Annotated in this window: 51 protein-coding genes and 7 tRNA genes (2 of these 58 only partly in view); 38 read left to right on the forward strand and 20 right to left on the reverse strand. The window is 51.1% G+C overall.

Translation table 11 applies throughout. The features are described from left to right. Positions 1–345 carry the 3' portion of an acid-activated periplasmic chaperone HdeA gene (hdeA, locus tag ACJJJA_RS08975; protein ID WP_444885469.1) on the forward strand. 138 nt of this gene lie to the left of the window's left edge, so the window shows 345 of its 483 coding nt (coding positions 139–483); its start codon lies beyond the left edge, outside the window; the stop codon is at positions 343–345. Positions 346–681: 336 nt separating this feature from the next. On the opposite strand, the gene ACJJJA_RS08980 is transcribed toward hdeA, so the two are convergent. Next, positions 682–757 (reverse strand) — tRNA-Arg (locus ACJJJA_RS08980). Positions 758–1,189: 432 nt separating this feature from the next. Here ACJJJA_RS08980 and ACJJJA_RS08985 point away from each other — a divergent pair. Continuing rightward, positions 1,190–1,372 carry a PA3496 family putative envelope integrity protein gene (locus ACJJJA_RS08985; protein WP_252085312.1) on the forward strand — a complete coding sequence of 61 codons (183 nt, stop codon included), beginning with the start codon at positions 1,190–1,192 and terminating at the stop codon, positions 1,370–1,372. Positions 1,373–1,762: 390 nt separating this feature from the next. On the opposite strand, the gene ACJJJA_RS08990 is transcribed toward ACJJJA_RS08985, so the two are convergent. Then, a complete protein-coding gene (locus tag ACJJJA_RS08990; protein WP_444885468.1) occupies positions 1,763–2,470 on the reverse strand; it encodes a 2OG-Fe(II) oxygenase in 708 nt (235 codons plus the stop codon). Positions 2,471–2,783: 313 nt separating this feature from the next. Between ACJJJA_RS08990 and ccmA the strand changes: the two genes are divergently transcribed. The 8 genes from ccmA (at position 2,784) to ACJJJA_RS09030 (ending at position 8,813) form a co-directional block, all read left to right on the forward strand. Next, entirely contained in the window at positions 2,784–3,458 is a 675-nt protein-coding gene (gene ccmA / locus ACJJJA_RS08995) for a cytochrome c biogenesis heme-transporting ATPase CcmA (RefSeq protein WP_444904360.1), read from the forward strand. Next, the gene (gene ccmB, locus ACJJJA_RS09000) at positions 3,445–4,158 is read left to right on the forward strand and encodes a heme exporter protein CcmB (RefSeq protein ID WP_444885466.1); all 714 of its coding nucleotides are present in this window, start codon (positions 3,445–3,447) and stop codon (positions 4,156–4,158) included. Before ccmA ends, ccmB begins: the two co-directional genes overlap by 14 nt. A 13-nt stretch (positions 4,159–4,171) precedes the next feature. Then, positions 4,172–4,915, forward strand: a complete 744-nt coding sequence (locus ACJJJA_RS09005; protein ID WP_252085316.1) for a heme ABC transporter permease — start codon at positions 4,172–4,174, stop codon at positions 4,913–4,915. A 1-nt stretch (position 4,916) separates the two neighbouring features. Continuing rightward, on the forward strand, positions 4,917–5,141 hold the full coding sequence (ccmD, locus tag ACJJJA_RS09010; RefSeq protein WP_252085317.1) for a heme exporter protein CcmD: 225 nt from the start codon (positions 4,917–4,919) through the stop codon (positions 5,139–5,141). A gap of 82 nt (positions 5,142–5,223) precedes the next feature. Beyond that, a complete protein-coding gene (gene ccmE / locus ACJJJA_RS09015) occupies positions 5,224–5,673 on the forward strand; it encodes a cytochrome c maturation protein CcmE (protein WP_252085318.1) in 450 nt (149 codons plus the stop codon). Next, positions 5,670–7,655 (forward strand): heme lyase CcmF/NrfE family subunit, encoded by a 1,986-nt coding sequence (locus tag ACJJJA_RS09020; protein WP_444904361.1) that lies wholly within the window; start codon positions 5,670–5,672, stop codon positions 7,653–7,655. The genes ccmE and ACJJJA_RS09020 overlap by 4 nt, the downstream gene beginning before the upstream one ends. A 17-nt stretch (positions 7,656–7,672) precedes the next feature. After that, the gene (locus tag ACJJJA_RS09025; RefSeq protein WP_444885463.1) at positions 7,673–8,257 is read left to right on the forward strand and encodes a DsbE family thiol:disulfide interchange protein; all 585 of its coding nucleotides are present in this window, start codon (positions 7,673–7,675) and stop codon (positions 8,255–8,257) included. Next, positions 8,220–8,813 (forward strand): IMPACT family protein, encoded by a 594-nt coding sequence (locus ACJJJA_RS09030; protein ID WP_444904362.1) that lies wholly within the window; start codon positions 8,220–8,222, stop codon positions 8,811–8,813. The genes ACJJJA_RS09025 and ACJJJA_RS09030 overlap by 38 nt, the downstream gene beginning before the upstream one ends. Before the next feature lie 56 nt (positions 8,814–8,869). Here ACJJJA_RS09030 and ACJJJA_RS09035 read toward each other — a convergent pair whose 3' ends face one another. Further along, the gene (locus ACJJJA_RS09035) at positions 8,870–10,078 is read right to left on the reverse strand and encodes a CaiB/BaiF CoA transferase family protein (RefSeq protein ID WP_444904363.1); all 1,209 of its coding nucleotides are present in this window, start codon (positions 10,076–10,078) and stop codon (positions 8,870–8,872) included. A gap of 185 nt (positions 10,079–10,263) precedes the next feature. Between ACJJJA_RS09035 and ACJJJA_RS09040 the strand changes: the two genes are divergently transcribed. From ACJJJA_RS09040 to ACJJJA_RS09050, 3 genes are read left to right on the forward strand one after another with little or no spacing between them, the layout of a single operon-like run. After that, positions 10,264–11,124 (forward strand): HpcH/HpaI aldolase/citrate lyase family protein, encoded by an 861-nt coding sequence (locus tag ACJJJA_RS09040; protein ID WP_444904364.1) that lies wholly within the window; start codon positions 10,264–10,266, stop codon positions 11,122–11,124. 45 nt (positions 11,125–11,169) lie between these two features. Continuing rightward, positions 11,170–11,697 (forward strand): MaoC family dehydratase, encoded by a 528-nt coding sequence (locus ACJJJA_RS09045; protein ID WP_444904365.1) that lies wholly within the window; start codon positions 11,170–11,172, stop codon positions 11,695–11,697. A 25-nt stretch (positions 11,698–11,722) separates the two neighbouring features. Then, positions 11,723–12,241, forward strand: coding sequence for a MaoC family dehydratase (locus ACJJJA_RS09050; protein WP_444885459.1), 519 nt, complete (start codon positions 11,723–11,725; stop codon positions 12,239–12,241). A 43-nt stretch (positions 12,242–12,284) separates the two neighbouring features. Here ACJJJA_RS09050 and ACJJJA_RS09055 read toward each other — a convergent pair whose 3' ends face one another. After that, positions 12,285–13,019, reverse strand: a complete 735-nt coding sequence (locus tag ACJJJA_RS09055) for a 4'-phosphopantetheinyl transferase family protein (protein WP_444904366.1) — start codon at positions 13,017–13,019, stop codon at positions 12,285–12,287. A gap of 214 nt (positions 13,020–13,233) precedes the next feature. After that, positions 13,234–13,917 (reverse strand): glutathione S-transferase family protein, encoded by a 684-nt coding sequence (locus tag ACJJJA_RS09060; protein ID WP_444904367.1) that lies wholly within the window; start codon positions 13,915–13,917, stop codon positions 13,234–13,236. Positions 13,918–14,530: 613 nt separating this feature from the next. Between ACJJJA_RS09060 and ACJJJA_RS09065 the strand changes: the two genes are divergently transcribed. The 5 genes from ACJJJA_RS09065 to ACJJJA_RS09085 all read left to right on the forward strand — a co-directional run bounded on the left by ACJJJA_RS09065 (position 14,531) and on the right by ACJJJA_RS09085 (position 22,079). Further along, positions 14,531–15,541, forward strand: a complete 1,011-nt coding sequence (locus ACJJJA_RS09065; protein WP_252085328.1) for a tryptophan--tRNA ligase — start codon at positions 14,531–14,533, stop codon at positions 15,539–15,541. A gap of 89 nt (positions 15,542–15,630) precedes the next feature. Next, a complete protein-coding gene (locus ACJJJA_RS09070; RefSeq protein WP_252085329.1) occupies positions 15,631–17,205 on the forward strand; it encodes an AbgT family transporter in 1,575 nt (524 codons plus the stop codon). Between the two features lie 437 nt (positions 17,206–17,642). Beyond that, positions 17,643–19,847, forward strand: coding sequence for a TonB-dependent siderophore receptor (locus tag ACJJJA_RS09075; protein ID WP_444904368.1), 2,205 nt, complete (start codon positions 17,643–17,645; stop codon positions 19,845–19,847). A 38-nt stretch (positions 19,848–19,885) separates the two neighbouring features. Next, positions 19,886–20,524: a hypothetical protein gene (locus tag ACJJJA_RS09080; protein ID WP_444904369.1), complete on the forward strand. Its 639-nt coding sequence runs from the start codon at positions 19,886–19,888 to the stop codon at positions 20,522–20,524. A 46-nt stretch (positions 20,525–20,570) separates the two neighbouring features. Further along, complete coding sequence (locus tag ACJJJA_RS09085) at positions 20,571–22,079, forward strand: PepSY-associated TM helix domain-containing protein (protein ID WP_444904370.1); 1,509 nt, start codon at positions 20,571–20,573, stop codon at positions 22,077–22,079. Positions 22,080–22,097: 18 nt separating this feature from the next. On the opposite strand, the gene ACJJJA_RS09090 is transcribed toward ACJJJA_RS09085, so the two are convergent. The 3 genes from ACJJJA_RS09090 to ACJJJA_RS09100 form a co-directional block, all read right to left on the reverse strand. Continuing rightward, entirely contained in the window at positions 22,098–22,559 is a 462-nt protein-coding gene (locus ACJJJA_RS09090) for a GNAT family N-acetyltransferase (protein WP_444904371.1), read from the reverse strand. Positions 22,560–22,698: 139 nt separating this feature from the next. Then, positions 22,699–23,433 carry an esterase/lipase family protein gene (locus ACJJJA_RS09095; protein ID WP_444890755.1) on the reverse strand — a complete coding sequence of 245 codons (735 nt, stop codon included), beginning with the start codon at positions 23,431–23,433 and terminating at the stop codon, positions 22,699–22,701. Positions 23,434–23,544: 111 nt separating this feature from the next. Continuing rightward, the gene (locus tag ACJJJA_RS09100) at positions 23,545–24,042 is read right to left on the reverse strand and encodes a PH domain-containing protein (protein WP_444888583.1); all 498 of its coding nucleotides are present in this window, start codon (positions 24,040–24,042) and stop codon (positions 23,545–23,547) included. A 182-nt stretch (positions 24,043–24,224) separates the two neighbouring features. Between ACJJJA_RS09100 and ACJJJA_RS09105 the strand changes: the two genes are divergently transcribed. Together ACJJJA_RS09105 and ACJJJA_RS09110 are read left to right on the forward strand one after the other, a co-directional pair. Next, positions 24,225–25,115: a patatin-like phospholipase family protein gene (locus ACJJJA_RS09105; RefSeq protein WP_444904372.1), complete on the forward strand. Its 891-nt coding sequence runs from the start codon at positions 24,225–24,227 to the stop codon at positions 25,113–25,115. Positions 25,116–25,460: 345 nt separating this feature from the next. Then, complete coding sequence (locus ACJJJA_RS09110) at positions 25,461–25,919, forward strand: GFA family protein (protein ID WP_252085337.1); 459 nt, start codon at positions 25,461–25,463, stop codon at positions 25,917–25,919. A 110-nt stretch (positions 25,920–26,029) separates the two neighbouring features. Here the strand turns inward: ACJJJA_RS09110 and ACJJJA_RS09115 are convergent. The 6 genes from ACJJJA_RS09115 to ACJJJA_RS09140 form a co-directional block, all read right to left on the reverse strand. Next, positions 26,030–26,106, reverse strand: a tRNA-Asp gene (locus tag ACJJJA_RS09115). A 48-nt stretch (positions 26,107–26,154) separates the two neighbouring features. Continuing rightward, a tRNA-Val gene (locus tag ACJJJA_RS09120) sits at positions 26,155–26,230 on the reverse strand. 471 nt (positions 26,231–26,701) lie between these two features. Next, positions 26,702–26,778 (reverse strand) — tRNA-Asp (locus ACJJJA_RS09125). Positions 26,779–26,826: 48 nt separating this feature from the next. Beyond that, a tRNA-Val gene (locus ACJJJA_RS09130) sits at positions 26,827–26,902 on the reverse strand. A 442-nt stretch (positions 26,903–27,344) separates the two neighbouring features. Continuing rightward, positions 27,345–27,421 (reverse strand) — tRNA-Asp (locus ACJJJA_RS09135). Positions 27,422–27,469: 48 nt separating this feature from the next. Further along, positions 27,470–27,545, reverse strand: a tRNA-Val gene (locus ACJJJA_RS09140). Positions 27,546–27,729: 184 nt separating this feature from the next. On the opposite strand from ACJJJA_RS09140, the gene ACJJJA_RS09145 reads away from it, so the two are divergent. The 13 genes from ACJJJA_RS09145 (at position 27,730) to ACJJJA_RS09205 (ending at position 45,221) form a co-directional block, all read left to right on the forward strand. Next, a complete protein-coding gene (locus ACJJJA_RS09145; RefSeq protein WP_444905235.1) occupies positions 27,730–28,248 on the forward strand; it encodes a cytochrome c-type biogenesis protein in 519 nt (172 codons plus the stop codon). Then, on the forward strand, positions 28,245–29,498 hold the full coding sequence (ccmI, locus tag ACJJJA_RS09150) for a c-type cytochrome biogenesis protein CcmI (protein ID WP_444904373.1): 1,254 nt from the start codon (positions 28,245–28,247) through the stop codon (positions 29,496–29,498). The genes ACJJJA_RS09145 and ccmI overlap by 4 nt, the downstream gene beginning before the upstream one ends. 329 nt (positions 29,499–29,827) lie before the next feature. Then, positions 29,828–33,331: a chromosome segregation protein SMC gene (gene smc, locus ACJJJA_RS09155; protein ID WP_444904374.1), complete on the forward strand. Its 3,504-nt coding sequence runs from the start codon at positions 29,828–29,830 to the stop codon at positions 33,329–33,331. A gap of 23 nt (positions 33,332–33,354) precedes the next feature. Beyond that, positions 33,355–34,389 carry a cell division protein ZipA gene (gene zipA, locus ACJJJA_RS09160; RefSeq protein ID WP_444904375.1) on the forward strand — a complete coding sequence of 345 codons (1,035 nt, stop codon included), beginning with the start codon at positions 33,355–33,357 and terminating at the stop codon, positions 34,387–34,389. Between the two features lie 155 nt (positions 34,390–34,544). Further along, positions 34,545–36,596, forward strand: a complete 2,052-nt coding sequence (gene ligA, locus ACJJJA_RS09165; protein ID WP_444885445.1) for an NAD-dependent DNA ligase LigA — start codon at positions 34,545–34,547, stop codon at positions 36,594–36,596. 211 nt (positions 36,597–36,807) lie between these two features. Then, complete coding sequence (locus ACJJJA_RS09170; protein ID WP_152456343.1) at positions 36,808–37,242, forward strand: hypothetical protein; 435 nt, start codon at positions 36,808–36,810, stop codon at positions 37,240–37,242. Positions 37,243–37,536: 294 nt separating this feature from the next. After that, positions 37,537–37,983, forward strand: coding sequence for a DUF4399 domain-containing protein (locus tag ACJJJA_RS09175; protein ID WP_444885444.1), 447 nt, complete (start codon positions 37,537–37,539; stop codon positions 37,981–37,983). Between the two features lie 58 nt (positions 37,984–38,041). Beyond that, positions 38,042–39,430, forward strand: a complete 1,389-nt coding sequence (locus ACJJJA_RS09180) for a class II fumarate hydratase (protein ID WP_252085343.1) — start codon at positions 38,042–38,044, stop codon at positions 39,428–39,430. A 216-nt stretch (positions 39,431–39,646) separates the two neighbouring features. Then, on the forward strand, positions 39,647–39,970 hold the full coding sequence (locus ACJJJA_RS09185; protein WP_444904376.1) for a hypothetical protein: 324 nt from the start codon (positions 39,647–39,649) through the stop codon (positions 39,968–39,970). A 4-nt stretch (positions 39,971–39,974) separates the two neighbouring features. Then, a complete protein-coding gene (locus ACJJJA_RS09190; RefSeq protein WP_252085345.1) occupies positions 39,975–41,045 on the forward strand; it encodes an AraC family transcriptional regulator in 1,071 nt (356 codons plus the stop codon). 176 nt (positions 41,046–41,221) lie between these two features. Further along, a complete protein-coding gene (locus ACJJJA_RS09195) occupies positions 41,222–43,015 on the forward strand; it encodes an acyl-CoA dehydrogenase C-terminal domain-containing protein (protein ID WP_252085346.1) in 1,794 nt (597 codons plus the stop codon). 83 nt (positions 43,016–43,098) lie between these two features. Further along, positions 43,099–43,446, forward strand: coding sequence for an SCP2 sterol-binding domain-containing protein (locus tag ACJJJA_RS09200; protein WP_252085347.1), 348 nt, complete (start codon positions 43,099–43,101; stop codon positions 43,444–43,446). 140 nt (positions 43,447–43,586) lie between these two features. Beyond that, positions 43,587–45,221 carry an AMP-binding protein gene (locus ACJJJA_RS09205; RefSeq protein ID WP_444898585.1) on the forward strand — a complete coding sequence of 545 codons (1,635 nt, stop codon included), beginning with the start codon at positions 43,587–43,589 and terminating at the stop codon, positions 45,219–45,221. 583 nt (positions 45,222–45,804) lie between these two features. Here the strand turns inward: ACJJJA_RS09205 and ACJJJA_RS09210 are convergent. The 3 genes from ACJJJA_RS09210 to ACJJJA_RS09220 all read right to left on the reverse strand — a co-directional run bounded on the left by ACJJJA_RS09210 (position 45,805) and on the right by ACJJJA_RS09220 (position 49,287). Beyond that, positions 45,805–47,568 carry a M28 family metallopeptidase gene (locus ACJJJA_RS09210; protein WP_444904377.1) on the reverse strand — a complete coding sequence of 588 codons (1,764 nt, stop codon included), beginning with the start codon at positions 47,566–47,568 and terminating at the stop codon, positions 45,805–45,807. A 179-nt stretch (positions 47,569–47,747) separates the two neighbouring features. Next, the gene (locus ACJJJA_RS09215) at positions 47,748–48,827 is read right to left on the reverse strand and encodes a phosphatidylinositol-specific phospholipase C domain-containing protein (RefSeq protein ID WP_444904378.1); all 1,080 of its coding nucleotides are present in this window, start codon (positions 48,825–48,827) and stop codon (positions 47,748–47,750) included. 22 nt (positions 48,828–48,849) lie between these two features. Continuing rightward, on the reverse strand, positions 48,850–49,287 hold the full coding sequence (locus ACJJJA_RS09220; RefSeq protein ID WP_444904379.1) for a hypothetical protein: 438 nt from the start codon (positions 49,285–49,287) through the stop codon (positions 48,850–48,852). Positions 49,288–49,771: 484 nt separating this feature from the next. Between ACJJJA_RS09220 and ACJJJA_RS09225 the strand changes: the two genes are divergently transcribed. Continuing rightward, a complete protein-coding gene (locus ACJJJA_RS09225) occupies positions 49,772–50,653 on the forward strand; it encodes a hypothetical protein (RefSeq protein ID WP_444904380.1) in 882 nt (293 codons plus the stop codon). A 72-nt stretch (positions 50,654–50,725) separates the two neighbouring features. On the opposite strand, the gene ACJJJA_RS09230 is transcribed toward ACJJJA_RS09225, so the two are convergent. Next, a complete protein-coding gene (locus ACJJJA_RS09230; RefSeq protein WP_444888593.1) occupies positions 50,726–51,850 on the reverse strand; it encodes a M14 family metallopeptidase in 1,125 nt (374 codons plus the stop codon). A gap of 499 nt (positions 51,851–52,349) precedes the next feature. Here ACJJJA_RS09230 and ACJJJA_RS09235 point away from each other — a divergent pair, with 499 nt between their 5' ends. Further along, positions 52,350–52,832, forward strand: a complete 483-nt coding sequence (locus ACJJJA_RS09235; protein WP_444888594.1) for a hypothetical protein — start codon at positions 52,350–52,352, stop codon at positions 52,830–52,832. Positions 52,833–52,916: 84 nt separating this feature from the next. Here the strand turns inward: ACJJJA_RS09235 and ACJJJA_RS09240 are convergent, their stop codons facing one another. Next, entirely contained in the window at positions 52,917–53,549 is a 633-nt protein-coding gene (locus tag ACJJJA_RS09240) for a LysE family translocator (RefSeq protein WP_444904381.1), read from the reverse strand. Between the two features lie 32 nt (positions 53,550–53,581). On the opposite strand from ACJJJA_RS09240, the gene ACJJJA_RS09245 reads away from it, so the two are divergent. Both ACJJJA_RS09245 and ACJJJA_RS09250 read left to right on the forward strand, forming a co-directional pair. Next, complete coding sequence (locus ACJJJA_RS09245; protein WP_444904382.1) at positions 53,582–54,370, forward strand: TatD family hydrolase; 789 nt, start codon at positions 53,582–53,584, stop codon at positions 54,368–54,370. Then, entirely contained in the window at positions 54,367–56,031 is a 1,665-nt protein-coding gene (locus ACJJJA_RS09250; protein ID WP_444904383.1) for an aminotransferase class V-fold PLP-dependent enzyme, read from the forward strand. The genes ACJJJA_RS09245 and ACJJJA_RS09250 overlap by 4 nt, the downstream gene beginning before the upstream one ends. 3 nt (positions 56,032–56,034) lie before the next feature. Here ACJJJA_RS09250 and ACJJJA_RS09255 read toward each other — a convergent pair whose 3' ends face one another. After that, entirely contained in the window at positions 56,035–57,231 is a 1,197-nt protein-coding gene (locus ACJJJA_RS09255; protein WP_444904384.1) for an acyltransferase family protein, read from the reverse strand. Between the two features lie 162 nt (positions 57,232–57,393). Here ACJJJA_RS09255 and ACJJJA_RS09260 point away from each other — a divergent pair, with 162 nt between their 5' ends. Then, on the forward strand, positions 57,394–57,477 hold the start of the coding sequence (locus ACJJJA_RS09260; protein WP_444904385.1) for a LytR/AlgR family response regulator transcription factor. It continues 768 nt past the right edge of the window; 84 of the gene's 852 nt are visible here — the first part of the coding sequence; its start codon is at positions 57,394–57,396; the stop codon falls past the right edge of the window.

Genomic DNA, 57,477 nt, shown 5'->3' on the forward strand with positions numbered 1-57,477 from the left:
CCAAAGGCGGTGTACTGGGCTTCAGCTTACTCAAAGCGTGGTAAGGAAGAGGGTGATATGTTGGATATCGATGGCACTGAAAAGGTGACACCGATGATTATTACGGCTTGTACCAAGGCGCCGAAGGAGTCTTTTTGGGCCAAGTTTAAGGATGAATGGCATAAAATGGGGCGTCATCACGGCAAGGACAAGTCTGATAATAAGATGATGAATATGCAGGGTGGTAGCGGTACTAATAATACAGGTACCAGCCCGAATGGCACTACGAATCCAGGCACAACCCCCAATGGCACTAATGATGGCAGCGGTAACAATAATATGCAGAAGCAAAAGCAGAAACAGTAGCGCCTATCAGCTAACTAAGGTGATACAAGCCCGGCTCAGCCCGGGCTCTGCTTGTTTGGGAGAGGGGCTTGGGGAGGCCTCTAAGCGTGCTGTTTTAAGGAGGAGCTGCTATTGTTGCCCGATAGTGCGTAACAAAGGGAGTTGAGTTATGACGAAGACGGCGAGGGAAGAGGCGAAGCGAGGCAGGAATATAAACCGCTCTGCTAGGATGTTTTGGGGTGGCCTTCTTCTGGCGGGGCTTTTTCTGGCGCTTTTTATGCATTCAGCTAAAGCACTGGTTTCATAAGCTGACAGAAGTGCTGAAGTAAAGCTGATGCGTTGCGGGGGAGTGATTAATGGCGCCCCCGGGTGGACTCGAACCACCAGTCCGGACTTAGGAGGTCCGTGGTTTATCCTGTTAACCGACGGGGGCAGATCGCAGTTGGTTGCGAAGGGCGGCCATTCTATCTGCTACGAGGACAAATGTCATGTCGTGTTTATCTTCTCTGTCTATCTGAGAGTGTCCCCTTACTTTTCCAGAAACCGCTAAAAATTTGAACCTTGTCACTTGAAGTAACATGATGGCGACAGGGTTACTGCACTTCCCGCCGTATCTCTTCTCTTTCACTTTCGGCAATTCTTGGTAATTTTCTCAACTTATCTTGTTAGCTTTGTAACATTTAATGGGTTAATTCGCGGATGATTTTGCATGACGAAATTTTAAAATATTCTGCAGTAAACCTGTCATAGTTGTCTTGTAAATTTCTGCTTGACCAGGATTGTTTGGCATCGCTAATCTGCCAATGCACCGTAAAGTGCGATAAGGATGTTTCTGCTTTCACGGATCAAGATTATGGAGTTTCGTATGGGTGTTAACGTAAACGAAAAGCACATGGTTTTTGATGATGTGGATATTCCACAAATTGCAAATGAAGTACTAAGGCAAGCTACATCTCAGCCGCCACGGGATGCTCGTCGCATGGTTGAGGATAAACTGGAGGAAAGACGCTTAAGTCGAGAATTAATGGATTACGACTTTGATGCCTAGTTAAAAAACAATTAACCAATAGTCTTAGGATAGTGCGGTGCCTGCCGAGTTGATGTAGGTGATATAAGAGCGTTAACAGGGTTCACCGCACAATTAAATTTTTCGCCTTTGCACTCTTTCTTGTTAATGCTTGGTTTGCATTAGTACCAGCTAATCGAAGCCAGCTGGATCTACGTAATAAGTATCTCGCCTATCTTCTTTCGTCTATTTCAATTGATAAAAATCAAGCGGCCAACAACCTGTCATTGAGCCTTACGCTGAGGGTTTTTGGTATTTCTCAACCATCTCTGGTGTTGATTTTTAAAATGGGAATTAATTTTTGAGTTGGGTAGGGAGAGGGTGCCGGCCATAGGCCAGAACCCTCTGTGAAACATGAATGGCCAGAACAATTTACATTTGTGTAACCGTATCTTCCTTGTCTTCTTTTTTCTTGCCGCCAAACCAGCCCATCAACTGCTTGAGTTTGTAAGAAAACTTTCCTCGCTTGGCCTTGCGTTCTTTATCGGCAGCGCTTACCAGCCAGGCAACTTGAATAACCAGGCGCTGTCCCTCAAAGGGGAGGTGGCCATGGAAGGAATTCTCGGCGCGCTTAAAAGCAGCAAGTGTTCCGTAAGAAGGGGGAACTTCTGGGGCGACGGTATCTTCGAAGTCGTCAATGCGCTTTAGAAAGCGCAAGCAGCCGTTGCCATCCAGTGTCCACTCAGGATTGAGGTAGAGTAAGGCCGTGGCAATTTTCGATTTGCCATCGGTGTGAATTCTGCCGTGACGCTTTTTCAGGGTGCGGCTGATAGATACATAGGTTGGATACTGGGAGAGTTTTTCTATTCCTAGATTATTCCCGATCGTATCGGCGAATTCTGGATGGGTAAATTCCTCAATCAGGGTATTGATGGAATCTCCACATTCATGCTTCTCGTAGGGGAGGTAACCGGCCCCCTTTAGGTGTGGAAAGTCCTTCAGGAAGGAGGGCATCATCTCCTTGGTTAAAACATCACGGGCAACAAAAAATGGGAAGGGTTGGCGATTGAGAAGGATATCGTCACCGCTTATGGCGCTGGTATCGAGCCAGCGACGGGTATCCACAGCAAGGCTAGTCATTATTGTGCGTCCTTACAGGCTGGTCCGGTGCCTCTATTCAGCACCGGGTTACATCAAAAGTTTCTGTTGATGTTGACTGCTGAGTCTCCCTCGAATCCCTATGAGGGTGGTACTGGGTACCAACTCACAACCCTCAGGAAAATATCAGAGCTTGGGTGCGGGGCCAATACTGGCGTATAAAAACCCGCTGAATTCCTAAAGATTCTTGTTTGAGATCAAGTTAATGAGGTCAGGGGTGTTGAATATCATGCAATTAGCACAAGTGCCGGTATAATGCCGTTCAGATTTTCGTCAGAGCGGTTTTATCCAAGCAATGTCTGTGACTCCCAAGTCCCCAGCTGTATTGCAAGTGCGCGATCTCGCCTGTGAGCGAGATGGCCGGCGCTTGTTTGAGGGTCTTGATTTCTCGCTGGATGCCGGCGGGGCAATCCAGATCAAGGGAAGTAATGGTGCCGGTAAGACCACACTGTTACGTACCTTGATCGGCAGCACCAGTGATTTCAATGGGGAGATTCTCTGGCGCAATAGCCCCTTTCCCAAAGGACTGCGCGCTATGCGTGAGTCCCTTTTGTATATCGGCCACCGCGGTGGGGTTCGGGGAGGTCTTACTCCTCTGGAAAACCTTACTTGGTATGGGGCTACAGAGACTTCGGCGATGGAGGCTCTGGACAGGGTTGATCTATTCGGCTTTGAGGGTGCTCTTTGCAGCAGCTTATCGGCGGGCCAGAACCGCCGAGTGGCGCTGGCGCGACTCTTTCTTCCCCTGTCGCCCTGCCTGTGGATTCTCGATGAGCCTCTGACCGCTCTGGATGTCGCCGGTGTTGCGGCATTGGAAAAACAAATGGCTGACCATCTTGCATGTGGCGGCTCTCTCCTTCTGACCTCCCACCAGCCTCTCAACCTGCCTGGCTTGGACTTTGTCGATTTGTCTGACTATGCAGTTGAGGAATCTTTTAACGATATGGGGGGAGAGCATGTCTTTAACTGATGTCCAATTACAGTCCGTTGGAGTACGCGCTACCCCAGGTTTTGTGGCGCTCTTTAAAATTGAAATGCTCCTGGCATTGCGCAAGCGAGCAGATATTGCCAACCCACTATTATTTTTTGTAACGGTTCTCGCCCTCTTACCATTGGGAGTGGGACCAGAGCCTGAACTGTTGGCGAAAATGGCGCCGGGAATGATTTGGGTGATGGCGCTACTTGCCACCATGCTCTCTCAAGAGAGTTTGTTCCGTGGGGACTTTGAAGATGGCACTTTGGAGCAGTTAGCACTGTTGCCCCAGCCCCTGTATTTTGCCGTATTGGCTAAATCCCTGGTGCATTGGGTCGCAACGGGCCTGCCACTGGCACTTTTATCTCCGCTCCTGGCGTTGATGTTGAATTTGCCCTCTGAAGGGTATTTGTGTTTGTTCGTGTCGCTGTTTCTGGGGACCGCAAGCCTCAGCCTGATCGGCGCCATAGGTGCGGCGCTCACTGTGGCTCTGCGCCGCCCCGGGTTGTTGCTGGCGTTAATTGTTATGCCACTCTATGTGCCCGTGCTAATCTTCGGCACCGGCGCGGTGCAGGCGGCAATAGATGGCTATGCCTACAGCGCGCAGCTGGCGATTCTGGCCGCACTGTTGGCTGCTGCCGCAGCCCTGGCACCACTGGCGGCAGCGGGGGCAATACGTATCAGCCTGGATAATTGATTCGGAGGTCTTCTTGGCTTGGCAATGGTTTCACCGTTTGGGTTCACCGCGTTGGTTCTATCAAAAAACCAGTGGCTGGTTGCCCTGGCTGGCATTGGCCAGCGTTGTTTTGTTGGTGACGGGTTCGGTATGGGGTCTGGGGTTTGCCCCTGAGGATGCCAAGCAGGGCAATAGCTACCGTATTATCTTTATCCATGTGCCGGCGGCCTTCCTGGCCCTGGCGGGCTATTACATTATGGCGATCAGCGGCGCCATAGGCCTTATCTGGAAGATGAAACTCTCCTTTGCGGTGATGCGCGCAGCGGCCCCAATCGGCGCGGTACTCACCTTTATATCCCTTTTTACTGGCGCGGTCTGGGGAAAGCCCACCTGGGGCACCTACTGGGTTTGGGATGCCAGGATTACCTCGATGTTGATCCTGCTGTTTCTTTATATCGGTGTGATGGCGCTGTCCCAAGCGGTTAGTCGCGAGCAGGTGGCGGACAAGGCCAGTGCGCTATTAGCCCTGGTCGGGACGGTGAATATCCCAATTATTTACAAGTCGGTAGACTGGTGGTTCACCCTCCATCAGCCGGCAACTATCCGTTTGACAGAATCCAGCAGTATCGATCCCAGTATGTTTTACCCGCTGCTGGTAATGATTATCGGTTTCTATTGTACCTATGCCTGGACCCTGCTTATGCATACTCGCGCGTTGATACTACGCCGCGAGATGAAAACCCAATGGGTACAGCAGGAATTAGCTGGGGAGAAGTAAAGTGCAGTTTCAATTTGCCAATTTTGCAGACTTTCTGGCGATGGATGGCCACGGCATTTATGTGTGGATTTCCTTTGCTGTTACTTTTGCGGCCCTCGCAGCCTTAGTCCTCTACCCACAGTTGGCGCGGCGGCGTCTACAGCGGGAGTTGCTTAAGCAGCAGCGTATTGCACAGCGCCGGCGCAAGGCTAAGGCGCAGCAGGCAGATATGGAAGAGCCAGCCTAGCTGGTAATCGATAGGGTTTTTCGCCCGGTGGCTACTGCGGCCGGGCAGATAAGATCAAAAACTTATGGAGTTCACCTAAACAATGCATCCCGTACGCAAGCAACGTCTGATCCTGGTACTTGTTCTGGTCGCCCTTTCCAGTGCCGCCGTAGGTTTTGTCACCTATGCGATGCGAGAAAATATGGATTATTTCTATGCTCCCAGCGCATTTGCCGCAGGTGAGGTGCCTTTTGAGAAGCGCATCCGCGCCGGTGGTTGTGTCGTACCGGGCAGTGTTCAACGCGCGGAAGACAGCCTGGATGTTCAGTTTGTTATTACCGATGGTGAGGCGGAATTGGCGGTCGTGTTCGATAAGATTCTGCCGGACCTATTTGCAGAAGGTGAAGCTGCAGTGATTAGCGGGCAGCTGATGCCCAGTGGCGTCTTGCGTGCCGATCAGGTACTAGCCAAGCACGATGAAAACTACACGCCTCCTGAAGTTGCGGAAAGCATGGTTTCCCACGAAGGCTGCACCGATGGAGCGAAGATATGATCCCTGAACTGGGCCATTTTGCGCTGATAGTCGGCTTGCTACTGTCCCTTGCGCTTTCGATATTGCCAATAGCAGGCAGTTATAGTGCGCGTCCCCTGTGGATGGAGGCCGCCAGGCCACTGGCCTTGGGCGTCTTTGCGTTTGTTTTTATCGCTTATGTCTGCCTGACGGTCGCTTTTATCCAGAGCGACTTCACCGTTAACTATGTAGCGCAGAACTCCAACAGTATTCTCCCGATTTACTATAAGGTCACCGCGGTATGGGGTGGTCACGAGGGCTCTATTCTGCTGTGGCTGTTGATCCAGGCAGGCTGGGCTGCGGCTGTGGCGCTATTTGGCCGCCAGTTGCCGCCGGAGCTGTTAGCGCGAGTGCTCTCAGTGCTGGGTGTGGTACTGATCGGCTTTTTCCTCTTTATTATATTGACGTCTAATCCCTTCGATCGCACTTTGCCATTCCCGCCGATGGAGGGCTCCGACCTGAATCCGCTGCTGCAGGATCCAGGGATGATTTTCCATCCGCCTCTATTGTATATGGGCTACGTGGGATTCTCTGTCGCCTTCGCTTTCGCCATTGCTGCGCTCTTGGGCGGGCATTTGGATGCGGTTTGGGCTCGTTGGGCCAGACCCTGGACGGTAGTCGCTTGGGCTTTCCTCACTCTTGGAATCGCTCTGGGTAGCTGGTGGGCCTATTACGAATTGGGCTGGGGCGGTTGGTGGTTCTGGGACCCCGTGGAGAATGCCTCGCTGATGCCCTGGTTGGTGGGCACCGCACTAATGCACTCATTGGCAGTCACGGAAAAGCGCGGCTTGTTTAAAAGCTGGACTATTCTGCTGGCAATTTTTGCATTCAGTTTGAGCTTGTTGGGCACCTTCCTGGTGCGCTCCGGGGTGATTACTTCTGTGCATGCTTTCGCCACTGACCCGTTGCGCGGTAGTTTTATCCTCGGATTCCTGGCGGTGGTTGTGGGGATCTCACTGTTGTTGTTTGCGCTGCGCGCGCCAGCAGTGAGTGCTCGCAGTGTATTTTCCTTCCGCTCATTGGAGACCTTCCTGCTCGGTAACAATATCCTGCTGATCTTGATTATGGCGATGGTGCTGACTGGCACTTTATATCCGCTGGTGGCAGATGCCTTAAATCTGGGCAAAATCAGTGTTGGCCCTCCCTTCTTCAACCTGTTCTTTGTGCCCCTGATGGTGGTGCTTTGCTTGCTGCTGGGGATGGGGGTGCGTGCGAACTGGAAAGACAGCCGCTGGGACAAGCTTCTCAGCGCCTGGCGCCTGCCATTCCTAGCAGCCCTGGTGGTGGCTCTGGTTTGGCCTCTGGCCTTTGACCATTACCACTGGGGTGCGGTACTCGGCCTCTTTATTGGCGCCTGGGTATTTTGCGCGAGTCTTGCAGATATCGTTTCCAAAACCCGCAATGCCAAATCTTTTATCGCTGGCCTTAAGCGTCAGCGCGCCAGTTACTACGGGATGCATCTTGCCCATATAGGCTTGGCGGTGGCAGTGCTGGGGGTAGTGTTAACGACCGTATACAGCGTGGAAGAAGATTTGCGTATGGGTGCTGGCGACAGCCATCAGGTGGCTGGCTACAACTTTGATTTCGGTGGAGTACGCCTGGCACAAGGTCCAAATTACCGTGCTTTCGAGGGCGTGATCCACGTTAGTAAGAATGGTAAGCCTGTTGCAGAGTTGTATCCGCAGAAGCGCAATTATTTCTCTGGCGGCAACACGATGACCGAAGCGGCAATTGATACTGGCTTATTCCGTGATATTTACGTTGCCCTCGGCGAGCCATTGGACCGCAGTAATCCCAGTGGGGATTGGGCCGTGCGCCTGCAGTACAAGGCCTTTGTGGTGTGGATTTGGTTGGGTGCCCTGCTAATGGCTATTGGTGGTGGCATTGCTGTGGCGGATAAGCGTTACCGCAAAGCTAAGGCGGCGCGCGAGGCATCTCTCAGTGGTAATTTGGCGGCGGCCTAAGTTTCGGGAAGAATTAAATGTCGAGATTAAAACTCTTTTTACCCCTGATAATTTTTGTGGCCCTGGCGCTTTTGTTTTGGCGTGGTTTGTTTTTGAATCCCCAGGAAATGCCTTCGGCATTGCTGAATAAGCCAGTGCCAGAGTTTTCCCTGGAAAAGGTTGCTGATAACAAGCAAGTCATGCAAAAAGGCGACCTGCCCAAGGGGCCGCACCTTCTTAATGTTTGGGCCACCTGGTGTGTGGCCTGCCGTGTTGAGCACCCCTACCTCAACGCCCTTGCAGAGCAGGGCGTACCTATTATTGGTGTTAACCTCAAGGACGATGATTCAGCGGCCATAAAATGGCTGGATAAATTTCACAACCCCTATCTCTTTAGCGTTGCCGACAGGGACGGGCGACTGGCCCTGGACCTGGGCGTCTTTGGTGCTCCAGAAACCTTCCTGGTGGATGCCGAGGGCACTATCCGTTGTAAACACGTTGGCATCGTGGACGATAAGGTGTGGCAAACTAAACTACAGCCACTTTACGAAAAACTAAAAAGCCAGCACTGGGACGCATTTGCCGGTGACCTATCAGATTCCCTCATCTCCCGTTGTCAGTGAGACTGAAGAGAAGAAAAGCCGTTTTATCTGTTGGTTGGGACCAGTAACAGATAAAACGGCCTTTCAGCATCAACTCAAACAAATTCGCCAGAAGTACCCGGATGCCAGTCATCACTGCACGGCGTTGATTATCGGCAATCCCGCCAACCCCACTATGATGCAAGCCGATGATGATGGTGAGCCCGGCGGCAGTGCAGGGCGCCCAATGCTGGAGCTGCTCCTCAAGCAGGGTGTTGGCAATGTGGGCGCTATAGTGACCCGCTATTTTGGTGGAACCAAATTAGGGGTTGGCGGCCTGATGCGTGCCTATCGGGGATCGGTGGGTGCTGCTTTACAGGCTATGCCTTTGGAGAGCTTTGTGCCGTTACAGCAGGCTTCTGTATGCTGTGATTTTGCCCAGGAATCTCGCTTGCGTTTTCTGGTGGCCCGTCATCAAGGCAGTTGCGGCCAGGCGGATTATGCTAGCAAGGTAACAGTGTCTATTTCTTTACCGCAAGATCAATGGCAGTCCCTACGAGAGCTGCTGCTAGCGGAGGCATTTGAGTTTCAGGACTAATTTTTCCAGCTTGCTTGAGGTGTTTAAATAATCTCGTAGAAGCTGAGCTATTTGGGCTAGATGATACCTTGTTTAGCGAACTTTCCGATCTCTTCGGCTGAGTAACCCAATTCTTGTAAGATAGACTCGTTATCTTCCCCCATATGTGGAGCTCGCCGGAATTCTACCGTTTCATCTCCACAGTGTATTGATGGCGCCAGGATTTTGATCTCGTTGCCCGCATCGCTAGTCATGGAGCGAATTCTGCCGGTTTCCGTAACAAAAGGATTATTCAGGGCTTGCTCTACATCATAAATGGGAGCTGCAGGTACCCGGCCGGTTAGTATATTGAGCCACTCTTTTGTAGTTTTTTTTGAGAAAATTTCGTCCAGCTCTGTCGTTAGGCTGTCGCGGTGTTTTAAGCGCGCTTTAAAGTCAACAAATCTTGGGTCTTGGCACAGCCCTGAGTGCCCTACGGCATTGCATAGCTCAACCCAGAATTTTTCCTTATTGCACATCAAGTAAATCCAGTCATCTTTGGTGGTGTATAGCTGGCAGGGGGTTAGGGAAAAGTGTGCAGAGCGAGGCGGTCTCTGTTGATTGTGATCGGCATTTAATTGCCACATGGCGACGTAACAGAGGTTATACAGCGCGTTATCAAATAAACTGACATCTATATCGCGGCCGCGACCCGTTTCCCGGGCGCTGAGGATGCCGGATACCAAGGCTAGAGCCATAGCCACTCCCGTAGATAAGTCCACCAAAGAGAGCCCACAGCGTGTAGGGGGGCTGTCGGGTTCTCCTGTTAATTTGAAATATCCCGCCTCTGCTTGCATGGGGTAATCATAACCGGGCCAGGTTGCCCTGCTTCCACTCCTGCCATAGGCCGTAAGGTGGGCACACACAATTCGTGGATTAATTTTTCTTAAGGCTTTGTAGGTGATGCCTAGCTTTTCTGGGACATCGCCGCGAAGGTTAGAGCTAACTCCATCGGCAGTGGCAATAAGTTTTTGCAGTATCTGCTGTCCCTCCTCGGTTTTGAGGTTGAGTGACAGGCTTTTTTTATTGTGGTTAAACCCTTGGAAAAATAAGCTGGTGTTATCCTTGTTTTCCTCCTCTTCGCCTTTTACAAAGTAAGGGCCAACTGTTCGGCCTACATCACCACCCTGAGAGACATCTTCCACCTTGATGATTTCCGCACCTAAATTGGCCAAATAGAGTGTGCCAAAAGGACCGGCACCATATTGCTCTACAGCAACTACGCGTACGCCTTTCAGGGGGAGCATAGAGTGACATTCCCGGTAATTTCTATATTGGTGAGTGCAAGTTTAGGTTAGATAAAAAGTGTATAGCGGGAAGGTTCTTTGCATAGGCAAGGTTATTGCTAAATCTAATGTACCTTTTATTTTAAGGCGGAGGTCGGCTGCTACTATGCATGGGTACAAGAACGGTCGGGGAATGGGTCCAATAAGTGAATACTACTGCCATGCATTTAAAGAAGAGCTTTCTTTGTCGCAGCATTTTATTTGTGCCTGCCAGTCGACCGGATAGATATCAAAAAGCCTTCACGAGTGGCGCAGATATAGCTTGTGTAGATTTAGAGGACGCCGTCGCCCCAAAGTTTAAAAATGCGGCGCGACAGAATGTAGCAGAATTTTTTCCACCTCCAGACTCTCAATCGTCCTTGAGAGCGCTGCGTATCAATCAATTGTCATCAGAGGCGGGATTAAGAGATGTTTTGTTACTGTTGGGGATGGGGTCAAAACCAGATATTGTAATTCTCCCCAAAGTGGAATCTGCCGAAGAAATCAGTTGGTTTAATGACTTGTTGGCGCCAGTTGAGCAATCAATCGGGCTTTTGCCGCTGGTTGAATCGGCAAAAGGCCTGCAGAACAGTTTGGATATCGCCAGTTCTAATAATGTGCTGGCCATTGGTTTTGGTTTTGCAGACTTTTGTGCAGAAGTGGGGGCAGATATAAGCTGGGAATCTTTACGTTACGCTAGGGGGCGTATTCTACAGGCTGCGGCATACGCGAATATAGATGCTGTGGATGGCCCATATCTGGATCTAGAGGATCTTGAGGGTTTGTTACAGGAAACCCAAAATGTAGCCGCATTAGGTTTTCGTGGAAAAATAGTTTTGCATCCAAGGCAAATCGACCCTGTTCACCAAGGGCTTTCCCCCACAGAAGAAACTGTGCAAAGAGCGCGAAAAATCGTGCAGGCGTTTAAAGAGAACCCCGGTGGTGTAGTGGTGGTTGATGGGCGCATGGTGGATCTACCAGTGGTAGAACGGGCGAGAAAATTGGTTACCTTGGTAGATAGGCAGTAATTCAAGCAGGACTACCGGTATTAATGCCTAAAGCAGAGGGCTCTTATGGATCGATATCGTTTCCCCGCGTATATTTTTCTTGGCAATAATCGCTACCGGGAGCGTTATGGTTTGGATTTCGAGGATTTTAAGGTGGGGCAGGTTTTTCGTCACCGACCGGGGGTGACGATCAGTCAGCAAGATAATGTCGAAGAGTGTGTAAATACTTTTAACCAGGCGATGATTCATTTTGATGAGTACTATGCCGAACACACCGAATTTAAAAGACCTCTCATTAATACAACTCTGATCGTTCAGCGCTTAATGGGTATGATTTGGAAAACTTACTACCGCCGCAAGAAAATTGTTGAGTGGGGTAGTATTGATATGCTGGCTCCGGTATTTGGAGGTGATACTTTATATGCCGAGAGTGAAGTGCTGTTTGTCGGTGCCAATCTGAAAGATTCGGAGTCTGGCCTGATTGAGATTTTACTGAGCGGCTCCAATCAAAAACAACAAAAAACTTGTGAGATACGTTGTACCATGCTGCTTTACAAGCGAGAACATCTGCCATTTTCCGCAAAAAATTATTGATTACTATTTTGCTTGGGAGAAAGTTGTGAAGGATTCGTTGCATTTTCTCAGGGAGGTTGAGCCAAATACCTATATCGAAACCTGTGGCGTTGACTTTGAAGATTTCGAAGAAGGGCAGGTATTCGAGCATCGGCCAGGTCATACTTTCTCTGAGGCTAGCTGCTTACGCTATGCGCGCCACTCTTTTGATTTGAGCCCTGGATATTCTGACCAGCGCTACGCTCGTAGAGTTTATGGTGACAGAGTTAGAGTGCCTGAGACCTTTGTTTTGAGTGCAATGGCTTTGACAACCCGGACATTTGGTAAAGTGGTTGCCAACTTGAGCATGGTAAATTGCAAAGTGGATGCGGTTTACGCTGGAGATACCTTATATTTGGAGTCGGAAGTATTGGGTAAGCGAAAATCCAAATCACGCCCCGATCAAGGTTTACTGCATGTTAGTTCCCGTGCTCTCAACCAACATGGTGCCTGCGTATGTTCTTTTGAGCGTAAGCTATTGATCTATCGACGCAATCTTGGGCCCTATGAAAGGGCTGGATATTAACTTCGATACAATCGAGATGCTCCAGATTCTTGTTCAAGAGCGCCTACAAGAATTCCTGATGTTCAACCAGTGTAATAATGCCCTCCCTGTGGGACCTATAGGTTCCTGAAAACAGCTGCCCTTTACTGACAGCGGTACACAGATCGCGCTTGATAGTTAATACTAATTTGTGGTTTTTACAGTCAATATGCACTATTTCGGCATCGAGAAAATCGAAGTATTGCTTAACAGTAGGGTAGAGTGCCTTAAATAAGCTCTCTTTAGTAGAAAAGGCAATGGTCATCCACTGTCGGAAGGGTAACCCGCTTTTACTAAGGAGGACTTCCTCTGCTCGGTTGATTATATGGCTTTTTATTTCATTCGCAGTATTTATAGCGATTGTCGGCTCATAATCAATGCCTAGGGCCTGTGGCTTATTATTTACGGCACATATGGCAAGGTTATCCGCATGGGTGATAGAGCCTGAGATATCTGCTGGCCATAGAGGGCTTCGGTTGGGGCCAATGGGTATAGGTGTGTTAATAAGCCCAAAATAACTTAGTGCAAGGTGCGCACAATACCTGCCCGCAAGGAATTCGGCTTTGCGTTTTTTATAAGCGTGGGTGATTTCAGATGGGAATTGGATACCCAGCTTTGAAAACAAATCATCCTGATAATTGTCCTGATTGAATTGGCATTCCAGTACCAGGCCTGAAAAATTCAGAGGCTTAATAGGTGAAGCATCTGTAATAAATCCAAATTTATAGTTTAAAGGTGCTTCTTGCTTGGTGTGTAACATTACGGCTATTGGTACTTGTGGCTGCTGCCTCTATCTGCTAGTAGAGTGAGTTTTACAAAGCAAATTTTTGTAAGACATTCTGCCATAGAGCAGTTGCCGATGCAGCTGTACTTGGCTGCACCGGGGCATGTTGTATGAATGACTATGCTCCAGAACTAAAAATCAGTAATTTTTATGGGAGCCGGATGCATCTAATTAAAAAAGCGAGTAAGGACTATTTTTGGCGTAAATCCGCAATAATCGTTCCAAAACTCCGGGCTTCCTCCTCATGAGCGGTCTCCCTCCAGGGTTCTTGAATCGCATCCGCTATCCATTTTTGCATTGAGGGAAGACTGTGAATCAGATCAATATACTGCTTCGCGGTTTTGCTAACAGGTAAATGATAGTTTTTGGCCCTTATTGTTACTGGAGCAAAGAAGGCGTCGACAGCGGTAAATTCCTCGCCAGCCAAAAATGGTCCGCCGAATCTCTGGATACCTTCACTCCATAACTCATCAATCCGCTTGATATCTTTTTGCAGGGGCTCTGAAATTTCATGCAGCTCAACGCTCAGGCCGCAGTTCATTGGGCAGATATTTCTCAGCGCAGAAAAACCAGAATGCATTTCTGCGGAAGCGCTGCGTGACCAGGCACGAGTTACTCGCTCACTCGGCCAGACCTGCGGGAAGTCTTCGGCAATGTACTCAGTAATTGCTAGGGAATCCCAAACCGTCACGTCTTCTGTTTTCAGGCAGGGCACTTGTCCGGTTGGAGAGAAGCTGTGAAATTTTTCCCAACTGCCGCCTTCCTCAAAGGTAACCAGCTTTTCATTAAAAGGTATCTCCAAATGGTGCATCAACAACCAAGGTCTAAGAGACCAGGAGGAGTAGTTTTTATTTCCAATAAACAATTGATACATAAGCTTCCTCTATATGTACTTTTGGTGTTGGAGGCATGGTTGGACAGCGGTTTTTGGCTTCCATCATCGCCGGACGATATCTGATCAATATCACTGCCTGAGGAATAGTATCCTCATAATTTCTATCCGCTGCGACTGGCCTGAAGGCCAATTAGCGCTAACTTTGCGCCAATGACTTTTTCTTTGTGGTTTAGTCGGAACGTGCAAGGAATTTGGTTATAGGAGTGGAGACCAGCATGACAGGAAAGGGGGAGACTTTACACGTAGACATATTGGCACACAGTGAGGTTGCACAGGTTGAATTGGGGTGTCCTACATAGAAAGGCGCTGGAGTCGGTGAGTTATCAGCCCAGCTGGTCGGTTTTGAAAGTTGCACCACTCTTCGTCACCACTTTCGCAGAGCCTTCGGGGTTTCAGCCAGTCAGTACCGCGGGAAGTTTTCTGCTGAAGTCGGGTTCTCTGGTGTTTTGGCGTTAGGGACAGCGATATACGTACTCCGGTATGGCTGGAGCAAGGCCTGGAAGTGGATGCCTTCGGCTGATACAACCTCGGGCGCGAACAGGTTATGATTCCTCCTCTATTGCCTGAACTCAGTACGGAAAACGAAGGATTTATGAGCAAACAGCGCGTATTGACCGGTATCACGACCACCGGTACTCCCCATCTGGGTAACTATGTTGGTGCGATTCGCCCGGCCATCGCCGCAAGCCAGGACGAGAACAACCAGTCTTTTTATTTCCTGGCGGATTATCACGCGTTGATTAAGTGCCAGGACCCGGAACAGGTGCATCAGTCCACCTTGGAGATTGCGGCAACCTGGCTGGCGCTGGGGTTGAATACAGATAATGTGGTTTTCTATCGTCAGTCGGATATCCATGAAATCCCCGAGTTGACCTGGCTGCTTACCTGTATGACTGGTAAAGGCTTGATGAATCGCGCCCATGCCTATAAAGCCGCCGTGGATTCCAACCGTGCAGATGGCGAAGACTCCGATTTTGGCGTCACCATGGGGCTCTATAGCTACCCGATCCTAATGGCTGCAGACATATTGATGTTCAATGCCAACAAGGTGCCGGTGGGTAAAGACCAGGTGCAGCATATTGAGATGGCCCGCGATATCGCTCAGCGCTTCAATCATCACTATGGTGAGCATTTTGCCCTACCCGAGGCGGTAGTGGATGACCACGTGGCTGTTCTGCAGGGACTGGATGGCCGCAAGATGAGCAAGAGCTACGGCAATACCATCCCCTTATTCCTGCCTGAGAAAAAACTGAAAAAGCATATCAACAAGATCAAGACCAATCTCTTGGAACCGGGCGAGCCCAAAGACCCAGAGACTTCCACGGTTTTTCAAATTTGGCAGGCATTTGCTACTCAGGAGCAAACTGCTGAAATGCACAAGGCCTTTGCAGAGGGCATTGCCTGGGGTGAGGCCAAGAAGCAGCTATTCGAACTGGTCAATGGCCAGATTGGCGAGGCGCGTGAACGCTATAATGCTCTGCTTGAGAACCCTTCCCAAATTGAAGAGGAGCTGGAGAAAGGCGCAGCCAAGGCCCGTGCCTACTCGGCACCGTTTATCGAGAAGTTGCGTCACGCGGTGGGTATTCGCAAGATTGGCCAGTAGTCATTTTTACAACGTGGGAAGCTACGGTTAAGAAGTTCTTCCCACGCCTTTCACTCTAATAATAAATAACGAAAGTACAGGGTTTCGATATGGAAAACGTTCAGGCAAGCCCCACTGGGGGCGATGATGCCAATAACAAAAATGGTTGGATCAACCGGGCTCTAAATTTTATTGAGGTCGTGGGTAATAAACTGCCCGACCCCGCGGTGCTCTTCCTGGTATTGATGGTGGCCATTTGGGTGCTGTCCTGGCTGCTATCTGGTGTGAATTTTGATACTTTGCATCCAGCCACGGGAGAAGCGATTCAGGTAACCAATCTTCTCTCCAGTAGTGAGCTGGCCCGCTTTCTCTCTAGTATGGTGACAACCTTTACTGGCTTTGCGCCTCTCGGCGTCGTGTTGGTGGCTATGTTGGGTGTGGGTGTCGCGGAACAGAGTGGCTTTATCAATGCAGTGTTGAAAAAGCTGCTGGCGATAACGCCACAGATGCTGCTCACCCCCATGTTGATTCTGGTGGCGATTGTCAGTCACACCGCAGTGGATGCCGGCTATGTGCTGGTGATTCCCTTAGGTGGTGTGATTTTCTATGCGGCCGGTCGTCATCCTCTGGCGGGAATTGCCGCCGCTTTTGCCGGCGTGTCAGGTGGTTTCTCGGCGAACTTTGTGCCCTCGGCCATTGACCCCTTACTCCAGGGCTTTACTCAAACCGCGGCACAGATCGTTGATCCGGAGATGCAGGTCAACCCGCTTAACAACTGGTTCTTCACCTCTGCGTCCTGCCTAGTGGTCACCATGTTGGGCTGGTGGCTGACCGATAAGGTGATCGAACCCCGCCTGAAGAATGTTGCCATTGATGGCGATAAAGAAGATATGCCGGTAATGCAGGAGCTGGGCGCCCGCGAGAAGAAGGCGATGTACCTGGCAGTTACCGTAATGGTTGCCGGTATTGTTGGCCTTATCGCCTGGATGTTGCCGGAGACCTCTGCATTGCGCGATTCCCAGGGGCAGCTCGCCTCCTTTGCTGCGCCGGTGATGAAGTCTATTGTGCCGCTGATCTTCCTGTTGTTCATTATCCCGGGAGTCGTTTTTGGCTTTGCCGCTGGGACTTTCCACAAGAGTAAGGATGTAATCGATGCGATGTCCAAGACCATGGGTTCCATGGCCTATTACATCGTGATGGCCTTTTTCTGTGCGTTGTTTATTTCCGAATTTGCCCGCTCAGGCCTAGGTACTTTGTTGTCGATTGAGGGGGGTGGTCTACTGGCGGCTATGAACCTGCCGGGCCCGATCACCCTGATGGGGATTATTGTACTGGTGGCGTTCATCAATCTGTTTGTAGGGTCTGCCTCCGCCAAGTGGGCGTTGCTCTCCCCGATTTTTGTGCCCATGCTGATGCAGATTGGATTCTCTCCGGATCTGACTCAGGCGGCTTACCGGGTTGGTGACTCCTCCACTAACATCATTACGCCATTGATGCCTTACTTCCCGCTGGTAGTGGTTTATTGTCAGCGCTATGTGAAGAGTACAGGTATAGGTACTCTGGTATCTATTATGCTGCCTTACTCGGTGGTGTTCCTGATCTGCTGGACCCTGTTCCTCGTTCTTTACTGGAACCTGGGTTTGCCTTTGGGGCTGCAGGCGAGCTATACCTATCCGACACCTTAATGAGTGGTTGGCCCCAGAGTGTGTTTACCCGCTTTGGAGCCAAAACAATTCTCTATAAGAGGCACCCCAATTCTGGGTGCCTCTTATCCTTCTCTCCTGCGGTTGAAAATTAACTGAACACCTTCCAGCCCGCTCTGCACGCTACCGCCAAAATATAAAAATATTGGCTAATTTTTGCTCTTACAGATTGGCTGTATTAATCAGCTCCATCGTGCCTAAGGTTCTCAACTTATCATTTTTGGGGTGTCAGTTAAGTTTCTACCCCGGTTTAGTCCTGTCTGTATACGAGCCTTTGTCTACTTGGTGAGTTGCACTAGTAAAAAAATGTTCTAATAATGTTGTAAGTGATAACGATTCCTATTAAGATCCGCGTCATCAGATGTCGGCAGCAGTAGCTGTGGCAACAAAAATCTTCCAATGATTGTTGAGGGATCCCCATGGGCACCGCTCGTTTCCAAGGTTTACGCCAAAACTCCTCTCCTGTTATCTCCGGCCTTAGCCGTTCGCTGTTGGCGCTGGCTGTTGCTGCAGGCAGTTCAGCAGCTTTTGCTGCCGAAGATAAAAATGAAATTCTTGAAGAGGTTAACGTAACCGGCGAGCTCAACCTGTCCCGCCAGACTTCTATTGGTAAGCAAGATATTCCAGTTGATGAGACACCGTTCTCTATCTCTCTGCGTGATAAAGACTTCTTCGATATTACTGGCTCTAAAACTGTGCAGGATATCCTGCAGTACTCTGCTGGAGTGAATGGCGGCTTGTTTGGTGTTGATGCTCGCGGCGACTGGTCTACCGTGCGTGCTGTTGACCCAGTCATGTTTGTCGATGGACTAAAAACAACCTTCGGTAGCTATACCGGCTCACGTGCAAACCTCTACGCTTTTGAGCGCGTGGAAATTCTTAAAGGGCCGTCTTCAGTCCTTTATGGGCAGGGTTCTACTGGAGGTATCGTCAACTTGGTTTCCAAGCGCCCCAAAGAGGAGTTTGGTGGTGAACTGATGGTGCAGGGCGGAGACTATGATCGTAAGGTAATTGCTGGCGATGTTACTGGAGCCCTGGATAGCGATGGAGAGTGGCTCTACCGCGTAGTGGGTTATGCTCGTGATGCCGATGCTCAGGTTGATCATGTCGATGACGACAGCATTCTGTTTATGCCTTCCATTTCCTGGCGCCCCAGTGCGGATACCGAAATTACTTTCCTGGTGAACCATCAAGAAGAAAAGACAGGTACCACTGCGGCCTTCTTGCCTTGGGGCGGCACCATTGTTGATAACGTAAACGGTGAAATCCCGACCGATACCTTTATTAGTGAGCCAGGTTGGGATAAGTACAACACTGAACAAACCGCTTATAGCTTGTGGGTTGATCATCGTTTAAATGATAGCTGGGGCATCAATGCAGGCCTTCGTTATTCAAAAGGGGATGTCGACTACAACTCAATGTATGCTGACTACACTCCTGCACTGCGCTTACAAAAAGATCTTCGTGAAGTGTCGCGCACTGTCTATATGAAAGATGCGAAAAGCGATCTTTTGATTTTTGACCTGCGCTTATCAGGCGAGCTGACTACTGGTGCTTTTGAGCATCAGATTTCTGCAGGTATTGATAGCCAGAATGCAGAAATCGATAACAGCATTTTGAGAGTGCGTGGCCTCGGTGGCGACATTGATATTTTTGACCCGGTTTATGGTTCTGTACCAGAAGGACTGGAAGAGCGGGAGAGAGAAAATACCGATGTCAATGCTGAGCAGGTAGGTATTTATTTCCAAGACCAAGTTAGCCTTGGTAACTTTATTTTTAACTTGGGCTTGCGTGAAGATAGATTATCATCGAGAACACAAAGTAATGTTGCTAAAAATGTAAGTGGCAAACAGAGAGAGACGGAACTCACTAAAAGATTTGGCTTAATGTATGCCTTCGACAGTGGTGTATCGCCTTATGTTAGCTATTCAGAATCTTTTGAAGCTGTTTTAGCCGATCCGAATAGCCAGGGTGGTACCTACGAGCCTGTTAAAGGGGAGCAAGTTGAAGCCGGTATTAAATACCAGCCAGAAGGTACTAATATCCTGATGACTGCTTCTGCTTTTGAGATTAAGCAGAAAAATCGCTTAACTTACGGACTTGACGGATCTTTCCGACAAATCGGTGAGGCGCAGATTGATGGATTTGAGCTTGAGGCCAGTGGACAGTGGGGCAATCTGACACTGGTGGCTAATTACAGCCAGATGGATACTGAAGTACTAGAAAGCAGCAATCCATTTGAGGTTGGCACTGAGATCGAGACTGTACCTGAGGAGCAATTCTCTCTCTGGGGCAACTATGACTTTAGTGAGTGGGTTCCCGGTCTAAGCATTGGGGCAGGTGCTCGTCATGTTGGTGAGAGTTATACCGGTATTGATAAAGTGCTTCCACTTTATGCACTTTATTATGGTGGCCTTCCTGCTGGCTCAGCAGATTTTCCCACAGAAAATCCATCCTACACCTTATATGACGCAACCATCGGCTACACCCTGGAAAGCTGGAAATTCCAGCTCAATGTGAAAAACCTGACCGATGAAGTTCACACCACTTCTTGCTTGAGCCGTGGTGATTGCTTCTACGGCGAGCGTCGCTACGTGACTGCTGAGGCACGTTACACTTTTTAAGTTAGAGTAGACTGGGAGTTTGTCCGCAGGGGGAGTCTGTGGGCAAGCTCCCTTTTTTGCGTTTCACTATCGGGCGGGAGTCGAAATCTCCCAGTGTGATATTTATGCCGAGTTCCTTCTATTTTATTGCCGGACTGGCCACTATTTTTGCCATTGCCGGTATTTTTAGTCTCTATTCAGCCTGGCTGCGTAGCGGCTCCCAGCCGTTGCGCCGCTGGAGTGGCTGGGGCCTGCTGTTGTTATCGGCATTCGCTTGGAGTGCAGTGGTGGGGGTGGAATATGGTGTGAGTATTGCCACTCTCCTGACCATGCTGGCCGCCCTGACCTTGCTCGTATCAAAAGGTGATTGGCCGAGCGGCCCCCCGCGGAAGGAAAAACAGAGGTCGGGTGGGGCTGCATCTAATGAGGCCTTGCTGCAATTATGGCTGCGAGGTGTTTTACGTTTCCTGGCTATCGCATTGTTACCAACAGCCAGTGGCCTTTTGGCCGGCCTTCTTTATTTTGGCTTCACCGGGTTTGGTGAGAGTGCCCGTCTTGTAGGGGGCGCTTTTGTTGCCGTTATTGTTTGGACCCTGGCGATGGTTTGGTGTAGTGCGGATAAGAAACTGCTGCGCCCCAGTGCAGCGCTAGTAGTTTTTTCACTGGCGAGTGGCTTTGCCGTAATGCCAGCGGCGTAAGCTAATAACGATTTTGAGATCAAAGAGACCTCACTAGGAATTCAACGTGAAATTTTCCCTAAAGCCAACCCCTGCTTTTGTGCGTGATATGACTGACGGACATTCGGTTCTCGGTCTGGCCACCTCCACTTTGCTCTATATCGTTTGTGTCAGTGGAACACTTGCGGTTTTTTACAATGAATTTGAACGCTGGGAGCAGGCTTCAGAGCTGGAAAATCTCGATGTCAGTCCCTCTGTATATCAGCTTGCCACTGAACAGGCGGTTGCCCTGGCGAAAGAGCAAAACGAAGAATTTGAATCAGTAAAATTTACCATCCCCAACTCAGATATGCCCAGGTTGACTGTGGAAGTGGGTGATATTGAGCGTTATGTCGACGAGGATGGTTCTTTATTGGGTGAGGTTCAGCACGAGTGGACGCACTTCCTCGCCTATTTGCATTTTGCACTAAATCTGCCCTTGGGGTTGGGGGTTCCTCTTGTAGGCTTGATCGGTGTATTGATGACCGCACTGATTATCTCTGGATTATTGGCACACCCGAAAATCATTAAGGATGCCTTCTCTCTGCGCCTGGCGGGTTCAAAGCGTTTGCAGCAAGTGGACTTGCACAATCGACTGGGCGTCTGGGCTGCACCATTTCACTTGGCGATTGCTATTACCGGCGCTTTTATTGGACTTTCACAGGTTGCGGCTTTTGCAATTGCTGGTGTTTTCTTTGCTGGGGATACCGAGAAAGTTGAGCATATGTTGTATCGCGAGCACCCGGTGATGAAAGAGAATGCCGCACAGGTGCCTCTTCCAGATTTTGCTGCGATTCTTGCGCAAATGGAGCAGATCGCACCGGGTGAGGAGCGTACTAAGCTAGAGGTTGCCTTCCCTGGCCGCGAGGGGCAGGTAGTGGAGGTTTGGACGCGGGTTCCCGCAAAGCTGGTTTGGGGAGAGCGCTACCACTTTAATGGGGATGGCAGCCTGATAGAAAAAGAGGGATGGTCTGAAGGTGATGCGGCCAAGCAAGTATACCTCTCCACATTCCGTCTGCACTTCGGGCATTTCTCCGGTTTCCCAGTAAAAATTGCCTATTTCTTACTGGGCATTGGCATGTGTGTGCTGGTGGTTTCAGGTATTAATATCTGGTTGGTGCGCAAGCGCCAGCGGGGGCAGCCAGCGGTGCGCCTTGAGCGTATTTGGATGGCTCAGGTCTGGGGAATTCCTTTTGCTATTGCATTCAGTGCTGTGACTTACCTAGCCTTTGCTATTCCTGCCGCTCAGGTATTCTGGTTGACCACAATCGTTTTAAGTGGGATAGCTGCTTTTGTGGGGACTGTTGCCGGTTGGTCTATGTTGCTCCGCGGAGCTACCACCGCAGCCTGCATTCTGGCTGTGGTTGTTCACGCTTCCCTGTATGGGGCGGATTCCTTTGTGAGGGCCTCACTGGTTGCCAATGCTGTGTGGCTGCTGATTGCTGCAGGTATCGCGGCCTCCTGCCTCTATACCTGGGTGCGCCACCGGGATGGCGCCTTTGCTTCCACTGTTGGTGGGGCAGTTGGAAGTAACTAAGCTGGTATAGCCCGGTATCTACTCCGATGCCGGGCGCAACATTTCGATATGAGGTATACCGTCTTCCTCGTAAGGGGTGGAGACCTGCTCAAAGCCAAAATCTCCATAAAACTTACGTAGGTGCTCTTGGGCGGAAATACGAATCCCCAAACCTGGATATTCATTCAGGGTTTGTTCTACCGCGCGGCGGATCAGTTCTTTGCCCAGCCCTGTGCCACGGCTAGACTCTGCGGTAAGCACACGGCCTATTGAGGGCTCGGAATATTTTTTGCCCGGAAATACCACTCGTAGGTAAGCCATCAATCGTGGGGATTGGCTTTCCTTGTCCCAGCAGATTAGGTGCCAGGCTTCTTGATCTTTGCCATCTGCATCTTGATAAGGGCAATCTTGCTCTACCGTAAAAACTTCCTGGCGTGCCCGCAAGATTTCATAAAGCTGATCGATAGTGAGTTGTTGAAAGCTACACCATTGCCACTGCACTTGTATTGCCTCTTGGTTTACTAGGTTTGTATTTTTTATTAGGAGTAGATTGGATATTAAACCGGCAGGTAGGGTAAAAAAAGTCAGTATGTAGTGGGCCTCTGATTTTTTCACAAAGGCCCAGTGGCTGGTTGCTATTTTAATTGAGAGGGGCTTCCTGAGTACCCCTTGCAAAGGAGCCATGCTCGAGATAATGGAGTACCTGCGCAATAACCTTTTTGTCCTTCATCATGAAGACATGGGTGACTGGCATTTCCAAGTGATCGTTCATGCCTTCCAGCTTGGTACTGGCAACCGAGACTTTTCCGTCATCAGTCTCAGGGATTAGTCGTGACAGTATCAGGTTGATACTGCGAGTACCCGCAATAATACCCACATCAAAATTAGCGCTGCCTAGTTTATTGGGGATACTCAGCTCGCCTGTACCTAGTTGTAGGCCGGCATCTCCAAAGGCAAATTCAAACCCTGGGAAACTACCGAGCTTATCCACCACCTCACTGCCCTTATTGGGAGGGCCCAGCATAACCACTCGGTTGAGATTCTCAATCTTAACTTGGCTCAGATACTGGCGAACCAATATGCCCCCCATGGAGTGGGTAACAAAATTGATTTCGGTCTGTCCTGCGCAATGATCCAGTGCTGGGGCTATGGCCCTGCCGGCCAGTTCCTCAATGGGGAAGCGGGTAGAGGGGTAATCCACATTGACGGTCTTGTAGCCGGCGGCACTAATCGCTTGCTCCAGCTTTGTCATGGAACTATCCGATTTGGCCAGGCCGTGAAGCAATATTACACAGGCCGAGTGGGCGTTTACTGATGGTGCGCCCACGAATACAGACCCAAGGCATAGCGATAGGGTGAGAAAAAACTTCTTCATTGATTTTCTTTTAGCAGTGGCTCTCGTGGCTGCAGTATGCTGCGGGGCCTGTAAAAATCCAAGATGCTCGCTCAATGAGGAGGGGAGCATCATTGAATGAGTACCGCTTAGTCATCTAATACGTTGGCGCAGTAATTCGGCCATGCGTTCGGGTTTGTCCGGGGTGATGACCAGAGTTTTACCGGGGAAATATAAAACAACAGCTTTCTCTTGATCCGTGACGAAGGCCCGATAACGACCCAGTTGCTGGTTTTGGAAGAGCCCGATGTAGCCAAAGAGGCCGGAGTTGCCAAAGATGCGGACCGATCCTTGCATGGCTGTTGGGTCGACTTTGACCTCCTGCAAGCCTTCTAGGGAGATGGAGGTTCTCCAGCCTGGCCTTAGTATCTGCAGGCAGTCGTTGGCGAGGGTATAACCGCGGATGGCAAACACGGCACCTAGTAGCAAAATGACCGCTGGCAGGGCAATAGCAACGCTATAGAGGAGGGAAGGGCTTTGCTGGGATTTTGCTATCAGCACGAAGGGGATTGCCAAAAGTAGAAAAGCACTCAGTGCGCTGATTATTTTCAGTTGGCGGCTCCAGGGGGCTTGAAAAACAACAAGAGGCATAAATTACTCAATAAGTAATGGACAGTTTGAATGTCTCAATCATAGTGCTGATGGAATCGGCTTGGCAAAGTCGCAGTCTATGTAATTGGCCCTTTATAAAAGGAGAGGCTAAATAGATTTAGCGCGGCTTAGGTTTTCAAAAATAGATTTTGAGCAACATCGATTTTCACAATGGATTAACTATGGCGAATCGGATTGAAGAGCGAGATAGCACGTCAGCCCTTGTGGTAGAGGGTGGCGCTATGCGCGGAATTTTTGCAGCCGGAGTCTTGGATGCTTTTATCGAGGTGGATTTTTGCCCCTTTGACTTCGCCATTGGCGTTTCTGCGGGGTCAACCAACCTGATTGGTTACCTGGCGGGAGACCATGGCCGTAGCCGCCAGATTTTACTTGACCATGCCACACGCGCGGACTTTATTGACTGGCGGCGCTATTTGCGAGGGGGGCACTTTTGCGATATCAGTTGGTTATGGCATGCCTCTTACAATGATGTCCCTCTGAATATTGAGCGCTATACGGAAAATGGCGTGCCTCTCTATGCGGTGACAACTAGCATCAATAGCGGGCAGCCCCATTACGTATGCGTCACGCCCGAGAATATGCATGAAGTGTTTCCTGCATCCTGCGCTATCCCCATGGCTTACCGGGAGTTCCCTCCTGTTGCTGGGGAACCAATGACCGACGGTGGCCTGGCTGACTCAATCCCGGTTATTCGAGCATACGAGCAGGGGGCGCGGGATATTACTGTGATTCTGTCTCGCCCACTGGGTTATAGAAAACCAGTGGGTTCAGCCCCTAAGTTCATCAAGCAGTTTTTCCACGATCACGCCCGCTTGTTTGAAGCGGTCTTGGAGCGCGGAGAGCGCTACAACCGCGCTTTAGACTTTATCCAGGCGCCACCACCGGATTGCCGGGTGTCAGTGATAGCGCCTCCTGCGGACTTTCCCGTTAAGCGTTTTACTCAGGAGGTTGAGTTGCTGGAGAAGGGGTATCTGGTCGGCAGTGAGCTGGGTCGAAGCTTCCTGAGAAATTCAGGGGATAAGTTGCGGGCAATGGGACCTGACAGCCCGTAACGGGCTGCGGGTGCTCACCATTAGGGTGGCAGCTGCATGTATGCAAGTAAGGCTGGGGGGCGTGTTGGCTAGAGGCTTCACTGGAGTTTGCCCAGTATTGGCATTTACTTCTTCTTTGACCTGTAGGAGTCTTGTGTGAAGGGGGGAGAATGTTGCTAACCTAAGGAACCTTTGAATTTTCATAGTGTTTCTGCCGGCTTGAAGGGTTGCCTGGCTCGGGTTTATTAAGCTGCCCCCTTCTTGCTGTGATGGGATGAGTTATAGGGCTATAAGGAGAATGGTTCTGTGACTCGTGGGATTCCAAGCAAAATTTTGAATAACAAACTTAAGGTAAAGGAGTAGATAATGAACGGAAAGTGCCTCTGCGGCGCTGTTGAGTTTCAGCTGGAAGAGCCGCTGCCCGGTCTCTATCAATGCCACTGCTCACTCTGCCGCAAGTTAAGTGGTTCCGCATCAGATACCGCATTATTCATCAGTCGTGAACAGTTTCGCTGGGTGCGTGGATTGGACAAAATTTCCTCTTATCGAAAACCTACCGGTTTTCGTTCCGACTTCTGTAGTGAATGCGGTAGCTCTGTTCCTCACCTGATGAGTAATACTACGCACTTTTGGGTGCCGGCTGGACTACTAGACGGAGAGTTTCGCGGTAAGGTGATGGCCCACTTACACGTTGATTCTAAAGCGTACTGGGATGAGATTGGTGGTCAGGCCGAGCATTTTGCGGAGATGCCTGAAATGGATGAGCTGAGTAGACTGCTGCACGAAGTGATCGAAAGAGAAGAGGGTGAGTTACTGGAAAGTTGAGGCACAGCATACTCTAAAAAGCCATTAGGCAATTCAACTTTCCTCAATCTCTGTTGATTATTGGCGCATACAAAAAAGCCCCGCTCTTGCGAGCAGGGCTTTTTTGTATATGGCGGACCGGACGGGACTCGAACCCGCGACCTCCGGCGTGACAGGCCGGCATTCTAACCAACTGAACTACCGGTCCGCATTCCTGCTTCTCTTGATGGCTCTTGCCTGGCAAGAGTAAGAGAAGTGGTGGGTGGTACAGGGGTCGAACCTGTGACCTACGGCTTGTAAGGCCGTCGCTCTCCCAACTGAGCTAACCACCCCGTGTCAGGAGCTGCGTATCTTAATGATTTTTTATCTGTGGTAAATAGCTTTAACAAAAAAAATTAAATAAAAATTTATTTAGATCGAAAAATCATCAATTCTCAATTATTTTTTTTAATTTACCTTTTAGCTGAATGTTTTTCCCGCAGACAAAGAGCTGTTCTGTCTTTGCTGGTCGTCAGTAAAAAATAAATCTAAAGAATATTTCGGTGTGGACTGGCAGATTATTTTATCGGGTGAAGTGATTGTTTGGTGTGGTCCACAAAGGAAGCTTTTGGTAAGAATTTACTTCGATGAGGTTTTCTGTAGCAGGCTGGCGACCACTCAGACTTGCGCCGTCCCTTTAACGGGTTGCCGGGTATAGTTTCGAAATTTAATTAATTTTTTTTACAAAAATTTCTTTGAGCTGCTTTTGGGATCGGAGCATATACAAAAAAGCCCCGCTCTTGCGAGCAGGGCTTTTTTGTATATGGCGGACCGGACGGGACTCGAACCCGCGACCTCCGGCGTGACAGGCCGGCATTCTAACCAACTGAACTACCGGTCCGCATTCCTGCTTCTCTTGATGGCTCTTACCTGGCAAGAGTAAGAGAAGTGGTGGGTGGTACAGGGGTCGAACCTGTGACCTACGGCTTGTAAGGCCGTCGCTCTCCCAACTGAGCTAACCACCCCGTGTCAGGAGCTGCGTATCTTAATGATATTTTTTTAGCGGTCAACAACTATGGCAAAAAAATTCTAAAAACTTGATTTGGGATAAAAAAACATCAGTTAGGTGGTGGATTTTCTTTCAGAGTTTTATCCGCTGAATTTATTTTACTTAAAAATAACTTGCTGGTTTTTTATCCTGCGGACAATTAAATGGTAGTGAAAGAAACCCGTTTCGGGTTGGGAATTGCTGGTTGCCTTGTTGCTGGCGATTAAAATTGTGTGCACGTGAGGCTGGTAATAATGGTTGTGCGGGGAGGGGGATTTTTTACTGCCGTTTATTGTTGTTAATTGCTTGAGTTGCTGCAGGTGGGTGTGGCGCAGGAGCTTGGAGAGGGAGTTTTACAGGGTGTTAATGTCTGCACATACAAAAAAGCCCCGCTCTTGCGAGCAGGGCTTTTTTGTATGTGGCGGACCGGACGGGACTCGAACCCGCGACCTCCGGCGTGACAGGCCGGCATTCTAACCAACTGAACTACCGGTCCGCATTCCTGCTTCTCTTGGTGGCTCTTGCCTGGCAAGAGTAAGAGAAGTGGTGGGTGGTACAGGGGTCGAACCTGTGACCTACGGCTTGTAAGGCCGTCGCTCTCCCAACTGAGCTAACCACCCCGTGTCAGGAGCTGCGTATCTTAATGATATTCTTTGCGGCGTCAACGCCTTTTTTGAATTTTTTTTTGTCTTTCAATGAGTTAAGGCGTTTAAGAACGAGATGGTGGGCGTGTCCGGCAAGTGGCGACACTGTTATAATCGCGTAAATTTCCAGGGTGTGAGCGTGGAGTAAGCCGTGAAACAGATGAGCTGGTTGGGGCAATTTCTACTTGCGTTTGGCCTCTTGTGCCTATCCGTAGTGGCACAGGCGGTGGTGGAGACGGAGAAGTTGTCCTCTCCGGAACTGGAGGCGCGCTACCGGGTGCTGATCGAAGAAATGCGTTGTCCAAAATGCCAGAACCAAAACCTGGCCGACTCGGATGCGTCGATTTCCACCGATTTGCGGCGGGAAATTCGCCGGCTACTGGAAGAGGGTTTTACAGACCAAGAAATTATTGACTACATGGTGGCCCGCTATGGGGACTTTGTTCTCTATAGACCCCCGGTACAGCGCAATACTCTGGCGCTTTGGCTGGCTCCCGGCATCTTTGCCTTGGTGGGTCTACTGGCTTTGATTGTGATTGTGGTGCGTTCTCGCAGTGGCACTGGTGCCAGTCAGGACGATGACTCTGGAGAATTGACTACAGAAGAGAGGCGCCGTCTGAAAAAACTGCTAGGTGATGACCTGGACGATTTGACTGACCCTGGGAAGAAGAGCAAATGACTGATATTTGGTTTGGTTTAGCGATCCTGTTATTGCTGTTGGCATTTATCTTCCTTTTACCGGGATTGCGTGGAGCCGGTGCCCGGCGTTCCGGTGGAGATAAGCGTGAAGCCCTGGCGCAGCTGTATCGAGAGCGCACGCGGGAGCTTCGCGCAGCGGTGCAAAGTGGCGCTATGGATGAGCGGCAATTTGCCCAGCTGGAAGCAGAGATGGCACGCGAATTATTGAGCGCGAAAGAAGAAGCGAATGCTGTAACTCCCTCGCGTAAAGGCTCCGGGTTGCTGATTGGTCTGGCTGTTCTTGTGCCTGCGATTGCAGTGGGGGCCTATGTCCTTTCTGAGCGCCCCCAGGAAGTATCTCTGTATCGCGAAATGTTGGCCAGTCAGCAGGGGCAAACAGACCCTTCAACTGAAGAGCGCATCACCCAGCAGTTAAAGCAGCGGGCAGAAACTCATCCTGAGGATTTGAGTAGTCGCTTTGTTCTGGCTCAACGGCTTCTGGTCACTGGTGATATCGCCGGAGCGGTAGAGGCCTATCGCTATGTGCTGGCACGGGAACCCGAGGCAGTTATGGTCAAGGCCGAGCTGGCGCAAGCGTTGTTTTTTGCGGGCGGCTCTAAAATAACGGATGAAATTCGCACTCTGGTCGATCAGGTGCTAGAGGCCCAGCCCAGCAATGGGACAGCATTAGGCTTGGCGGGAATTGCAGCCTATGAGGACAAGGATTACCGCAAGGCGCGTGATCATTGGCAGGGTGCCCTTGCGCAGCTGGCTCCAGGGTCTGCGGCGGCAGAGGCATTGGCGGCGGGTGTTGCCCGCGCCGAAAAGGCCCTGGGCGAAGATGGTAATGATGGTGCGGTTGAGATAGTTCAAGCCGCTGTAGAGGAAAATGCTGAAGTTGATGGTAATGCCGCAGCGGAAATTCGAGTGCAAGTGAGCTTGGGTGATCAAGTTAAAGCAGATCCGTCAACGCCGGTGTTCATTTATGCTCGCAGCACTGATAGCCCAATGCCTTTGGCGATTGTTCGGCTAACCGCTGGCGAGTTACCAGCCGAAGTGGTGTTGGATGAATCCCGGGCTATGATGCCAGGGCGCTCCATTTCAACCGTAGATACGGTGCAATTGGTCGCACGCTTGGCTTTGCGTGGTGACGCGCGCCCCGCGGCGGGCGATTGGCAGGGCTCTATCAAGACCCTACCTAAATCCAGTTGGAGTGAGTCGCAGTCTATCGTTATTGACCGGGAGCTTTAGGCCCTATTCAAGTATCGCGTTGGCAGGCTACAGTGTTCAGGAGAGTGCTGCGGCCTGAGAACTATTTGGCGCCTGGGCGGTCACAGCCGCACGGGTAGAAATAGATTTTGTTTTGCCACTGGTGATGATTTTGTGCCGCTTGAAATGTTGGCATTGGGTACCAGTTGAAGCCATTGCGCGATCTTGACTTGACCACTGGCCATTCCGGCCGATAATCCGCGTGAAAAGATACTGTGAAAAGCCGCGCTGAAAGCCCCGGTGGCGCCATGTACAATTGAGTGCTTGGTGATCGGGCCGGCAAAGATAAAAAATACCGAGTTTAAGAATACATGCGTCTGAAGTGCATCAAGCTTGCGGGTTTCAAATCCTTTGTTGACCCCACCACTGTTTATTTCCCGACAAACCTCAACTCGGTGGTTGGCCCTAACGGCTGTGGTAAATCGAATACGATCGATGCTGTGCGCTGGGTAATGGGTGAGTCGTCCGCAAAAAATCTGCGCGGCGACTCTATGACAGACGTTATCTTTAATGGCTCCAGTGGTCGTAAACCTGTAGGTCAGGCCTCTATTGAACTGGTATTTGATAATTCTGCCGGTAAATTAACTGGCGCCTACGCCGCATTCTCCGAAGTTTCGGTAAAACGTAAGGTCACGCGCGAAGGCCAGAATAACTATTACCTAAATGGGGAAAAGTGCCGTCGCCGCGATGTAACTGATCTGTTCCTGGGGACCGGTCTCGGTCCGCGTAGTTATGCGATTATCGAACAGGGCATGATTTCCAAGTTGATTGAGGCCAAGCCCGAGGAACTCAGGGTCTATATCGAAGAGGCTGCAGGCATTTCCAAATACAAGGAGCGGCGGCGGGACACGGAAAACCGTATGCGCCGTACTTCTGAAAACCTGGAGCGTCTCACCGACATTCGCGATGAACTGGATCGGCAATTGTCTCGCTTGGAGCGACAGTCCGCCGCGGCAGAAAAATACAGCCGATTTAAAGAGGAAGAACGCAGCCATAAGGCAAATTTGCAAGCCCTAAAATACCGCGAACTCAATGAGCAGGCTGTCGCCAAGCAGCAACAGATTGGCGAACTGGAGCTTACCGTTGAGGAATTGGTAACCCGGCAGGTGAACTGTGATACCGGCATTGAGCAAAAGCGCGTTGGCTATCACGAGTTATCCGATGGTTTTAATGAGGTGCAGGGACGCTTCTATGCGGTGGGTGCGGACATTGCCCGCCTGGAGCAGAGTATCGCCCATGCCCGCGAGCGCTCCACTCGCCTGCATTCCGATTTGGCCCAGACCGAGCAGGAGTTCCGCGAAGCGGAGACCAACCTGGAAGTAGATCGCGAGAAGGCAGCCCAGTTTGAGGAAGAGCTAGAAGTAATTGTTCCAGATTTGGAAATGGTGCTCGCCGCAGAGGAGGATTCCGCCACCGGGCTACTCGAAGCCGAAGAGCAGATGCGCAACTGGCAAAACGAGTGGGATCAGTTTAATCAGGGGGCTTCTGGCTCTCGCCAGAAAGCAGAGGTGCAGCAGTCTCGCATCCAACATCTGGAGACTTCCGGGCAGCGACTTCTGGAGCGGATTAACAAGCTCACGGCAGAGCAGTCCGGCCTTCAGGTTTCCGAGGATGATGAGGAAACCCAGCAGTTAAATGAACAGCTTGCCGAGCTGGAAATGCAGGTACACGAGCGTCGCGAGGAAGCTGCCGAGCGGACAGAATCCCTGCAGGAAATACGCAATCGCGAGCGGGAGCTGGCGACAGAGCTGGACCAGCTGCGCCTGCAGTTGCAAACCAGCCGGGGCCGCCAAGCTTCTCTTGAGGCGCTGCAACAGGCTGCGTTGGGGCAGGGCAAAGCGGTGGAAAATTGGCTGCAGCAGCAATCCCTGAGCGATCGCCCACGCCTGGCTGACCAAATCCAGGCACAAGCGGGCTGGGAAACAGCGGTGGAAACCGTTCTCGGTCAACAGTTACAGGCGGTCTGCGTCGAGCGGTTGGAAAGTCTGACTGAGAGCTTGGAGCAGCTGCAAAATGGCCAGGCTGTCTTTATCGATGGCACCATGGTGGGAGCAGCGACCGTTGGGCAGCTGCCCACGTTGGCAAGCGTTGTACAGGGGTCATCCTCTCTTACCGGTCTGCTCGCCGGCATCTATACCGCGGACACTCTCAATGAAGCGCTGGCACAGCGCACTGGCCTGCAACCCCATGAGTCTATTGTGACGCGGGATGGGCTCTGGCTGGGTCCTAACTGGTTGCGAGTGAGCCGTGCCAGCGATGCCGAGACTGGGGTGCTCGCCCGCAAGCAGGATCTGGAAACACTGTCCGCAGAGATATCCCTGTGCGAAGAGCAGATTGAGCAGTGCAGTGAGCAGCGTGAATCTCTGCGCGAACAAGTGACCGGTGTTGAGCGGGCGATTGAACAAGCCCGCAACGACTCCGAGCAGCTCGGGCGGCGCGAAGCCGAATTACGCAGCCAACTCTCTGCCCGTCGCGCTCGCGCCGAGCAGATGAGTGAGCGCCGCAATCGCATCGAACAGGAAATTGCCGAGGTGCGTGAGCAGCAGGAAATTGAAGGTGAGTCGCTTTCTGAGGCGCGCCTGATGCTGCAGGAAGCCGTGGAGGCCATGAGCGATGACACCGATCGTCGCGAAATGCTGATGGAGGGGCGCGAAGCCCTGCGCGAAGCTCTGGATGCCGCCAGACAGCGTGCGCGCGAGGACAAGGATCGCGCCCACGAGCTGGCTATGCGCGAACAGTCGGTGCGCACCCAGATGGTTTCTCTGGAGCGCACATTGCAAGTGATGGGTGAGCAGCTGGAGCGCTTGCGTAGCCGCCGGGCCCAGCTGCAGGAGCAGATGGCTGAAACCCAGGACCCCTCCCAGGATTTCCAAATGGAGCTGGAGGAGAAGCTGGGTGAGCGTATTGAGGTGGAAACGGAGCTGGCTGAAGCCCGTAAAAAACTCGAAGAGGTGGAGACGGGGCTGCGTGAACAGGAACAGGAGCGGCACAAGGTTGAGGCGGCTTTACAGGGGGTGCGCGCCCAGCTGGAGCAGGAACGTCTCTCCGCACAAACCCTCGAAGTGCAGCGCAACGGCCTGGTAGAACAGCTGCGCGAAGATGAACAGGATTTGGATCAGCTGCTCGAACAGCTACCCGGGGACTTGACGATTCCCCAGGTGCAGGAAGATCTGGAGTTGGTAGCCGCGCGTATCTCACGTTTGGGCCCGATCAACCTCGCCGCTATTGATGAATACAAACAGGAGTCTGAGCGTAAACATTATTTGGATCGCCAGTACGGTGACCTGATGGAGGCGCTGGAGACTCTGGAAAATGCAATTAAGAAAATCGACAAAGAGACGAGAAGCCGCTTTAAGGAGACCTTCGATCAGGTCAATGCGGGCTTGCAGGAACTATTCCCGAAAGTTTTTGGGGGCGGTAACGCCTATCTGGAGCTGACTGGCGAGGACCTGCTTGATACTGGGATCGCGATCATGGCGCGCCCGCCGGGCAAGCGCAACAGCACGATTCACTTACTCTCCGGTGGGGAAAAAGCGCTGACGGCAATCGCCCTGGTATTCTCTATTTTCCGCTTGAATCCAGCACCTTTCTGTATGCTGGACGAAGTGGATGCTCCTCTCGATGACGCTAACGTAGGTCGCTACGCACGAATGGTTAAAGAAATGTCAGAACACGTTCAGTTCATCTATATTACCCACAACAAGATTGCGATGGAGATGGCGGATCAGCTGTTGGGTGTGACCATGCATGAACCGGGTGTCTCTCGCCTGGTATCGGTGAATGTGGAAGAAGCAGCTGAGCTGGCTTCTGCATAAGGCGTAAAAGGAGGAGCGCTTAAATGGATAACTGGCTGGTTACGATCCTCGTGGTAGTGCTGCTTGTAGTGGTGCTGGACGGCGTGCGCCGCGCAATTTTACGGCAGAAAGCCGCGGTAAAGGTATCGCGGAATCTGTCCAAAGCGATGCAATCCGAAGTGGGGGGGGATGTGGACCCCCTTGTGCAGGAACCGGCTCGCCCACCCGAAACAAGTGGGACCCCCGGAGATTCCCAGGAAGAGACAAAGCCGCGACCGGCAACCAGTGAATTGCCGGGTCAGGTGCGTGTTGTGCAAAGGCGTGCTATGGAAGATGCACTGCATGTGAACCGCCAAGTGCAGGAGAGCTTTATTTCCTCGCGCAAGCCCCTTGCGGGCAGTGCACCGCAGCGCAACGCCCATGAGCAGGGGGTGCTGGACCTGGAGGAGCAGGTGCCCACTTTGATGGACTCTGTGGGCGAGGAGCAGCGCTTTGAGCCGGCGCTGGATGAGTCTGAGAGCTTCAATGCGCTCACCGAAGAGCGCCCAGAGCCCATATCTCCACGGGATGAGCCCCAAGCCCGCGAAGCCGATACGGTTGTGTCGCCAAGCAAAGAATCCGCTGTAGAAAAAAGCTCTGTCCGCGATGAAGTGTTGGTTATTAATGTGATGGCACCCGAAGGCGATTACTTTGAAGGCAACGATCTTCTGCGGGTAATGGTGGCCTCTGGTATGCGTTTTGGAGAGATGAATATCTTCCATTACCACGAGGGAGGCGGTGCCGATGGTGCGGTGATATTTAGCCTGGCCAATATTGTGGTGCCGGGTGTTTTTGACCTGGCACAAATGGAGGAGTTTGCCACCCCGGGGGTCAGTATGTTCCTGGCATTACCGGTTGAGGGCGAGGCGATCCAGGCATTCAATCAAATGCTTTCCACCGCCTACAAAATTGCCGAGTTGCTCGGGGGCGAGTTGAAAGATGAAAATCGCAGTGTTTTCACTGCCCAGACTGCTGAGCACTATCGTCAGCGTGTCGTGGAGTATCAGCGTCGCCGGGCCCTGAGTAAGGCGCAAGGCTGATAACCTGCAACACTATTTGTTCGCATAGTTTTACAATTCTTGCTTTGTAACAACGCGGCCCCAGGCCGCGGTTGAGCCTGAGGGCTTTTCCGCGAGCTGGGGCCGTTGTTGCATTTGAGTTTAATTTTTTTGATTTATTTTCACTCGAACAGTCGATGACCAAACAATCCATACCCCAGTCAATACGCGAGCGAGTAGAGGCTTTGCACGAGCTGCTCCTAAAAGCTAATTATCAATATTATGTGCTGGATAATCCGGAATTACCGGATGTGGAGTACGATCGCCGCCTAAGAGAGTTGCAGGATATAGAGCAACAATACCCAGAGTTGCTGAGCCCGGATTCGCCTACCCAGCGGGTCGGCGCAGAGCCGCTATCCTCCTTTTCGGAAGTGCGCCACGAAGTGCCCATGCTTTCTCTGGATAATGCCTTTAGCGACGAGGAGCTGCTGGAGTTTGATCGGCGGGTGAGAGACCGCCTGAATAGCAAGGGCGCAATCGAATATGCCTGTGAGCCCAAGCTGGATGGTATCGCTATCAGTCTGCTCTATCGCAATGGCATTTTGGAGCGTGCGGCGACCCGTGGTGATGGCACCACTGGCGAAGATATAACGCAGAATGTACGCACTGTGGGCTCGGTGCCACTGCGTCTGCGTCGAGAAAAGGGGGTCACTGCGTATCCGACAGTGCTGGAGGTGCGCGGTGAAATCTATATGCCCAAGGCGGGCTTTGCCGAGTTAAATCGCAAGGCTGCCGCCGCGGGCGAGAAGCTGTTCGTCAATCCTCGCAATGCGGCGGCGGGCAGTCTTAGACAGCTCGATTCCCGCATTACCGCGCAGCGCCCGCTTGAGCTTTGTGTCTATGGTACTGGGCTGGTCGAGGGGGCCTCTCTGCCGGAAGAGCATCTGGCAACGCTCGAGTTGCTGGGGCAGTGGGGATTTCGGGTGAATAGCGAAATGCGTTTGGCGGCGGATATTCAGGCCTGCATCGAATATCACCGCGAGCTCGGCGATAAACGCGAGGGCTTACCCTACGATATCGATGGCATTGTGTTTAAGGTCAATAGTATTCCCCTGCAGCGCCGTTTGGGTTTTGTTGCCAGGGCGCCGCGCTGGGCTATGGCCTATAAATTTCCCGCTCAGGAAGAAATGACCGAGCTTCTGGATGTGGAGTTTCAGGTGGGGCGCACTGGGGCGGTTACCCCAGTGGCGCGCCTTAAGCCGGTGTTTGTGGGTGGGGTAACCGTCTCCAATGCGACTTTGCACAATCGCGATGAAATCCAGCGCCTCGGTGTGATGATCGGCGATACCGTGGTAATTCGCCGTGCTGGGGATGTGATTCCCCAGGTGGTTTCGGTTGTGGAGAGTAAGCGCCCGAAAGATGCCCGTGTAATTGAATTTCCAGCGCACTGCCCAGTGTGTGATTCGCCGGTGGAATCCACTCCCGGGGAAGCCGTTGCCCGTTGCAGTGGTGGTTTGATTTGTAGCGCTCAGCGTAAGCAGGCGATCAAACACTTCGCTTCGCGCAAAGCGATGGATATCGATGGCCTGGGGGACAAATTAGTAGAGCAGTTGGTGGATGAGGGGCTGCTGCACTCGGTTTCCGGCCTCTACCACCTCGATCTCGAGCAGGTTGCCGGGCTCGAGCGCATGGGACAGAAATCTGCACAAAATCTACTCGATGCCTTGGAGCGCAGCAAAGATACAACCCTGCCCAAATTCCTTTATGCCCTGGGTATTCGCGAGGTGGGAGAGGCGACTGCGCGCAACCTAGCTCGTCATTTCGGCTCCTTGGAGGTATTGATGGCGGCCAGTGAAGAGGCACTACAGGAGGTGGAAGATGTGGGACCTGTTGTTGCCCATTTTGTTGCCGAGTTCTTCCAGCAATCCCACGCCCAGGAAGAGATCGAAGCCTTGCGCCAGGCGGGTGTGCACTGGGTGGTGGAAGAAGTCGCAGCCGAGGAGCAACCCCTAGCGGGCCAGACCTGGGTGCTGACTGGAAAATTGGAAACGCTGTCACGCAGCGAGGCCAAGGATTACCTGCAACGTCTTGGTGCCAAGGTGGCTGGTAGTGTCTCTGCAAAAACGCACCATGTAGTGGCAGGCCCCGGTGCCGGTTCAAAATTGAACAAGGCACGGGAGTTGGACATTCCGGTGATGGATGAAGAGGGTCTGATGGATATGTTGCGCCAACGGGGATTTGAAATTTAATCTGTCGCTGCGGGCACTGTGAATTGGTGCTCGCGCTTCTCGTTAAATCTCACAAATTATTTATAAATAAATCGGCGATGGTCATGGTAATGCCAATGATCACCTGTGGAGTTATGGCTTTCTGGTCGCTTCGCCGTTAAAGTGCATCTCCTAGATCTTTTTTGCCCTGGGTACCTGATGTCCGGTGGCGCTGCGGTAAGGAAAGGAATTAATGCTTCAGGGCGATCAGGAATCCATAGTCTACGGTTGTATCAAAGACAGCAATAGCCTTGCCGGAGGTAGCGAACGCCGTCGCATTAACCGCAATGCGGTACTCGCTCTGCCCAGTGCCGACGAGTGGCCCTTTCTCTGTCGCGATATGTTTTCTATTCCCACCATTAAAATGAAGCAATCCCAATACCAAACGGATGTGATCCACTTTGGCGCCTCCTACCGTGCGGTAGAGTATGAATGGGATATGTGGATTCAGAAGTTTGAGGAATTGTTGAGAAGCATGTACTGGGTGTCCGCCACTGTACACTTGGAAACCGAGCTTTCTGGAGTGCATTCCTTTAGTTGGGAGGCTGCTGGCCTCTATCATGAACCCGGAAGTGGTGACATGCAGGTACGCTGTGAATGGACTCAGGAGGGGCGGGTGAGTGTCTAACTTGGCAAGCTCACTCTGCGCCTCAATCCCCGGTATCTTGGGTCTTTTCTTTTAGCTCTTAATACTTCCTTCTTTCAGAGACTTCCTCTGCCTAAGGCTTTTCGCGAGGCGTCAGTCACAGATTTTGGCGCTCGCCTTCGGTTCGGCAACTATATTCCCTGGAACCCCCTTTCAGTGGGACTTTGGTCTGGTAAAGTGCTGTTTGCCACCCCGCCGCAGAATGTGGGGTTGGTGGGCTGTTCAGCCAGATGATAAGAATTGGCGCCGTAGGCGCCTTATCAGGAAGCAAAGATTATGATCAAAGTGAACTCTCTACTTTTCGCCAGTGCCTTGATGTTGTCGCCGCTGTTACAAGCTGCGGAACACGGCAGCAAGACCGAAGCTGCGGAAAAAGCCCCGCAGCAAACCAAGCTCTATATTATCTCCCCGAAAGATGGCGAGAAGGTGCCACAGACTTTCACTGTTAAATTTGGCCTGTCTGGCATGGGTGTGGCTCCGGCGGGTGTAGAGCGTGAAAATACCGGCCACCACCACCTGCTGATTGATGTGGATGATATGCCGGACCTGAGTAAGCCCCTGCCCGCGACTGAAAATATCATTCACTTTGGTGGTGGTCAGACAGAGACACAAGTCACCTTGCCGCCCGGTAAACATACGCTACAACTGGTGCTGGGCAACTATATGCATGTGCCTCACAAGAATCCGGTGGTATCGAAAAAGATTACCGTTGTAGTCGAGTAGACCCCGGCCAATTCCACATTTCTGAACGGTGCACAGGAGTGCACCCTGAGGGACACAAATGGGCGATAAATTCCGCATTGAAAAGGACAGTCTCGGCGAAATCCAAGTGCCACAGGAGGCGCTTTACGGAGCACAGACCCAGCGTGCCGTAGAGAACTTCCCTGTCAGTGGCAAGCCCCTACCCGCTGAATTTCTCCGGGCCATAGTGCTGATCAAAAAGTCTGCTGCCGAGGCCAACAGGGATCTGGGCTTACTGGATAAGGCGCGTGCTACAGCGATTATCGACGCCTGTGATCGACTTGGCGATGAGGAATTTGCGCGCCATTTTCCTGTGGATATTTACCAAACCGGTTCCGGCACCAGTTCAAATATGAATGTGAACGAGGTGCTGGCGCACCTCGCTGCAGAGGGCAATGGCCTGTCTATTAGCCCCAATGATCATGTCAATATGAGTCAAAGCAGTAATGACGTGATTCCCACGGCGATACATGTATCGGCTCTGCTGGCAGTGCGCGACAAGCTGCTGCCAGCGTTGCGTAATCTTCATACCGGGATATGCAATAAGAGCGTCGAGCTGGAGAGCGTGGTCAAGACAGGCCGAACCCATCTGATGGATGCTGTTCCTATCACTATGGCGCAGGAGCTGAGTGGTTGGGCGGCGCAGGTGGAAGCTGGTCGAGAGCGCATCCGTGGCTGTATGCCCCGCCTGGCACAGTTGGCCCAAGGCGGCACGGCGGTGGGCACTGGTCTCAATGCTCACGCTGACTTTGCCGAGCTTTTTGCGCAAAAGTTGAGTGCACACACTTCTCAGCAATTCCGCCCAGCGGAGAATTTTTTTGAGGCGATTTCCAGCCAGGATACTTCCGTGGAGCTGTCTGGGCAGCTCAAGGTTTTGGCTGTATCCATGATGAAGATTGCCAATGACTTGCGTTGGATGAACAGTGGTCCCTTGGCAGGTCTCAAGGAGATTGAGCTCAAAGCCCTGCAGCCGGGCAGCAGTATTATGCCCGGCAAGGTGAACCCGGTAATTGCTGAGTCTGCCGCAATGGTGGCGGCAAGGGTGATGGGTAACGACGCAACCATCACAGTGGCCGGACAAAGTGGTAATTTCCAGTTAAATGTAATGCTGCCCCTCATGGCCAGCACATTGTTGGAGAGCGTTCACTTGCTCGCCAATGCTGCGCAGTTGCTGGCGGATCGGGCTATCGCAAGCTTTACCGTGAATCGCGCCCATATTGACGAAACCCTGGGGCGGAACCCTATCTTGGTTACCGCCCTGAATCCGGTCATCGGGTATCTGAAGGCCGCTGAAATTGCTAAAGCGGCCTATAAAAGTGGTCGTCCGGTGATGGATGTGGCGCTGGAGATGACCGATTTGGATCGCAAAACTCTTGAGGGACTGCTGGATCCGGCACATCTGGCGAAGGGAGGGTTGGTGGGGGAGTAGCGACTCTTTAAATAGGGGGGGTTAGGCGAAGACCGCGATGCCCAGCATTATCAGGGTGACAATCAGTGTCATAAGTATCATCCAGCGGAAGAGACGCAGCAGGGTAGCCTGATCTTCGGGTTCCAGCATTCTTCTGGGCATTTGCGCCTCCTGCGGCGTTGACAGATACCTGCCGATCCCTCACGATTCGACGCCGCGTCGGTAGCTGGGGAACATTTGATTAATTTCACAATGTTTCATGGGGGCTTTTTACAGGCTCTTAGGTGCCGACAATACAATGGTAGTGCCACAAGAAGTGGCTATCTCACCTGTTTTGAAAATCAATGTATCCAGATCACCATGGCCAATAAAAGTCGCCGCTCCTTTATTACCAGCGTGCTCGCCTGTGTCGCATTTGTTGCGGCGGCGATCTTTAGCTGGGACCTGCCTGTCAAGGATGTCCTTTATTACCTGGTCCTTTTACTGTTAGCGCTGTTTGTCATTATTGCAGCTGCGTTGGGTTTTGGGGCCGTATTGAGCTGGTTACGCAGGCGAAAGTAGACAGATGGCGGCATCAGAAGAGGATATTCGTATACCCATTGCCTACCTGGAGCGATTGCTAGAGGAGGCGATACGCCACGGCTGCGACAAAGCCGAACTGCTCGAGTCGGTCGGTATTGATGAGCATGAGCTGGAGGGTGTGGCGGCATTTTCGGCGATAAAATACGGCCGTCTTTACCAGCGGGTTATGTGGCTGGCCCAAAATGAATGGTTTGGCATGCTCAGTGGCGGGCGAGTGCGCTCGGGCTCTTTCCGCTTGTTGTGTATGGCGGTGGTCAATTGCGCCACTCTGCGCCAGGCAATTACGCTCTGTGCCGAGTTTATGGAGATCTGTCGCGGCTTTAAAGTGAAGCCGGAGCTGCAGGATGGAGAAAATGGCCGCGTGCGGGTAGAAATCCACGGTATCAGCTCCCTGGAAAAAGGGGAGTTTGATCGGCTGTTGGCCGCCACTAGCCCCAGTGTGGTGCGCACTACCTTGGCAGTTTGGCACCGTTTCTACTGCTGGTTGGCAGGGCGTGAAATCCCGCTGGCACGTTTGCATTTTTCTTTCTCCTGTCCGGAAGAGTTTCGCAGCTTGGCTCAGAGCGAAGCGGGCGAACTGTCTTTTGAGCAGCCATTCAATGCCCTCGAGTACGATGCACGTTATCTCGATTACCCGGTGGTGCAGAGCCCCCAGATGGTGGAGGATTTTATCCGCACCGCGCCTTATCATCTGGTGATTAGCGACGGCAGTGCCAACAGCATCAAAACCAAGGTTAAAACCATCCTCAACAGGGATGTCAGCGAATCCATGCCCGCCGCCGAAGCTGTGGCAGAGCGGCTCAATATGTCCGTGACTACTTTGCGCCGCCGCCTGCAGCAAGAGGGCACTTCTTACCAGAAATTGAAAGATGAGTGCCGTATGGAAGCGGCATTCCACTACCTGAGTTGCCCGGATCTCTCCAATGGACAGATTGCCGAGATGCTCGGGTTTGATGAATCCAGTGCTTTTTTCCGCGCCTTTAAGAAGTGGACTGGGATCACGCCAGGCGAATACCGCCGCGGGGGTCGAGCCGCTGCTGGCCTGGATATTTGACTGGCCTGGTCACATTTTTTCGAATTCCCGCCTCGATTTGTCACCGCTTTGGACGGATTTCGCCATAGAGAGGGCTGTAGCCTTACTACTATGATGAACCAATCTTATTAATTAGTCACAAATATGACCGGGCAGTTTCTGGCTGGTCTTAACATAACCGAATTGAGGGTATCAGGATGACCGATATCAAAGTGCCACTGCGTGAAATGCGTTTCGTAATGCGCGAGATGCTGGACTCAGATAAGCATTACGAGTCTCTGGGTTTTGAGGAGGCCACTCCTGATGTCGTGGATGCCATCCTGGAAGAGGGTGCTAAGTTCTGTGAAAACGTACTGGCTCCGCTGAATCAGATCGGCGACCAACAGGGCTGTACCTGGAAAGACGGTGAAGTCACCACTCCAGAAGGCTTTAAAGAGGCCTATCAGCAGTTTGTAGAAGCCGGCTGGCCGGCGCTGCCCCACGACCCCGAATACGGTGGTCAGGGCCTGCCGCCCTCTCTGGGCACCATCATGAGCGAAATGGTGGGTATTGCTAACTGGTCTTGGGGTATGTACCCGGGCCTTTCCCACGGTGCCATGAACACCCTGGAAGAGCACGGTACCGACGAACAGAAGGCGGTTTATCTGACCAAGCTGGTTGAAGGCAGCTGGACCGGCACCATGTGTCTGACCGAGCCTCACTGTGGTACCGACCTGGGTATCCTGCGCACCAAGGCTGAGCCCAACGATGACGGCTCTTACGCGATTACCGGTACCAAGATCTTTATCTCCGCCGGTGAGCACGACATGACCGACAACATCGTGCATATCGTGCTGGCACGCCTCCCAGATGCGCCGGCTGGCACCAAGGGGATCTCCCTGTTCATCGTGCCCAAGTTTATGCCTAACGCTGATGGCTCTATCGGTGAGCGCAACGGTGTTGTATGTGGTTCTCTGGAACACAAGATGGGTATTCACGGTAATGCCACCGCAGTACTGAACTTTGACGGTGCTAAAGGCTTCCTGATTGGCGAGCCCAACAAAGGTCTGAACTACATGTTCACCTTTATGAATACTGCGCGTCTGGGTACCGCTTTGCAGGGCCTTGCCCACTCCGAGATCGGCTTCCAGAAGTCCTTGGCTTACGCTAAAGATCGCCTGCAAATGCGCTCCCTGTCTGGCGTTAAGAACCCAGAGGGTCCCGCTGACCCAATTATCGTGCACCCTGATGTACGTCGCATGCTGATGACCCAAAAGGCCATCTCTGAAGGCAGCCGTATGTTGGTTGTTACCTGTGCGCAACTGGTTGACATCACTCATAAAGGTGATGAGGAAGCGAAGAAAGAAGCGGAAGATCTGCTGGCATTCCTAACGCCGATCGCTAAAGCATTCATTACCGAAGCCGGTCTTGAGTCCGCCAACCTGGGCCTGCAGTGCTTCGGTGGCCACGGCTACATCGCCGAGTGGGGTATGGAGCAGAATGTACGCGATGCGCGTATCTCCACCATCTACGAAGGCACCACTGGCGTTCAAGCACTCGACCTGCTGGGTCGTAAGGTATTGATGAGTCAGGGTGAGCTGCTGCGCCACTTCACCAAGAAAGTGCACAAGTTCTGCCAGGCGGAAATTGATAATGAAGCGCTTGCGCCTTTTGTTACCAAGCTGCAAGAGCTGAACAAGCAGTGGGGCGACCTGACTCTGCACGTAGGCGGTAAGGCCATGGAGAATGCGGATGAAGTTGGTGCGGCTTCCGTGGATTACCTGATGTTCTCCGGCTACACCGTGCTGGGTTATCTGTGGGCGCGTGCTGCTAAAGTAGCTAACGAAAAGTTAGCTGAAGGCACTGCTGAAGTAGATTTCTATCAAGCCAAGCTGAAGACTGCCCGTTTCTATTTCGAGCGCATCCTTCCGCGTACCTCCAGCCATGCTGAAACCATGCTGAGCGGTGCGGCCAACCTGATGGATCTGGACGCAGAACATTTCGCGTTCTAAATCCAATCTCAATAAAAAACCGCCGGTCTTCACCGGCGGTTTTTTTTACCGGCGCCGAAGTGGCCAATGACGGAGACATTCCGATGCAATTGCCGGATTCAGTTCAGGAGCGCCTGCGGCGCATAGCTTGTTTGCACCCACTTGCTCGGGTACAGTTCCGCCTGCCGGATGCCTGTGACTTTTATGTTTACGTAAAAGGAGCTCCGAATGATCTCGAAGTGGTTTCTGAGTTCGGGCAAACGGAAGAACCGGCGCTAATATTGGAAATGGCTAATCACACTTTGAATGCGATTTTGGCTGGCCATTTAAACGCTAGACATGCTTTTTTGTTGGGAGATGTCCAATACTCTGGAGATAGAGAATTGGCCGCTGCGTTGGCAGGTTTGTTTCCTGCGCAGGGTAAAGAGGACGATGGGTTTGGAGAGGCATGAATAAGCCTCTTTTTTATTGTCTCGCAACATACTACAAACAATAAATAAATTCTCGCTGGCTCCGAAAAATGGCAGGTTTCGTCTATAAGGGCGAGAGATGTGAGCAAGCGATAACAACAATCAGGAATGGGAGAAGAGAGTTGGACATTGATCGCGGCATTCTCGATGTATTTAAAGGCGCTTGCGCCAAATTTGGTGACCGACCGGCTTTCACCTGCCTGGGGCGAACTCTGACTGTCGGTGATATCGACACCTTGAGCGCGAAGTTCGCATCTTATTTGCAAAATCACACCAATTTGAAGCCCGGTGATCGCATCGCTATCCAGCTGCCCAATGTACTGCAGTACCCTGTAGTTGTATTTGGTGCTTTGCGAGCTGGACTTGTGGTCGTCAATACCAATCCGCTGTATACCCAGCGTGAATTAAAGCACCAGTTGAATGACTCCGGTGCCAAAGCATTGGTTGTACTGGCGAATATTGCTGATACCGCTTCGGCTGTTGTTGCTGAAACTAGTGTTGAGAAAGTGATCGTTACTGAGATCGCAGACCTGCACAGCCCTTTAAAGCGGGTTCTGATCAACGGCGTTGCCAAGCACATCAAAAAAATGGTGCCGGAATTCTCTTTTGCCCAGCAGGTAAATTTCCGTGAGGTACTGGCTCTCGGTGCACAGAAGGGCAGTGAGGATGTTGAGCGCGCACCAGAAGATATCGCCGTGTTGCAATACACCGGTGGCACCACCGGTGTTGCCAAGGGTGCGATGCTGACCAACCGCAACCTGGTTGCCAATATGCAGCAGGTTCTTGAAGCGTTTGGTAGTGGTATGAAAGAGGGGGAGGAGTTCTATATTGCGCCGCTGCCGCTCTACCATATTTACGCTTTCACCATCCATTGCATGTGCCTGTTCTCCACCGGCAACCACTCTCTGCTGATTCCAAACCCGCGTGATATTCCCGGCTTTGTGAAAACCCTGAAAGGGCAGCGCTTTACCGGCTTTGTTGGCCTGAACACCCTGTTTAACGGCTTGATGCTGAATAAAGATTTTGCCGAATTGGATTTCAGCAAACTGCACTCCACGGCTTCTGGTGGTATGGCTCTGACCAGAGACACTGCCAAGCGCTGGGAAGATATGACCGGCTGTGTGGTTATGGAAGGCTACGGTATGACCGAGACTTCTCCGGTTGTTTCTTTTAACCCCACCGAGGGTGTACAGCTGGGTACTGTGGGTATCCCGGTTCCGGGAACTGAAGTTAAAGTCGTGGATGAAAATGGCAACGATCTGCCGAATAACTCTCCCGGTGAGCTCTGTGTGCGTGGTCCCCAGGTAATGAAGGGATACTGGCAGCGCCCAGAAGCTACTGCCGATACCCTCGATAGTGAAGGTTGGTTGAACACCGGTGATATGGCGGTGATCCAGGATGATGGATACATCAAGATTGTGGATCGCAAGAAGGACATGATTATTGTGTCTGGCTTCAACGTATATCCCAACGAAATTGAAGATATCGTCAGTGCCCATCCAAAAGTGACCGAAGCCGCTGCAATTGGTATTCCCGATGAAAAAAGTGGTGAACAGGTGAAGCTTTTTGTTATCAAGGCTGACCCGTCTTTGACTGAGAAAGAAGTTATCGCTTTCTGTCGAGAGAATATGACGGCATACAAGGTGCCGAGAAAGGTTGAGTTCCGTGAAGATTTGCCAAAGACAAATGTCGGTAAAATCCTGCGTCGTGAACTGCGCGATGAAGAATTGAAGAAAAAGGATGCTATCGGCGCTTAGTTATAAGTTTATCCGGCAATTATTTGGCGGATAACTGCGACACAAGGATGTGTCGCCTGTGATAGCCGTTTCCTAAATCCCGCCCTCTAATAAGCCTGTTTAAATCTGCCATTCTCCGCTGGTCTCAACTGTTTCAATATATCTTCAGTTGCGACTAGAACACTTAAGTGCACACTTGAAAAAGTGCTCGGATCTTTCCGTTGTTAATACTTTCGTGACCAACTTTTTTTATTGTTAATTTCCTTATCTTTTTTTGGGAAAACCTAGTGAAGTTAAAGTGACCATTTATTAGTAGGCTGCCCTCACCCCGATGTGGTGTTGAAAAACATAGGTCTAATTGAAGGGGATCTCTATAACGCGTGACAATTATCTAGGATTTGCTTGGATATTTTTATCTTGTGTAGGGAGTGTTTAGCTTTTGTCCGATTGCCATGCCTCGCGATTAAAGTGACGGCAGGTGCTGCAAAACTGAATGAATCAATTTCCAAAGAGTTTACAGTGGTGGCAAGGCCGATGAGAAGGATATGGACTCTACGGCAGTAGCACTGATGGTATCACTGCCGTAGAGTGGCTGGAGAGAGGGTTACTTACGGGCTTCGGCACTCGCATCGCGAATTGCGCGGAACTCGTTGCCCTCATACCAGTTGGGCCAATCGCGGCTGTTGGCCAGTTTCAGACCTAGTTTTAGGCCAAGCTGCAGGTCCATTGCCGAACCCTTCAAGTTCCAAGAGGGGTCGTATTCATCGCCAGGCTTGTGGTAATGCTGGCTAACATACTCAGCACCCTTTGCCTGGGCCCACTCGCGGCCATGCTCAAAGTTGTCGCTGCCGGAGTCGAAATACAGCATGGGCACGCCTTTCTTCGCCAGGCTGAAATGATCTGAACGATAGAAGTAGCCGCGCTCCGGGTGCTCTTCCGGGGCTAAATAGCGGCCTTGTCCTTTGGCGGATACCTCCAGCATTTGCTCCAGCTCACTGCTGCCATAACCGATTACAGTAATGTCGCGGGCTGGGCCCAATACGTTCATGGCATCAAAGTTAATGCCAGCAACGGTTTTCTCCAAAGGAGCGACAGGTTTTTCGGCGTAGTACTTGGAGCCAAGCAGGCCTGACTCTTCAGCCGTTACGGCAACGAACAGCAGCGAGCGCTCTGGGCGATCCAGCTTCACCGCCTCAGCGGCCATAGCGATTAAGCCAGCGGTACCGGTGGCATTATCGACGGCCCCGTTAAAGATCTGGTCTTTACCATCTGCATTTTTGTTAACGCCCAGGTGGTCCCAGTGCGCGGTGTAGACAATCACCTCGTCGGGGTGCTTGTTGCCCGAAAGCTTGGCAACCACGTTGCGAGAATTAGACTTCTGCAGGCTGTTTTTCAGTTTTACGCTGGCGGTTATCCCCAGAGCCTTGGGTTTGAAGCCCTGAGTTTTGGCTGCGTCCATTTCCTTTTGCAGATCGAGGCCGGCGGAGCGGAATAGCGTATTGGCGGCTTGATTGGTCATCCAAGCTTCAATAGCAACCCGGTCTGCATTCTTATTTTCGGCTTCGAGGCTGACTTGCGCACCGGACCAGGAGCCACTAACCACTTCCCATGGATAGCCCGCAGCACCGGTCTCATGAATGATAATCGCACCGTCAGCTCCTTGGCGGGCGGCTTCCTCGAACTTGTAGCTCCAGCGGCCGTAATACGTCATGGCATTGCCATTGAACAAGGCCTTGTCCTGGGTCGCGTAACCGGGGTCATTCACCAAAATAACCGCAGTCTTGCCTTTCATATCCAATCCGGCGTAATCGTTCCAGTTATTTTCTGGAGCGACAATGCCGTAGCCCACAAATACCAACTCGCTGTTCTCCAGGGAAGAGCCTGCGGTCTGTCTTTGGGTGAAGGCCACCATATCGTCTATTGGTTGCAGGTTTTGCTCGAAACCATCGCCCTTGAATGTCAGGGGGGTGGTTTCAATTTCCATTTCCACGATAGGGACTTGCTGGAACCAGCTGGGTTTGCCGGCCGCATCCATTGCCCCAGGCTCCAGGCCCAGCGCCTTGAATTGCTCTGCCAGGTAATTCACGGTGAGTTCTTCACCCTTGGTAGCGGGAGCGCGCCCTTCAAACTTGTCGGAAGCAAGGATCGCAATGTGTTTGTGTAGGTCTGCAGCTATGGCATCGACCTGAGCCTGTTCGGCTTCACCGAGAGATAACTTGGCACCGTCAGCATGGTGGTGTTCAGCATGGGCTGCGTTGTGATCAGCCTCCGGCTTGGCCGCTTCAGTGGTACTTTTGCCACAAGCGGTTAGTGCGCTGCCGACGGCAATGGTCAAACCGAGGCGACGCCAAAGAGTAGGGATTCGCATAATTATGTCCTGTGAGTCTTGCTCAGACACGGATTATGCACGATATAGAGCAAACTAACGACAATTCTTCGGTAGTCGGCTAGTCAAGCAGGCTGGTACCGCTGGAAGAGAAAAGGGAGAGCCCGCGCATACTAACGCGGGCTCTAAAGGATGTTTGTAAGTGAAGAGTTGGGCTGGGATTACTCGCTGCGCAGCCACTGGCCTTCAGTGGATTGGTCTTGATAGTTAATCCAGACCTTGTCGTAGCCCGTGGCTTCCTTCGCTGCTTTTAGGGCTTGGTTCTCTTTGCTGTTGGTGGGTACCTCAAAGATGTATTGGCTGCCAAGGGCTTGGCAGTTGGCGCTACCGTAAGCCCAGGGTCCGGTAGAGGCAGTGGCGACCCAGCTACCGTCGGTTACATTCTTGCAGGCGAAGCTGTATTGATTACTGCAGTTGGCATCATTCCAACGTCCGTTACCCCACTGCATTGCACAGTCTTCATTGTTGAGGTTATTGGGTTCGTTCTGATCCCAGGACCAGATTGCGGCGGCGATACGGCCGTCACTAGTATTCATATTGTCCAGGTTGATAATGTTATGACCCTGGGCAAAGCCATTGCGTACATCGTTAGCGGTGATCCTCTCAATACCGCCATTGAAGATTTCTCCAATGGTGCCGATAGTGGTGCTGTCTTCCCAGACGCGACCGATCTCACCGAGGCCGGTAAATGCCATATTCTTCATGCTGTTATTACCAGAGCATCCGCCATCTTTCCATACGACAACCTGTTTTCCGGCAGCCAGCACCTGATTCTTGGTCAAGGTGCTTGGAATACTTTGGCAGCCGCCGCTGTAGTAGATTCTGTTGCCAAAGCGGCTGGTAATCTGGTCGTAAAGATCCTGGTGGCGCCCGTCGGAGTGGTCTTCGATGTATAGGATAATAACCTCATCCTGATTGGCGCTGTCCTCAAGCCAGGCTTTCACCTCATTAAAGCCCTCGGTAGCATACTTGTCGTTCAGGCTGCACAACCCATGGCAAAGCAGCAGGCGTTTGGGGTAGGAGAAGAGGTTCTCCATTTTTGCCGTCCAGTGGACGTCCAGTTCAATAAATCTTGCTCCCATTCGCAGTTGATCCTTAATGGAGTATTCCTGCTGGGGGTCGAGATAACGGCAACCAACGGAGAAATTACAGGCTCGATAGACCTCTGAGTTGTAAGTGTTGTGGGTACCGAGAATATTATTCTCACTCATTGGGGTGTGGTTATCGATTTTACGTTGCAAGTCAAGGGCTCTGCCTGTCCAGCTATTTTGAAAGTCGGAAACTGTGTCTGCCCATAGTGGTGAACAGATAAGCAGCGACAAAACGGCTGTAATCTGGATTGATTGCATGATATTGAGTTTCATTATTATTCTCCGGGGGCTTTCTGGACGGATAGCCTTTTCGTTCGTTTGGGGTTTTAAGATAAAGAGAGAGATTTTTTAATCTTTTATGTTCAATTATTTTGCGGAACCCTATTGGTACCTTTTTATTGTTTTCTTTTTTTACTATGGGCGGATTTTTCTGTCTAGAGAAAGTGGTGTGATTTAGCAGCTTTTGGGATATTGGTTTGGTTTTGTTGGGATTGCTTGGATAGAAAGTTCCAATATCCCATTGATAATGTTCTGTAGTGACCAGGCATTCCATTTTTGCGGGGTTTTTTAATACAAAAATACTCCAGTTAAGGGTCGCTATTGATGCCATAGGGCAAAGTTGTTGGCATGATAAACCCCTTATACCCACTTGCCTCGGAAGCTGTGTGATGGGTTGGTGGGTTTTTTTTCTTTTTGGCTATTGCCATAAGCCATAGATGTTTGATCTGAACTTTTTGTTCCTTTTGCCTTTGGAAGGGGGTGGGAACTCAGGATTTGAAGTTGCGATACTATTTCATTCAATTTTAAGTGGATTTATGGGGTGCCAATATTGAGCTATTTTGAATTGATAAAATCTATATTTTTTTAAATTTTATATTGCTCTTTGGTCGCCCTCCAAGATAGCAGTACTTGCATATGATTAGTTGCTTTTGGGGGTGTTCTGCAAAGTGTACATCGGTTTGACTTGAGTTTAAGTGATTTCAGCTTTTATGCTTTTTTGTGTTCTTGTAAATGAGGTATAAAATTTTATGTGTTACAAGAGGGAAAAGTATATTGCTCTCTAATTTAATGTTGGATAATTGCTGGTGCTAAAAATGATAAAAATAAATTGTTTGTTGATAAGTTTATTCTTTGGTTTTTCTGTTGCTGTCAATGCGTATCAGACAGCGTATTGTGCCGATCCCATCCTGGAAGTAGATTTTGATGGAGTTGTGATTGCTGGTTCCAAGCAGAGACTAGTGAATGTTGCCCTCAGTGGGGAGCCGATGCGGGTGGGTTGGGATTTGGATTTCGATGGAGATAAACAATCAGATCTCACGCATTGGTCAGATGCACAATTTACCAGTGTGGTATCGGGAGAGGTGGCGACCAAGGTCCAGTCTGTACACCGACAAATTCCCAGACTTGAGGATAGAAAAATAGAGCTTTCCACAGATTTTGGGCAGTGGCATGGTCTGCTGGATAGTCGTGGGATTCTACTCGGGCGTTTTGAGCACTCCAAAAGAATAAATGAAGATCGCGTCCATTCAATCTGGTGCTTTACCGAGCCCACTCGTAAAACCTGGCAAATGGTGTTTCAACATGATCGCGCCGGTAACACTATCGAAGGTAAAAAGTCCCAGTTAGTGGATGCTGTGGAAGGAGGGTGGGCGATACGGCTTGGTAGGCTAGATTTGACAAAGGAAAAATTAGAAAAAGAAATTGCTGCAAACAAAGTAGCGGAACTAGTACCTATCTCAGTGCAAATTTCACCTGAGGGAGAAGTCATTGCGCAATTACCGCAAACTTTTCTTCCAAAGCATTTCCTGGATTCCAGTATCAACCAATATGCAAATAGTAAGGTTCTTTGGGGGGCTAAAGTTAGTACTGCAGGTGAGCTTGATTTAATTTGGGAGGATTTACACAGCGGGCAGATCTCTCGTCAACGGCGCAGCCAGATGGGGCTGGCTTGGTTTGTTGAGCGACCTGTAAAGTGAATTGCTGATAGGCTCAGTTTTATTTCGGAGTATGCCCCGGCTTATTGGGCCGGGGCTCAAGCTGATTTGAAATTACTTCAGGATTTTTAGGGTCTCGCGTATTGGGAACAAAATATCGCGGGCTAATTGCTGGCTGCGGGCTGGGGACCACCCCTCTACAGGGTCAGGCAGGTTGTCGTTATCCTTAAATGGCATTTCCAGGGTCAATGCCAGAGTGCGGAACTGATGACCGGCCCAGGCGGTGCCAATGGTAAGGTTGGCTTCGCCAGGTTTGTCCAGCTCATAACCGTGCTCGGTTTGAAAGTCGGGGCTGATAGCCTCGTAGGCCTGTTTAAAGGTTTCTTCCAGTTTTGCGTGGCGCTCGTCATAGCCGGGAATACCTTCACAGGCAGCAACGAAGTTATAGGGAAGTGCTTCGTCTCCATGAATATCTAAGAAGATATCCCCGCCGATTTCCAACATCTTTTCCCGAACGAGGAATACTTCCGGGCTGCGCTCCATGGTGGGATTGAGCCACTCGCGATTCAGGTTGGCACCAGCGGCATTGGTGCGCAGGTGGCCGCGAACGCTTCCGTCGGGGTTCATATTGGGGACTACGTAGAAAACGGTATCTGCCAGCAGTTTCTGGGCTTGAGGGTTGGCATCATCCAACAGCGCCTCAAGGAAGCCCTCTACAAACCACTCCGCCATGGTTTCTCCGGGGTGCTGGCGTGCAATCATCCATACCCGATGCTTGGCGGTTTCGGCATCTCCGATAGTGAGCATGGTCATATCGCGTTGGTCGAGGGTTTTGCCAAGGGTTTGGATTTTTACCCGCTCATTGCTCTGAGCCCAGGCCAGCAGATCCAGGTGGCGCTCCCAGGAGTAAGGTGCGAAGTAAGCCAGGTAAATACTGGGCTCATCCAGGGTTACGGTAAAGTCGAGAGTCTTGCCATCGTAATTGGCGCCGATGCGGAACCAATTCTGACGGTCATAGGAGGCGCACACCCGATAGTTTTCCCAGCCTTCCGGGTAGGCGGATTTACCTGCATTGACAATACTCAGTGGATAGCTTGCGCCCACCTCACCTTCTAGTCGAAAGTGAAACCACTGGTAGAAATCGGAGTTATTATCCTGGCGTATAGCCAGCTGAATAGGGCTGCTTTCAGCGTTGATCACTTCGATATTGCCGCTGTCAAAGGCACTGGTTATGTACATGTAGTGAGCTCCACTCTTGTTGTTGGGCGCAGGATACAGCTCTGGAGGGATTTTTTCAGGGGGAGAGTGGGGGAATTCGCCACTTGAGGGTGCAATTTTGCGCTTTCTGAAATTAAAAAAGCACGGTACCGAATTCGATACCGTGCTTTAGCCATTCCATGGCGGCACCCGCTACGACTACTGCTCCCTGAAATTTCCGGTGTCGGACCCCTGGCGACTGCTCACTGCCCGGCCTGATCACAAGTGCGTCAATCCACACTGTCAGAAATCGACTACATCTCCTTAACATCCCGCAACAAGTGCTGGTTAAAGTTTAGGCAGTTCGATTGGGCAATTGTTGTACGTTGGTGCAGATAGGCGTAAATTTGCTTATCTTTCACCCCGTCGATAATGAGTTGATTGAGAGCTGTAGGGGAGAAACACAAAAGCTTGGCGGAGCCCATTACAGGGGAAGTATCCGCCTGGACAATATTATCAAAGTTAATAATAGAGGTAGGCCATGAATAGAAATCTAAAGCGTGGCATTGTATTCAGCGGTTTGCTGACCGTGGTGATCAATATGAGTGCTTGTGGTTACTTCCTGTATCCGGAGCGCAAAGGGCAGAGTGGTGGACGGGTTGACCCGGCTGTATTGATACTAGATGGGGCCGCACTGTTATTTGGCATCATCCCCGGTATTGTGGCTTTTGCGGTAGATATCACCAATGGCACCATTTATTTACCGCCAGGGAGTAGCTCTGTAATCGACCGTCACGTCAGTAGCCTGGATGGAGGCGAAGTGCGTCAGATAATCGACGAAGAGGGGCAGGCCTGGCTTGAGATGCCGATAGAAACTTTCACCTCGCAAGAGAAGACCCTGCAGAGCCTGGGGAAAACCTTATCTGATGTCACTGAAAGCCAGATCGATGCCAGTGATATCGTTTGGCTAGAGGACCCCGCAGCCTTACGGGCTGCAACTGCCACCCAGACCGCATCGCGCTAAGTTTTTTCGCTTTCTTTCCTTGAGTTATGGGACTACAAGTTGGCACTTGTAGTCCCTTTTTCCTGCGTCTCAATGAGCGCTGGTTCAATACAGACCTTCTAGCGCCAAAGGAACCACGCTGGCTGCCAGTAAAAGGCCCATGGTGATATTAAACAGTCTCAGGTGGTTGGGTTTGGTCAGAAAGCGCTTTAGCCCTATACCAAAGAACAGCCAAACAGCGACACAGGGACCGCCTATGGCTATAAAGGCTAGGGCGATCTGCAATATGTCTTTCCACACTTCGCCATTTGGGCTTGTGAATGCTGCTAGGGCACCTATGGCCATAATCCAGCCTTTGGGGTTGACCCACTGAAAGGCGATGGCCTGAAAAAATGAAAATGGGTGGCGATCGCTGGCGGAGTCTATCTCGCGTGTTGAAGCGATCAGCCAGGCTAGATATAGCAGATAGCCAATGCCTACCCAGCGGATAATCTCGTGAAGTACTGGAAATTGGCTGAAGACCGAGCCGAGGCCCAACCCTACAGCAATGACCATTGCGGGAAACCCAAGCCAGATACCCAGAAAGTGTGGTAAGGAGCGGCTGGCGCCGTGATTTAATCCAGAGGACATGATCATTAAGTTATTGGGGCCAGGGGTGATACTGGTGGAAAAGACAAAAAGGGCAATGGGCAACAGCGTTTCTATCAAGGGGGCCTCAGGGTCTATTGTGGGCATCATGCTAAGATGCAGGCAAAACCAGAGAAGCACAAGTGAAATTGATCGACAGCCATTGTCATTTTGATTTTCAAATTTTCGAGACTGATCGGGCTCAGGTCTGGCAGCGCTGTGTCGCCAAGGGGATCAGTCAACTGATTATCCCCGGTGTTTGTAAATCCCAGTGGCAAAAGCTTGCGCTATTGGTTGACGGTCAGCCCCATTGGCATGCGGCTGCTGGGGTCCATCCTTGGTGGGTGTCAAAAAACTGCCAGGAAGATGAAGAGTGCATTAATGAGGTGCAACTGAACAGTGCACTAGCCGAGCATTTGCAGCAGTATCGCTGTGTTGCTGTCGGAGAGTGTGGCCTGGATGCCGCTATAGCAACTCCGTTGGAAAAACAAATTACTGTATTTAAAACACAGCTGGAAGTTGCCAGTGACTTACAGCTGCCACTGATTTTACATGTGCATCGGGCGCACAATGAAGTACTTAAGCTATTGAAGCAATACCCTCTCTCAAGGGGAGGAGTGGTACATGCATTTAGTGGTAGCGAGCAGATGGCTTTGGACTACTGGAAAATGGGCTTTTATTTGGGCGTTGGCGGCACTATCACTTACAGTCGCGCGGCCAAAACCCGCAAGACCGTTACACGTATGCCGTTAGAGAGCTTGATACTGGAATCCGACGCACCCGATATGCCACTGTCAGGGCGGCAGGGGCAGCGAAATAGCCCTGAAAATCTGCCATTAATAGCCGCCGAATTAGCGGCGCTGCGCGGTATTTCTTTACAAGAAATTGCCAGCGCAACACGAAAAAATACTGAGATATTATTTACCCTATGAGTTTTTCTGCAGAGCAATTCAAGAAGCAGTTTCCACTTTTTGCCCAGGAGGAAAATGCAGGGTTAGTCTACCTGGATAATGCAGCTACCACGCAAAAACCGCTATCCGTTATTAATGCGATGCGGGATTACTATATTCACAGTAGTGCCAACACTCATAGATCTAGTCATCGATTAGCGCGCAGGTCTACTGAAATGGTCGAGCAGGTGCGCTATGAAACCAAGCAGTTTGTGAATGCCGCTAGTACCAAAGAAATCATTTTTTGTCGCGGTGCAACTGAGGCACTGAATCTGCTCGCCCATTGTCTTTGTAGTGAATTACAGCCTGGCGATGAGATAGTTATTTCCACCGCTGAACATCACGCGAATATCGTACCCTGGCAGATGATGGCCAAGCGCCATAATCTGATTCTGCGCTATGTACCCCACATTGCAGGAATTCCCCAGTTTGATCGACTGGGAGAGGTGTTGAACGATCGTACACGAGTGGTTTCTCTGACCGGTGGTTCCAACTCAATAGGTTTGCGTCCAGATCTCTCATTAATTCGAAAATTGTTAAGACCTTGGCAACTTATGTGGATCGTGGATGGCGCTCAGTTGGCCGCTCATGAAGAAATTGATGTACAAAAAATTGGTTGTGATTTCTTTGTTTGTTCCGCACATAAGTTTTACGGCCCCAGTGGGATCGGTTTTCTCTACGGGCGCGAAACCCTTTTGGAGTCAATGCCCCCTTGGCATGGTGGGGGTGAGATGATCGCGGAAGTAGAATTCCAGCAGAGCCACTACGCCGAATTACCTCATAAATTTGAGGCGGGCACATCACCACTGGCTGCAATAGCCGGGCTGGGGGCGTCACTGGATTTCCTCTCCCGACAGGATCGTACCGCTATGGCCGAACATGAACAAAGACTGACACACTGGCTGCACCGGGAACTCAATGCATCCCCAAACTTTCGTTTGATCAGTCAAGCTAGTCACAACCTCGGAATAATTTCATTTGTGCCGCTCGAAGGCAGTGCTACGGATTTAATGCACTGGCTGGATGAGCGGGATATTGCCGTGCGGGTGGGGCATCACTGTGCGCAAATACTGGGGCGAACCAGTGGCAATCAGGTTACGGTGCGCGCCTCTATAGCGGCTTATAGCACCGACGATGATATCAGGGCATTTCTGCAGGCGTTAGAGGACTATTGTGAGGTCCAACAGCTGGTCACATCTGGGGTAGAGGTTCACTCCAAAAGCTGGGCAAGTGATGATTTTTCCCTGTTGCAACTTGAGCGCCTGGCCTCTCATCAAAATTGGCAGGGGCGTTATCGTGAGCTATTGCAGTGGAGTAAAGTGGTTACCCGTAAGCCCGAGATCCGCAATCCGGAGAATCTCGTTCGTGGCTGTGAATCTGAGGCCTGGTTAGTTCACAGGGAAAAAGATGGGCGTCACTTCTTTGGACTCGACAGCGATAGTCGGGTGGTGAAAGGGCTCGGGGCACTGTTGCTTTCTCAGATAGATGGTTGCACTGCGGACGAGGTCCAAGCATTGGATCTGCCCCAGCTATTTAATGAATTGGGGCTGAGTAAGCACTTGAGTCAGTCTCGCAGTAATGGGTTCTATGCTTTGATGCGCCGCGCATTACATCAGATAGAGAGCGGCGCAGAGCGGTCTTGATGGTTATACACCTTGGTTGGCAGGGCTGAGGCTTGGGACTCTACCGGGCGTTTTAGCTTTCAGGCCGAACAGTAATCGCAGCAAGGGCACCCGCCGAATGATAAATTCATGAATAGCGAGACACCCTATCACCGTTATTAAAAAGACCAGTAGGGGCTCGATAACCGGCCCCATGGAAAACTCTTTCAACTTAAAGAGCGCCGCAACGGTAATTGTCTGGTGCAGGATGTACCAGGGGTAAACTGCCTCTGTGGCATAGGGCAACCATGTAAACGGGCGGTTGAGGCAGTAGTGTCCCCAAGCTAAAACTGTAAGTAGCCAGAACCAACGATTGGCATAAATCACTATCAGTTGAATTAAAGACTGCCCAGGAATTATATCCTCTTCTAATACCCGATCGAACAGCAGGAATAGGCAAAAACAAAGCGGAGCCGCAATCAGCAGGAAGAAGCGCAGGCGCACTAGTAGTTTCCATGGAGCCTCATTGCTGACAAGCAGGTAGCCGAATAGAAAGAAAGTGAAAAATTGTGCATGGGTATACCAATCACCAACAACGGAGTAGTTAATTCCACCAAAAAGCGGGAAGAGATAGAGGCCGTATAAAGTGAGGGGTAGCAGCGGAATGAATAGAAGCTGCCAGGCTCTAAAGCGAGATAGCCAGTTTCCTAGTCCTGGCCCGTAGGTATGCAGAAAATAAGATACTGGAATAATGGCTAGCGTGTAGCAGAGCAGGTAGGGTAAATACCAGAGGTGATTCCAGGTGAAGCCAACATGGCTACCTGCAAAGCTCTCGGCCGGCCAGGGTTGAAACGTAAAGTATTGCCAGAGGAAGCTTAGGTAACCTGGCTCTATGACGCCGTTGGAGAGCGCCTCATAGTAAGCTTGTGGTGGCACTATAACCAGTATGCCGAAGAGAAGTGGGATAAGTAGCTGTCGCAATCGCCTCAGCAGAAACTGAGTGCTCCCAAGCTTAGCCAGCAGAAAGTATGTTGCGGCCCCAGAGATCAGGAACAGCAATGGCATTCGCCACTGGTTAACTGCCAGCATCAGGATCTGCAAAGGTTCACTCTGGTAAGTGCTCTTTACATGCCAGCCCCATTCAGCCACATAGGCCATCCCCAGGTGATACAGAATGAGTAGGGCAAAAGCGAGCACGCGCAGGGCATCAATGTCATGGCGGCGATGAATGTTTTTTTGCATGGCGTCCTTCATTTGGATTTGAAACAAGTTTCGCTATGTTCCTTGGGAAAAAGCCCTGTCTGCCATGCAAAGGACGTGAGATGCACCGTTACAGGTGTGAGTGGTGGTTTTCAGTGATGAATTGTGGCTATGCTACCGGTAAATTTTATGGGATTAAGATAAATGACGGTACAGATGTACCTGGCGCGCAGGCGACAATTTGAAATAGGGCTCTGCATTCTGTTCTTATTCGCACTATGGCTGGTG

The sequence above is a fragment of the Microbulbifer mixtoriginis (SeqCode) genome (assembly GCF_052466865.1).

What these genes read in the sequence shown, in the direction of transcription:
- ccmE (WP_252085318.1), top strand. Translation starts at nt 5,224, where the DNA reads ATGCATCCCGTACGCAAGCAACGTCTGATCCTGGTACTTGTTCTGGTC.
- ACJJJA_RS09225 (WP_444904380.1), top strand. Translation starts at nt 49,772, where the DNA reads ATGATAAAAATAAATTGTTTGTTGATAAGTTTATTCTTTGGTTTTTCT.
- ACJJJA_RS08985 (WP_252085312.1), top strand. Translation starts at nt 1,190, where the DNA reads ATGGGTGTTAACGTAAACGAAAAGCACATGGTTTTTGATGATGTGGAT.
- smc (WP_444904374.1), top strand. Translation starts at nt 29,828, where the DNA reads ATGCGTCTGAAGTGCATCAAGCTTGCGGGTTTCAAATCCTTTGTTGAC.
- ACJJJA_RS09255 (WP_444904384.1), bottom strand. Translation starts at nt 57,231, where the DNA reads ATGCAAAAAAACATTCATCGCCGCCATGACATTGATGCCCTGCGCGTG.
- ccmI (WP_444904373.1), top strand. Translation starts at nt 28,245, where the DNA reads ATGACTGATATTTGGTTTGGTTTAGCGATCCTGTTATTGCTGTTGGCA.
- ACJJJA_RS08990 (WP_444885468.1), bottom strand. Translation starts at nt 2,470, where the DNA reads ATGACTAGCCTTGCTGTGGATACCCGTCGCTGGCTCGATACCAGCGCC.
- ACJJJA_RS09110 (WP_252085337.1), top strand. Translation starts at nt 25,461, where the DNA reads ATGAACGGAAAGTGCCTCTGCGGCGCTGTTGAGTTTCAGCTGGAAGAG.
- ACJJJA_RS09095 (WP_444890755.1), bottom strand. Translation starts at nt 23,433, where the DNA reads ATGAAGAAGTTTTTTCTCACCCTATCGCTATGCCTTGGGTCTGTATTC.
- ACJJJA_RS09100 (WP_444888583.1), bottom strand. Translation starts at nt 24,042, where the DNA reads ATGCCTCTTGTTGTTTTTCAAGCCCCCTGGAGCCGCCAACTGAAAATA.
- ACJJJA_RS09240 (WP_444904381.1), bottom strand. Translation starts at nt 53,549, where the DNA reads ATGATGCCCACAATAGACCCTGAGGCCCCCTTGATAGAAACGCTGTTG.
- ACJJJA_RS09235 (WP_444888594.1), top strand. Translation starts at nt 52,350, where the DNA reads ATGAATAGAAATCTAAAGCGTGGCATTGTATTCAGCGGTTTGCTGACC.
- ACJJJA_RS09105 (WP_444904372.1), top strand. Translation starts at nt 24,225, where the DNA reads ATGGCGAATCGGATTGAAGAGCGAGATAGCACGTCAGCCCTTGTGGTA.
- ACJJJA_RS09025 (WP_444885463.1), top strand. Translation starts at nt 7,673, where the DNA reads ATGTCGAGATTAAAACTCTTTTTACCCCTGATAATTTTTGTGGCCCTG.
- ACJJJA_RS09035 (WP_444904363.1), bottom strand. Translation starts at nt 10,078, where the DNA reads ATGCTCCCCCTGAAAGGCGTACGCGTAGTTGCTGTAGAGCAATATGGT.
- ACJJJA_RS09065 (WP_252085328.1), top strand. Translation starts at nt 14,531, where the DNA reads ATGAGCAAACAGCGCGTATTGACCGGTATCACGACCACCGGTACTCCC.
- ccmB (WP_444885466.1), top strand. Translation starts at nt 3,445, where the DNA reads ATGTCTTTAACTGATGTCCAATTACAGTCCGTTGGAGTACGCGCTACC.
- ACJJJA_RS09230 (WP_444888593.1), bottom strand. Translation starts at nt 51,850, where the DNA reads ATGTACATAACCAGTGCCTTTGACAGCGGCAATATCGAAGTGATCAAC.
- ligA (WP_444885445.1), top strand. Translation starts at nt 34,545, where the DNA reads ATGACCAAACAATCCATACCCCAGTCAATACGCGAGCGAGTAGAGGCT.
- ACJJJA_RS09200 (WP_252085347.1), top strand. Translation starts at nt 43,099, where the DNA reads ATGCAATTGCCGGATTCAGTTCAGGAGCGCCTGCGGCGCATAGCTTGT.
- ccmA (WP_444904360.1), top strand. Translation starts at nt 2,784, where the DNA reads ATGTCTGTGACTCCCAAGTCCCCAGCTGTATTGCAAGTGCGCGATCTC.
- ACJJJA_RS09250 (WP_444904383.1), top strand. Translation starts at nt 54,367, where the DNA reads ATGAGTTTTTCTGCAGAGCAATTCAAGAAGCAGTTTCCACTTTTTGCC.
- ACJJJA_RS09145 (WP_444905235.1), top strand. Translation starts at nt 27,730, where the DNA reads ATGAGCTGGTTGGGGCAATTTCTACTTGCGTTTGGCCTCTTGTGCCTA.
- ACJJJA_RS09220 (WP_444904379.1), bottom strand. Translation starts at nt 49,287, where the DNA reads ATGGCATCAATAGCGACCCTTAACTGGAGTATTTTTGTATTAAAAAAC.
- ACJJJA_RS09210 (WP_444904377.1), bottom strand. Translation starts at nt 47,568, where the DNA reads ATGCGAATCCCTACTCTTTGGCGTCGCCTCGGTTTGACCATTGCCGTC.
- ACJJJA_RS09075 (WP_444904368.1), top strand. Translation starts at nt 17,643, where the DNA reads ATGGGCACCGCTCGTTTCCAAGGTTTACGCCAAAACTCCTCTCCTGTT.
- ACJJJA_RS09180 (WP_252085343.1), top strand. Translation starts at nt 38,042, where the DNA reads ATGGGCGATAAATTCCGCATTGAAAAGGACAGTCTCGGCGAAATCCAA.
- ACJJJA_RS09170 (WP_152456343.1), top strand. Translation starts at nt 36,808, where the DNA reads ATGCTTCAGGGCGATCAGGAATCCATAGTCTACGGTTGTATCAAAGAC.
- ACJJJA_RS09055 (WP_444904366.1), bottom strand. Translation starts at nt 13,019, where the DNA reads ATGTTACACACCAAGCAAGAAGCACCTTTAAACTATAAATTTGGATTT.
- ACJJJA_RS09175 (WP_444885444.1), top strand. Translation starts at nt 37,537, where the DNA reads ATGATCAAAGTGAACTCTCTACTTTTCGCCAGTGCCTTGATGTTGTCG.
- ACJJJA_RS09190 (WP_252085345.1), top strand. Translation starts at nt 39,975, where the DNA reads ATGGCGGCATCAGAAGAGGATATTCGTATACCCATTGCCTACCTGGAG.
- ACJJJA_RS09045 (WP_444904365.1), top strand. Translation starts at nt 11,170, where the DNA reads ATGGATCGATATCGTTTCCCCGCGTATATTTTTCTTGGCAATAATCGC.
- ACJJJA_RS09020 (WP_444904361.1), top strand. Translation starts at nt 5,670, where the DNA reads ATGATCCCTGAACTGGGCCATTTTGCGCTGATAGTCGGCTTGCTACTG.
- ACJJJA_RS09060 (WP_444904367.1), bottom strand. Translation starts at nt 13,917, where the DNA reads ATGTATCAATTGTTTATTGGAAATAAAAACTACTCCTCCTGGTCTCTT.
- zipA (WP_444904375.1), top strand. Translation starts at nt 33,355, where the DNA reads ATGGATAACTGGCTGGTTACGATCCTCGTGGTAGTGCTGCTTGTAGTG.
- ACJJJA_RS09070 (WP_252085329.1), top strand. Translation starts at nt 15,631, where the DNA reads ATGGAAAACGTTCAGGCAAGCCCCACTGGGGGCGATGATGCCAATAAC.
- ACJJJA_RS09195 (WP_252085346.1), top strand. Translation starts at nt 41,222, where the DNA reads ATGACCGATATCAAAGTGCCACTGCGTGAAATGCGTTTCGTAATGCGC.